This is a genomic window from Gordonia sp. CNJ-863 (assembly GCF_001942325.1).
In the GTDB taxonomy this organism is placed as follows: domain Bacteria; phylum Actinomycetota; class Actinomycetes; order Mycobacteriales; family Mycobacteriaceae; genus Gordonia; species Gordonia alkanivorans.
In genome coordinates, this window is sequence record NZ_MKKG01000033.1 from 297,430 (window position 1) to 354,207 (window position 56,778).

51 protein-coding genes, 3 tRNA genes and 3 pseudogenes (2 of these 57 cut by a window edge) are annotated in these 56,778 nt (G+C 67.9%); 15 read left to right on the forward strand and 42 right to left on the reverse strand.

Going from position 1 to position 56,778, the window contains the following annotated elements; genetic code table 11:
* The 3 genes in view from BJF87_RS17220 to BJF87_RS17230 are tightly spaced (at most 49 nt apart) and all read right to left on the reverse strand, a layout consistent with a single transcriptional unit that may run on beyond the window.
* Window positions 1-1,602, reverse strand: partial view of an IucA/IucC family siderophore biosynthesis protein gene (locus tag BJF87_RS17220; RefSeq protein WP_006358117.1) — the 5' portion only. 198 nt of this gene lie to the left of the window's left edge; the window shows 1,602 of its 1,800 coding nt (coding positions 1-1,602); it begins with the start codon at window positions 1,600-1,602; its stop codon lies beyond the left edge, outside the window.
* A 4-nt stretch (window positions 1,603-1,606) separates the two neighbouring features.
* The gene (locus BJF87_RS17225; protein WP_006358116.1) at window positions 1,607-2,215 is read right to left on the reverse strand and encodes a GNAT family N-acetyltransferase; all 609 of its coding nucleotides are present in this window, start codon (window positions 2,213-2,215) and stop codon (window positions 1,607-1,609) included.
* A gap of 49 nt (window positions 2,216-2,264) precedes the next feature.
* Window positions 2,265-5,720 carry a non-ribosomal peptide synthetase gene (locus BJF87_RS17230; RefSeq protein ID WP_075863628.1) on the reverse strand — a complete coding sequence of 1,152 codons (3,456 nt, stop codon included), beginning with the start codon at window positions 5,718-5,720 and terminating at the stop codon, window positions 2,265-2,267.
* Window positions 5,721-6,053: 333 nt separating this feature from the next.
* Between BJF87_RS17230 and mbtM the strand changes: the two genes are divergently transcribed.
* The gene (gene mbtM / locus BJF87_RS17235; protein ID WP_075863651.1) at window positions 6,054-7,718 is read left to right on the forward strand and encodes a long-chain-fatty acid--ACP ligase MbtM; all 1,665 of its coding nucleotides are present in this window, start codon (window positions 6,054-6,056) and stop codon (window positions 7,716-7,718) included.
* A complete protein-coding gene (locus BJF87_RS17240; protein ID WP_075863629.1) occupies window positions 7,715-8,470 on the forward strand; it encodes a siderophore-interacting protein in 756 nt (251 codons plus the stop codon). Before mbtM ends, BJF87_RS17240 begins: the two co-directional genes overlap by 4 nt.
* Before the next feature lie 40 nt (window positions 8,471-8,510).
* On the opposite strand, the pseudogene BJF87_RS17245 reads toward BJF87_RS17240, so the two are convergent.
* The 5 genes and pseudogenes from BJF87_RS17245 to BJF87_RS17265 form a co-directional block, all read right to left on the reverse strand.
* Window positions 8,511-9,291: pseudogene (locus tag BJF87_RS17245) on the reverse strand (exodeoxyribonuclease III).
* Window positions 9,292-9,804 (reverse strand): barstar family protein, encoded by a 513-nt coding sequence (locus BJF87_RS17250; protein WP_006358111.1) that lies wholly within the window; start codon window positions 9,802-9,804, stop codon window positions 9,292-9,294.
* A complete protein-coding gene (locus BJF87_RS17255) occupies window positions 9,801-10,412 on the reverse strand; it encodes a ribonuclease domain-containing protein (RefSeq protein WP_035755228.1) in 612 nt (203 codons plus the stop codon). Before BJF87_RS17255 ends, BJF87_RS17250 begins: the two co-directional genes overlap by 4 nt.
* Window positions 10,412-11,437, reverse strand: a complete 1,026-nt coding sequence (locus tag BJF87_RS17260) for a GNAT family N-acetyltransferase (RefSeq protein ID WP_006358109.1) — start codon at window positions 11,435-11,437, stop codon at window positions 10,412-10,414. The genes BJF87_RS17255 and BJF87_RS17260 overlap by 1 nt, the downstream gene beginning before the upstream one ends.
* A 30-nt stretch (window positions 11,438-11,467) precedes the next feature.
* Window positions 11,468-12,082 carry a peptide deformylase gene (locus BJF87_RS17265; protein ID WP_006358108.1) on the reverse strand — a complete coding sequence of 205 codons (615 nt, stop codon included), beginning with the start codon at window positions 12,080-12,082 and terminating at the stop codon, window positions 11,468-11,470.
* Between the two features lie 249 nt (window positions 12,083-12,331).
* On the opposite strand from BJF87_RS17265, the gene BJF87_RS17270 reads away from it, so the two are divergent.
* The 4 genes from BJF87_RS17270 (at window position 12,332) to BJF87_RS17285 (ending at window position 15,183) form a co-directional block, all read left to right on the forward strand.
* Window positions 12,332-12,676: a DUF3263 domain-containing protein gene (locus tag BJF87_RS17270; protein WP_006358107.1), complete on the forward strand. Its 345-nt coding sequence runs from the start codon at window positions 12,332-12,334 to the stop codon at window positions 12,674-12,676.
* A 47-nt stretch (window positions 12,677-12,723) separates the two neighbouring features.
* Window positions 12,724-13,209, forward strand: coding sequence for a LytR C-terminal domain-containing protein (locus BJF87_RS17275; protein WP_006358106.1), 486 nt, complete (start codon window positions 12,724-12,726; stop codon window positions 13,207-13,209).
* A 138-nt stretch (window positions 13,210-13,347) separates the two neighbouring features.
* Window positions 13,348-14,028, forward strand: a complete 681-nt coding sequence (locus BJF87_RS17280; RefSeq protein ID WP_035755223.1) for a superoxide dismutase family protein — start codon at window positions 13,348-13,350, stop codon at window positions 14,026-14,028.
* A gap of 33 nt (window positions 14,029-14,061) precedes the next feature.
* Window positions 14,062-15,183, forward strand: a complete 1,122-nt coding sequence (locus BJF87_RS17285; RefSeq protein ID WP_006358104.1) for a glutamate--cysteine ligase — start codon at window positions 14,062-14,064, stop codon at window positions 15,181-15,183.
* Window positions 15,184-15,393: 210 nt separating this feature from the next.
* Here BJF87_RS17285 and BJF87_RS17290 read toward each other — a convergent pair.
* The 11 genes from BJF87_RS17290 to BJF87_RS17340 all read right to left on the reverse strand — a co-directional run bounded on the left by BJF87_RS17290 (window position 15,394) and on the right by BJF87_RS17340 (window position 24,707).
* A tRNA-Phe gene (locus BJF87_RS17290) sits at window positions 15,394-15,467 on the reverse strand.
* Between the two features lie 56 nt (window positions 15,468-15,523).
* Window positions 15,524-15,597, reverse strand: a tRNA-Asp gene (locus BJF87_RS17295).
* A 28-nt stretch (window positions 15,598-15,625) separates the two neighbouring features.
* Window positions 15,626-15,698: transfer RNA gene (locus BJF87_RS17300), tRNA-Glu, on the reverse strand.
* A 150-nt stretch (window positions 15,699-15,848) separates the two neighbouring features.
* The gene (locus BJF87_RS17305) at window positions 15,849-16,916 is read right to left on the reverse strand and encodes a DNA cytosine methyltransferase (protein WP_075863630.1); all 1,068 of its coding nucleotides are present in this window, start codon (window positions 16,914-16,916) and stop codon (window positions 15,849-15,851) included.
* A 61-nt stretch (window positions 16,917-16,977) separates the two neighbouring features.
* Window positions 16,978-17,745 (reverse strand): type II restriction endonuclease, encoded by a 768-nt coding sequence (locus BJF87_RS17310; protein ID WP_006358102.1) that lies wholly within the window; start codon window positions 17,743-17,745, stop codon window positions 16,978-16,980.
* 253 nt (window positions 17,746-17,998) lie between these two features.
* Window positions 17,999-18,331: a monovalent cation/H(+) antiporter subunit G gene (gene mnhG, locus BJF87_RS17315; RefSeq protein ID WP_006358101.1), complete on the reverse strand. Its 333-nt coding sequence runs from the start codon at window positions 18,329-18,331 to the stop codon at window positions 17,999-18,001.
* Window positions 18,328-18,591 (reverse strand): monovalent cation/H+ antiporter complex subunit F, encoded by a 264-nt coding sequence (locus BJF87_RS17320; RefSeq protein WP_006358100.1) that lies wholly within the window; start codon window positions 18,589-18,591, stop codon window positions 18,328-18,330. Before BJF87_RS17320 ends, mnhG begins: the two co-directional genes overlap by 4 nt.
* Complete coding sequence (locus BJF87_RS17325) at window positions 18,588-19,439, reverse strand: Na+/H+ antiporter subunit E (RefSeq protein WP_006358099.1); 852 nt, start codon at window positions 19,437-19,439, stop codon at window positions 18,588-18,590. The genes BJF87_RS17320 and BJF87_RS17325 overlap by 4 nt, the downstream gene beginning before the upstream one ends.
* The gene (locus BJF87_RS17330) at window positions 19,436-21,049 is read right to left on the reverse strand and encodes a Na+/H+ antiporter subunit D (protein ID WP_006358098.1); all 1,614 of its coding nucleotides are present in this window, start codon (window positions 21,047-21,049) and stop codon (window positions 19,436-19,438) included. Before BJF87_RS17330 ends, BJF87_RS17325 begins: the two co-directional genes overlap by 4 nt.
* On the reverse strand, window positions 21,046-21,735 hold the full coding sequence (locus BJF87_RS17335) for a Na(+)/H(+) antiporter subunit C (RefSeq protein ID WP_006358097.1): 690 nt from the start codon (window positions 21,733-21,735) through the stop codon (window positions 21,046-21,048). Before BJF87_RS17335 ends, BJF87_RS17330 begins: the two co-directional genes overlap by 4 nt.
* Complete coding sequence (locus BJF87_RS17340; RefSeq protein WP_035754938.1) at window positions 21,732-24,707, reverse strand: Na+/H+ antiporter subunit A; 2,976 nt, start codon at window positions 24,705-24,707, stop codon at window positions 21,732-21,734. The genes BJF87_RS17335 and BJF87_RS17340 overlap by 4 nt, the downstream gene beginning before the upstream one ends.
* A gap of 73 nt (window positions 24,708-24,780) precedes the next feature.
* On the opposite strand from BJF87_RS17340, the gene BJF87_RS17345 reads away from it, so the two are divergent.
* Window positions 24,781-25,209, forward strand: a complete 429-nt coding sequence (locus tag BJF87_RS17345) for a hypothetical protein (RefSeq protein ID WP_035754937.1) — start codon at window positions 24,781-24,783, stop codon at window positions 25,207-25,209.
* Here BJF87_RS17345 and BJF87_RS17350 read toward each other — a convergent pair.
* The 5 genes from BJF87_RS17350 to glp all read right to left on the reverse strand — a co-directional run bounded on the left by BJF87_RS17350 (window position 25,196) and on the right by glp (window position 31,369).
* Complete coding sequence (locus BJF87_RS17350) at window positions 25,196-25,843, reverse strand: TetR family transcriptional regulator (RefSeq protein WP_035754935.1); 648 nt, start codon at window positions 25,841-25,843, stop codon at window positions 25,196-25,198. The two genes, BJF87_RS17345 and BJF87_RS17350, sit on opposite strands and share 14 nt — an antisense overlap.
* A 59-nt stretch (window positions 25,844-25,902) precedes the next feature.
* Complete coding sequence (locus BJF87_RS17355; RefSeq protein ID WP_035754930.1) at window positions 25,903-28,173, reverse strand: AAA family ATPase; 2,271 nt, start codon at window positions 28,171-28,173, stop codon at window positions 25,903-25,905.
* The gene (locus BJF87_RS17360) at window positions 28,170-29,270 is read right to left on the reverse strand and encodes a phosphatidylcholine/phosphatidylserine synthase (protein ID WP_006358092.1); all 1,101 of its coding nucleotides are present in this window, start codon (window positions 29,268-29,270) and stop codon (window positions 28,170-28,172) included. Before BJF87_RS17360 ends, BJF87_RS17355 begins: the two co-directional genes overlap by 4 nt.
* Before the next feature lie 8 nt (window positions 29,271-29,278).
* A complete protein-coding gene (locus BJF87_RS17365; RefSeq protein ID WP_006358091.1) occupies window positions 29,279-30,022 on the reverse strand; it encodes a phosphatidylserine decarboxylase in 744 nt (247 codons plus the stop codon).
* A gap of 87 nt (window positions 30,023-30,109) precedes the next feature.
* Window positions 30,110-31,369, reverse strand: a complete 1,260-nt coding sequence (glp, locus tag BJF87_RS17370; RefSeq protein ID WP_006358090.1) for a gephyrin-like molybdotransferase Glp — start codon at window positions 31,367-31,369, stop codon at window positions 30,110-30,112.
* Between the two features lie 101 nt (window positions 31,370-31,470).
* On the opposite strand from glp, the gene BJF87_RS17375 reads away from it, so the two are divergent.
* Complete coding sequence (locus BJF87_RS17375; protein ID WP_005199098.1) at window positions 31,471-32,271, forward strand: HAD-IIA family hydrolase; 801 nt, start codon at window positions 31,471-31,473, stop codon at window positions 32,269-32,271.
* 16 nt (window positions 32,272-32,287) lie between these two features.
* Here the strand turns inward: BJF87_RS17375 and BJF87_RS17380 are convergent, their stop codons facing one another.
* From BJF87_RS17380 to BJF87_RS17395, 4 genes are all read right to left on the reverse strand, one after another.
* Window positions 32,288-32,758, reverse strand: a complete 471-nt coding sequence (locus BJF87_RS17380; RefSeq protein ID WP_005199097.1) for an SRPBCC family protein — start codon at window positions 32,756-32,758, stop codon at window positions 32,288-32,290.
* A gap of 87 nt (window positions 32,759-32,845) precedes the next feature.
* On the reverse strand, window positions 32,846-33,274 hold the full coding sequence (locus BJF87_RS17385) for a DUF350 domain-containing protein (RefSeq protein WP_006358089.1): 429 nt from the start codon (window positions 33,272-33,274) through the stop codon (window positions 32,846-32,848).
* A gap of 147 nt (window positions 33,275-33,421) precedes the next feature.
* Window positions 33,422-34,534 carry an acyl-CoA dehydrogenase family protein gene (locus tag BJF87_RS17390; RefSeq protein WP_006358088.1) on the reverse strand — a complete coding sequence of 371 codons (1,113 nt, stop codon included), beginning with the start codon at window positions 34,532-34,534 and terminating at the stop codon, window positions 33,422-33,424.
* A gap of 48 nt (window positions 34,535-34,582) precedes the next feature.
* Complete coding sequence (locus BJF87_RS17395; RefSeq protein ID WP_006358087.1) at window positions 34,583-35,776, reverse strand: acyl-CoA dehydrogenase family protein; 1,194 nt, start codon at window positions 35,774-35,776, stop codon at window positions 34,583-34,585.
* Between the two features lie 124 nt (window positions 35,777-35,900).
* On the opposite strand from BJF87_RS17395, the gene BJF87_RS17400 reads away from it, so the two are divergent.
* Window positions 35,901-36,587, forward strand: coding sequence for a TetR/AcrR family transcriptional regulator (locus BJF87_RS17400; RefSeq protein WP_006358086.1), 687 nt, complete (start codon window positions 35,901-35,903; stop codon window positions 36,585-36,587).
* 13 nt (window positions 36,588-36,600) lie between these two features.
* On the opposite strand, the gene BJF87_RS17405 is transcribed toward BJF87_RS17400, so the two are convergent.
* A complete protein-coding gene (locus tag BJF87_RS17405) occupies window positions 36,601-37,857 on the reverse strand; it encodes an MFS transporter (protein ID WP_006358085.1) in 1,257 nt (418 codons plus the stop codon).
* A 90-nt stretch (window positions 37,858-37,947) separates the two neighbouring features.
* Between BJF87_RS17405 and BJF87_RS17410 the strand changes: the two genes are divergently transcribed.
* Together BJF87_RS17410 and BJF87_RS17415 are read left to right on the forward strand one after the other, a co-directional pair.
* Window positions 37,948-38,571, forward strand: coding sequence for a TetR/AcrR family transcriptional regulator (locus BJF87_RS17410; protein ID WP_035754924.1), 624 nt, complete (start codon window positions 37,948-37,950; stop codon window positions 38,569-38,571).
* Between the two features lie 9 nt (window positions 38,572-38,580).
* A complete protein-coding gene (locus BJF87_RS17415; RefSeq protein ID WP_006358083.1) occupies window positions 38,581-39,993 on the forward strand; it encodes an amidase in 1,413 nt (470 codons plus the stop codon).
* A gap of 97 nt (window positions 39,994-40,090) precedes the next feature.
* On the opposite strand, the gene BJF87_RS17420 is transcribed toward BJF87_RS17415, so the two are convergent.
* From BJF87_RS17420 to BJF87_RS17440, 5 genes are all read right to left on the reverse strand, one after another.
* Window positions 40,091-41,734, reverse strand: coding sequence for a cation acetate symporter (locus tag BJF87_RS17420; protein ID WP_006358082.1), 1,644 nt, complete (start codon window positions 41,732-41,734; stop codon window positions 40,091-40,093).
* Window positions 41,731-42,090 (reverse strand): DUF485 domain-containing protein, encoded by a 360-nt coding sequence (locus BJF87_RS17425; RefSeq protein WP_035754919.1) that lies wholly within the window; start codon window positions 42,088-42,090, stop codon window positions 41,731-41,733. Before BJF87_RS17425 ends, BJF87_RS17420 begins: the two co-directional genes overlap by 4 nt.
* Window positions 42,091-42,260: 170 nt before the next feature.
* Window positions 42,261-44,000, reverse strand: coding sequence for a cation acetate symporter (locus BJF87_RS17430; RefSeq protein WP_006358080.1), 1,740 nt, complete (start codon window positions 43,998-44,000; stop codon window positions 42,261-42,263).
* Complete coding sequence (locus BJF87_RS17435) at window positions 43,997-44,386, reverse strand: hypothetical protein (protein ID WP_006358079.1); 390 nt, start codon at window positions 44,384-44,386, stop codon at window positions 43,997-43,999. The genes BJF87_RS17430 and BJF87_RS17435 overlap by 4 nt, the downstream gene beginning before the upstream one ends.
* A complete protein-coding gene (locus BJF87_RS17440) occupies window positions 44,379-45,197 on the reverse strand; it encodes a LytTR family DNA-binding domain-containing protein (protein WP_006358078.1) in 819 nt (272 codons plus the stop codon). Before BJF87_RS17440 ends, BJF87_RS17435 begins: the two co-directional genes overlap by 8 nt.
* A gap of 260 nt (window positions 45,198-45,457) precedes the next feature.
* Between BJF87_RS17440 and BJF87_RS17445 the strand changes: the two genes are divergently transcribed.
* Both BJF87_RS17445 and BJF87_RS17450 read left to right on the forward strand, forming a co-directional pair.
* Window positions 45,458-46,075, forward strand: coding sequence for a DUF47 domain-containing protein (locus BJF87_RS17445; RefSeq protein ID WP_006358077.1), 618 nt, complete (start codon window positions 45,458-45,460; stop codon window positions 46,073-46,075).
* Window positions 46,076-46,082: 7 nt separating this feature from the next.
* Window positions 46,083-47,068 (forward strand): annotated as a pseudogene (locus tag BJF87_RS17450) (anion permease).
* Between the two features lie 3 nt (window positions 47,069-47,071).
* On the opposite strand, the gene BJF87_RS17455 reads toward BJF87_RS17450, so the two are convergent.
* The 8 genes and pseudogenes from BJF87_RS17455 to BJF87_RS17490 all read right to left on the reverse strand — a co-directional run bounded on the left by BJF87_RS17455 (window position 47,072) and on the right by BJF87_RS17490 (window position 55,143).
* A complete protein-coding gene (locus BJF87_RS17455) occupies window positions 47,072-48,262 on the reverse strand; it encodes a sensor histidine kinase (RefSeq protein ID WP_006358075.1) in 1,191 nt (396 codons plus the stop codon).
* A gap of 133 nt (window positions 48,263-48,395) precedes the next feature.
* Window positions 48,396-49,960 (reverse strand): annotated as a pseudogene (locus tag BJF87_RS17460) (polyamine aminopropyltransferase).
* A gap of 13 nt (window positions 49,961-49,973) precedes the next feature.
* On the reverse strand, window positions 49,974-50,399 hold the full coding sequence (locus BJF87_RS17465) for a DUF350 domain-containing protein (RefSeq protein WP_006358073.1): 426 nt from the start codon (window positions 50,397-50,399) through the stop codon (window positions 49,974-49,976).
* A 69-nt stretch (window positions 50,400-50,468) separates the two neighbouring features.
* On the reverse strand, window positions 50,469-50,945 hold the full coding sequence (locus BJF87_RS17470; RefSeq protein WP_075863631.1) for a DUF4247 domain-containing protein: 477 nt from the start codon (window positions 50,943-50,945) through the stop codon (window positions 50,469-50,471).
* A gap of 79 nt (window positions 50,946-51,024) precedes the next feature.
* Window positions 51,025-51,570: a DUF2617 family protein gene (locus BJF87_RS17475; protein ID WP_006358071.1), complete on the reverse strand. Its 546-nt coding sequence runs from the start codon at window positions 51,568-51,570 to the stop codon at window positions 51,025-51,027.
* 22 nt (window positions 51,571-51,592) lie between these two features.
* Window positions 51,593-52,228: a DUF4178 domain-containing protein gene (locus BJF87_RS17480; RefSeq protein ID WP_006358070.1), complete on the reverse strand. Its 636-nt coding sequence runs from the start codon at window positions 52,226-52,228 to the stop codon at window positions 51,593-51,595.
* 174 nt (window positions 52,229-52,402) lie between these two features.
* Entirely contained in the window at window positions 52,403-54,442 is a 2,040-nt protein-coding gene (gene paaZ, locus BJF87_RS17485) for a phenylacetic acid degradation bifunctional protein PaaZ (RefSeq protein ID WP_040004052.1), read from the reverse strand.
* Between the two features lie 80 nt (window positions 54,443-54,522).
* Entirely contained in the window at window positions 54,523-55,143 is a 621-nt protein-coding gene (locus tag BJF87_RS17490) for a TetR/AcrR family transcriptional regulator (RefSeq protein WP_006358068.1), read from the reverse strand.
* Between the two features lie 104 nt (window positions 55,144-55,247).
* On the opposite strand from BJF87_RS17490, the gene BJF87_RS17495 reads away from it, so the two are divergent.
* Complete coding sequence (locus BJF87_RS17495; protein WP_006358067.1) at window positions 55,248-55,979, forward strand: enoyl-CoA hydratase/isomerase family protein; 732 nt, start codon at window positions 55,248-55,250, stop codon at window positions 55,977-55,979.
* Window positions 55,976-56,778: the 5' portion of a 3-hydroxyacyl-CoA dehydrogenase family protein gene (locus BJF87_RS17500; protein WP_006358066.1), read on the forward strand. 61 nt of this gene lie beyond the right edge of the window; only the first 803 of its 864 coding nucleotides appear in the window; the start codon lies at window positions 55,976-55,978; its stop codon lies beyond the right edge, outside the window. Before BJF87_RS17495 ends, BJF87_RS17500 begins: the two co-directional genes overlap by 4 nt.

Sequence of the window (56,778 nt, forward strand, 5' to 3'; positions counted from 1 at the left end):
CTCGCGCAGACTGTCGGCCACCAGGTCCCACAACTCCTCGTCGGTCACGAGTCGGTGGGTGTGGAGGACATCCGCCAGCGGACGCAGGTAGTCGTCGAAGACGTCCGAGAGCACGCCGAGGTTGCGGATCTCGTCGGGCTCGGTGGTGAGGACGCGAGCGCAGCTCTCCGGCAAATCCTCCGGCTCGCCGAAGACCGACACCTCCTCGCCGATGTCCTTGAGGATCGCGCGGACCGGAACCCCTTCGTCGAGAACGAGGATCAGGTTCTCGCCGTGGGGGGAGAACTTCAGCTCGTACCGGTACAGCAGGTAGGCGATCGGGTGGAGGTATGTGCGCAGGTAGCGCCGGATCCATTCGGCGGCCGGTATCCCCGACCGCGCGATGAATGCGCCCACCAGTGGGTCGCCGTGGTGGTCGACGTGCAGGAGCGCGGCCATGGTGGAGAGCTGCTCGCCGCCACGCACCAGTGTGACCGGACTCTGGCGCCACAGCGCCGAGAGGATCTTGCGGTACTCCGACCCCGGCTGGGTGATCGGGGTGAAGGTGGGACTGCGGTAACCGATGGCGGCGACCTCGAAGATCATCTCGAAGCCGATTGCGGCGAGATACGGGTCGTCGGCGACGAGTCCGCGGACCCAGTTGTTGATCAGCGGGGTGGTGCGCATGTAGTCCGCCGACATGCCCCGGGTGAAGCCCATGTTCACGATCGACAGGGCGCCCTTCACGTAGTGACGGGTGGGCGTAGTCGCGTTGAAGACCGTGCGGATCGACTGCTGCGCCTGGTACAGATCGGGGCTCTCGCCCACGAACACGATGCGGCGGTCGGCGAGATCGGCCGAGTAGAGCTTCCGGACCTTCTCCGTCCACTGCCACGGATGAACGGGCAGATAGCGGTAATCGTCGGGATCACAACCGGATTCGCGAAGCACTGTATCGAACTCCGCCAGGGTGTCGGCGCCGAGTTCGTCGACGAGCATGGCGTCGTAGTCGACGCCGCTCACCGTCGCCACGTCGCAGTCCTCACGGCGGGCGGCGACCCAGACGAGCCGGAAGTGGTTGCCGACCTCCGGTGCGTAACGGTCGATGTCGTCGGCGCTGAAGCCGAGGCGCCCGGCGTTCGCCACGATGCACGGGTGACCCTCGGTCATCGTCCTCTCGATGGTCTGGAAGTCCGCGTGCGCGAGATCGGCTGCGGTGATGCGTCGTTCGTCAGGCCGGTCGGCACTGATCGCGAGAGTGCTGATGAACTCCTCGAGGTACTCCGGCAGCGCCTGCGGGCCGATGCCGAGCATCGGGGCGAGGTCGACGACCAGCGCGACGGCGTCGACGGGCAGTTCCTCCCCATCGCGCACCCGGCGCAACGAGGACTCCTCGATCGCCCAGTTCTCCAGGGACAGGACCTCGGCACGGAAGTGATAGTCGGTGCGGCCGTCGGCGGAACCGACCACGTAGCGACCCGGGCCGGTCTCGACCGGACTCAAGGCGCGTTCGTGGGAGAACTCGGCCAGGATCTTCCGCGCGATCCTGCGGTGATACACCTGCCGATACGACACGGTGTCCGTCTGCCCGGTCCGTGCGGGACGGATCTGTTCGATCGTCAACGGGCTACGCTCCCAGGTCCGTAACCTCGACGGCGCCGACACTGGTGCCGCCGGCGGTGACGCGGAGGAAGTCGTCTCGCGTGCAGTAGCTCAGGTGTGCGGTCTTGTTGCCGACCGGGTAGTCGCCGTCGACCCGGAAGCCGACGCTCGCGTTGAGGCGGTGCACCGCGGTGTTGCGGACGTCGGGTTCGACGACCACCCGCGCGGCGCCGACCTCGAGGATCGCCGTCCGCATGATGTGCAGCATCACCGTGCCGGTGAAGCCGGGCAGGGCCTGCTCGGAGTGGGCCACGAGCAGATGCATCCCGATGTCGCCCTCGGCGTGGACGTAACCGCTTGCGGGGTCGGCGAGTTCGCTGGTCTGCGGATCGTACAGTTCGAACAGGAACTGCGGCCGCCCGTCGTGGTAGCCCAGGCGCATGCCGTAGGGCGTACCGGCCGTTGCCGCCGCGGTGTCCCGGATCATCTTCTCCACGTCCGCGACGGAGCTCTCCAGCATGTCCCAGTACTTGGCCTTGGGATGGGTCAGCCACCCGTGGACCGTGATGGCGTGCGACACGTCGTCGAGATCGACCGAGTGCAGGTCGTACGTGGGTGCCGATGAAGTGGTCATGATGCCTTTGCTGTCGGGGTGTCTGGTGGAAGCGGGCCTGCTGGATGCGTCAGGTGCCGGCGAGTTCGGCATCCACCTGTTGGTCGGAGAGGGCCACGACGTCGAGGAGGATCGCGGCGACCCGCTCGACCCGGGTGCCTTCGAGGGCGGTGAGCCGCTCGGCGAGACCCGCGATCGTCCGGTGACCGAAGATGTCGGCGACCGACAGTCGCGGGGCGTCGAGCCAGGTGCGGGACAGGGCCACGAGTCGGGTGGCCTGCACCGAGTCACCGCCGAGTGAGATGAAGTCCTCGGTGACGCCGATCGGCCGGACGGGCAGCACCTCGGAGAAGATCACGACGAGCGCCTCCTCGAGCGGGGTGCGCGGTGCGACGACCTGTGGGCCGCCCTCGGCGGTGTCGACGAGTGCCGCCAGGGCCTTGCGGTCGTACTTCCCGTTCGCGGTCAACGGCAACGCGTCGAGGACGGTGACAGTCCGCGGGATCATGTGCGGCGGAAGGGACTCGGACAGACGGTCCCGGATCGCGTTCTCGTCGATGACCGTTCCGGCGGCAACGACCGCGGCTTGAAGATCCCGGCCGTCGGACCAGGCGACCGCCGACGCGACCTCGTCGAGAGCGAGCAGGCCTGCTTCGACCTCGCCTAGCTCCACGCGATAGCCGCGGACCTTCACCATGTGGTCGGCGCGGCCGAGGAAGTCGAGGAAACCGCCGGGTAGGTACCGGGCGAGATCGCCTGTGCGATACCACTTCTCGCCGTCGTGATGAACGAAACGATCGGCGGTGCGCTCGGGATCGCCACGATAACCGTCGGCGACGCCGGCGCCACCGATCCACAGTTCGCCGGGGACGAGGTCGGGCCGATCGCGGCCGGTCTCGTCGACGACTCGGCAGCGAACGCCGCGCAGCGGAACACCGTAGGGCACGAACGCCATTCCGGCCGGGACGTCGTCCGCCTCGCAGATGGTGGAGTGGATGGCGGTCTCGGTGGTACCGCCCAGTCCGGCGACGCGGCAGTCGGGCAGTTGTGTGGCGACTCGTTCGAGCAGCGAGACGTCGACCTTGTCGCCGCCCATGATGATCATCCGCATCGATGGCGGCAGTGAATCGATGTCGAGGATCATCCCGAGGATCGACGGCACGCAGTTGAGCACGGACACCGAGTGTTCGGCGAGGAGTCGCACCCAGTCATCGACCTTGGTGCGTTCGTCGTCGCCGGGTACGACGACGGCGCCGCCGACCGCGAGGAGACCGAAGATGTCGAAGACGGAGAGGTCGAACTCGAGCGAGGAGACCTGCAGGCTGCGGTCACGGGCGTCGATCGAGTAACGGTCGACGAGGTCGGAGATGGTGGCCACCGCGGCGCGATGGGGGACCTGGACGCCCTTGGGCAGTCCCGTCGATCCGGACGTGAACAGGATGTAGGCCAACTCCTCGCCGGTGACCTCCACCGGGTCGACCGGTGCTGAGGTGCGTGCCGCGTCGAGGTCGATGACGGTGGGGCCGTTGGACTCCGTCCAGGCGTCGACATCGGCGGTGAGCACGGCGCGTGGTCCGGCGATGGAGACGATGCGGTCTCGTCGGGTCGCGGGCTGCGTCGGCGCGATCGGCACGTAGGCGGCGCCCACGGCCAGGACGGCGAGCGCGGCGACGACCTGGTCGCCACCCTTGGGCAGGTTGACGACGACGGTGTCGCCGGTGCAGACGCCCGCGGCGGCGAGTGCGCCCGCCACCCGAAGTGCCTCGTCGGTGAGTTCGCCGTGCGTCCACGTCCGGGAATCGGTGGTGACCGCCGGGGTCGTCGGCCGTTGCGCCGCGCGACCGAAGATCGTGCCGTGCAGTGTCCCGTCGAAGGTGTCGGTGTCGGGCAGCGGTCGCTCGACCGAAAGTCGCTGTGCACGGACGTCATCGGCGACCGGGTCGGGTGCCGGGACATCCCATTCGCCGTCGACGAGGAGACCGAGAAGCCGGACGTAGTAGTCGAACATCGCGCGGGCAGTGGACTCGTCGAGGTCGGACACCCGGACGTCCCAGTTCAGGAGCAGTCCCCCGGCGATCTCGGTGACCTGGGCGTCGAGCAGCACCTGGGGCCCCTGCGACACGATCCAGGCGGGGTCGCCGAGGACGTCGGTCGCCTGAGGGGAGAACAGGTCGCCGAGCCCGAGCGCGCTGGTGAACACGACCGGCGAGATGACGGATTCGCCTCGGGCTCGGCCGAGTTCGCGGAGGACGTCGAGACCGCTCATCGATCCGTGAGCAGCGGCATCGTGCATCGCCGAGCGCATCTGGCGTGCGCGTTCGGCCAGGGTCGCCGGGCGGCGCAGGTCGACATCGACGAGGATCGACGAGGTGAAGTCGCCGACCACGCGCTCGACGTCGGCGTGGATCTGGGGACGATCGAACAGTGGAACGGTCAGCAGGAAGCGGGAATTCGCCGCGTGCGTGCCGACCGCTTCGGCGAAGGCCGCCGCCACCGCGGCTGCGGGGGTCACCCCTCGACGATGGGCGTGCTCCTCGAGGCGCTTCCATTCGGAGGCCGAGACGGAGTGGTGCAGGCGGACGCTACGCGGCTCGACCTCGCCGCGGGCGGCGCGATCGTCGAGCGGGAGTTCCGGCGGCCCTGGCAGGTGCGGGATGCGCTCGCGCCACCAGGCGAGGTCCTCGTCGCGGATCTCGCGGGAGGCCCGGTCGGCGGTGATCGTCGCGAAGGTGACACCCAGTTCGGGCAGGGTCTCCCCGCGGTAGAGGCGAGCGAAGTCGTCGACGAGGACGCGGTAGCTCATGGCGTCGGCCGCGATCATGTCGACGTCGAGGTGCACGCGGGTGGACCCGTCGGGCAGCAGACTCAGTTCCGCGCGGATGACCGCGCCCTCTTCGACGGGCAGGGTGCGATGCGTTCCGTGGGAACGCGTTTCGGCGAGTATCTTCTCGACCATCTCGGCCGACTGGCTGCGCAGATCGTGAACGGCGATCGCGTCCGGGTGTGCGGGCCCGACGACCTGCGTGCCGTCGGGGAGCACACGGACCCGCAGCATCGGATGACGCTCCATCAGCTCACCCATGGCGGTGGTGAAGCGGTCGGGATCGAGGCCGTGGCCGTCGAACTCGATGTAGAGGTGCGCGGCCACATTGCCGAACGCATGGCTGTCGGACCGTCCGATCCAATATGCGTGCTGCATCGGCGCCAGTGGGAAAGGTGCTGTGGGATCGACGTTCTCCGGCGATGCGCTCATCTCCGCGGGAGTCGACGGTCCGCCGAGGAGCGCGGTCCAGGCGTCGAGGGTGGGGGAGGCGGCGAGGCGGGCGAAGTCGATGTCGATGCCGCGTTTGCGCCAGGTGCCGGCCAGTCGCATCATGCGCAGGGAGTCGAGGCCCTGGGCGATGAGGTCTCCGGTGGGGTCGAGGGACTCAGGTGTGACGCCGAGGGCGGCAGCGACCTGGGCCCGGATGTCGGCGGGGCTGACGAGGTCCGCGATGGGGGGAGTCATCTCAGGATTCGTGGCCATCAGCCGATTGCCTCTCGCGGGTCGGAAACGTCTTTCACTCGAGCACTCTGCCCAATTTAGGGTAGGTTATACTAACTAGTCGCTGTACGAAACGCCCGCTTCGGGCACTAAACTTAGGTAAGCCTAAGTTGCGGACCGTCGTCTGGCCAGATGATCTGAATCACGCCGCCATCGACGGTGGACGGGCTCTTGTGCGCTATGAAGTTTAGGCTAACCTATCCAAGGGTGGCGGGCCGACACCGGGCGCCGCGACCCGCGCGATACATGCGAACCGGACGCATCCACACGAACACGACAGCCGACACACGCGGTCGGCGAGAACGGGGAACGAACATGTCGCAGAGCAGCGTGGTTCTGGAGGAAACAGGCTCGACCAACACCCTCGCGGCGACCGTCCGCGAGGCGATGCTGGCCGGGGACACCACGCTGTCCGTGCTCGACTCCGAATCCGGCGAATGGGTGATCGCGCCCTGGCGCGAGGTTCACGCGCGCGCCGAACAGATCGCGGTGCAGCTCCTCTCCGACAGTGACCTGCACGAGCCGCTCGCCGTCGGTCTCATCGGCGATCCCACGGTCGACCTCATCGCCGCGATCCAGGGCGCGTGGCTCGCCGGCGTTCCGGTGAGCATCCTGCCCGGACCCATCCGCGGAGCCGACGAGAGCCGCTGGGCGGAGACCACCTACAGGCGATTCGTCTCGATCGGCGTCGGCACCGTCCTCGGGAGCGGCTCCCAGCTCGATCTGCTCACCAAGGTCGACGGGCAGCTCCGCATCGCTAGGGTCGCCGAATACGGGATCGCCGCCGACACCAGCGGCTTCGTCGCCCGCAATGTCAACCCCAACAGCGTCGCGGTCCTGCAGGGCACCGCCGGATCGACCGGTGATCCGAAGACCGCGGTCCTCACGGCGTCGGCGGTGTACTCCAACGCCATCGAATTGGTGAGCCGCCTGGGTATGCACCGCACCCGCGACACCGGGTTCACCTGGTTGCCGCTCTACCACGACATGGGACTGATGTTCCTCCTCGCCGGAATGACGACGGGCATCCCCGCCTACGTGGTGCCGAACACGGCCTTCGCGGCCGCGCCGTTCAAGTGGATGCAGTGGCTGACCGAGACGAAGGCCACCGTCACCGCCGCCCCGAACTTCGCCTACGACATCCTCGGACGCTACGGAAAGCTCCTGCGCGACATCGACCTGTCGAACCTCCGTGTCGCGATCAGCGGCGGCGAACCCATCGACGCCGACGCCTTCGACAAGTTCCTGGAGGCCACGGCGCCGTTCGGCTTCGAGCCTTCGGCCGCCGCACCCGCCTACGGTATGGCCGAATCCGCCTGTGCCGTCACGATGCCCGCGGTCGGCGAGGGCGCGCACTACGACGAGGTCACCGTGACCCCGCCCGGCGGTGGCGAACCCATCCGCCGGCGATACGCGCTCCTCGGAAAGCCGCTGGGCGGCATGCAGGTTCGGATCGTCGAACCGAATGTGGACGTTCCGGTCATCGACGGGCGTTCGGTCGGGCACGTTGAGATCCGGGGTACCTCGATGATGCGCGGTTATCTCGGCGGCCCCGACCTCGGTGCGGGGGAATGGTTCGCCACCGGAGACCTCGGTTACCTGATCGACGACCGACTGGTCATCTGTGGACGCGCCAAAGAGGTCATCATCGTCGCCGGCCGCAACCTGTTCCCGATCGAGATCGAGCGTGCCGCCGCGGAGGTCGCGGGCGTGCGCCGGGGCGGTGTGGTCGCGATGGCCCGCGGTGAGGGCTCGTCGCGCCCGGGTCTGGTGATCCTCGCCGAGTACAAGGGTTCGGACCCGGACAAGGCTCGCGCCGAGGTCAACTCGGAGGTGGCGTCGGCGTGCGGGATCATGCCCGCCGAGGTGATCTTCGTGGCACCCGACGCGGTTCCGCGCACCACGTCGGGCAAGATCCGTCGCCTCGAGACCCGGCAGATGGTCGAGGACGGGGCGTTCGAAACCATCGGACAGAAGTGAGTCAAGTCGCGACGAAGGGCCGCGGCTGGCAGGGCGCCGTCCTCAAACTCCTCGGCGGCGACGACTTCGAGCTGACCGTGACCGGCACCCAGGTCGTCACCGATCACTATGTGCGCCTGACGTTCACCGGCGGCGGTCTTCTGGCGAAGCGGGCACTGCACCCCACGATGTGGATCCGGATGTGGTTCGACGACGCGGGCAAACTCCACCAGCGCGGCTACACCCTGGTCGACGCCGATCCCGCAGCCGACACCTTCGGCATCGAGTTCGCCCTCCACAACGGCATCGCGGCCCGCTGGGCTCAGCACGCGCGGGTCGGGGACACGATCACCGCCACCGTGATGGGTTCCAAGTTCACGATGCCCGGCGACGAGGTCCGCGGCTGGATCATCGCCGGCGACCCGGCCTCGCTCCCGGCGATCAACTCGCTGCTCGACGCGATCGGTGCCTCCGGCAGACCGGAGACGCCCGCGACGTTGTGGTTGGAGTACCAGCACGAGAGCGACAAGGCCCTGCCGGTGCGGGCCCGCGCACATGACACCATCCACTGGATCGCGCGTGAACACGACGGCGCCGCCCTCGTCGACGCGGTGCGGTCCTCGGCATTCGCCGCGGGCGACCACTTCGGTTGGGTCGCACTCGATTCGGTGAGCACCCGTGCGGTCGCGGCGTCGCTGAAGGACGAGTACGGCATCCCCAAGAAGTCGGTGAAGGCACAGGCCTACTGGATTCCGGGCAAGTCCTTCGCCTGACCCTTCGAGACGCTCGCAAGCTCGCTCCTCAGGGAGCGGGTTATCCGAGGTCGAAGACCACCGGCGCGTGATCGCTGGCGCCCTTGCGTTTCCGCGCCTCGCGGTCGATGTGCGCGCCCATGACACGCGTGTCGAGTGCAGGTGAGCAGAACGCGTAGTCGATGCGCATGCCCTCGTTGCGGGGGAACCGCAACTGCGTGTAATCCCAGAACGTGTAACCCGGGGCATAGGGGAGGGCGGAGTCGACCAGGCCGCCGTCCAGGAACCGCTGCACCGCAGCGCGTTCCGGTGGCGTGACGTGGGTGCGTCCCTCGAAGTACGTGCGATCCCAGACGTCGTCGTCGGTCTGCGCGACGTTCCAGTCGCCGGCCAGCATCATCTCGGCGGCGGGGTCGTGGGCCAGACGCAACGCGATGTGGTCACCGAGGGCGTCGAGCCAACGGAGCTTGTACTCGTAGTGCGGGTCCTCGGGTGTCCGCCCGTTGGGCACGTACAGGCTCCACACCCGGATTCCCGCGCACACCGCCGAGATCGCGCGGGCCTCACGGATCGGCTGGTTGTCGACACGTGGGTACCCCGTCGAAGGCGATCTCGACGGCGTCGAGTCCGATTCGCGATGCGATCGCCACACCGTTGTAGGCGCCCTGCCCGACGTGGGCGACGTCGTACCCGGACGCAAGGAAGCTCATCAGCGGGAAAGCGTCGTCGTGACACTTGGTCTCCTGCATCGCGAGGACGTCGATATCGGCCGATTCCATCCACTCGACCACCGATTCCGATCGTGCGCGGATGGAGTTGACGTTCCACGTGGCGAACCGCATTCAGCACTCCCCGATGCTGTCGAGGTCGGCGACCGGCACACCGGCGCCGTCCCAGCGCGTGCGTACGGCCGAGGCGCGTGACGAGGAGGTCGACAGGACCAGTGCGAAAGTCCGCCCCAGGTCGCGATAGTGATCGCGGTAGAAGCCGATCGAGTCAGCGAACCAGGTGAAGGTCGCGTCGTCCTCGTCGAGCAGGCGGTGAGCCTGGGTGACGTGGGTGACGATGGAAGCCGGAGTGCGGCCGTCGGCATCGGGGGCGTCGAGATCGCGCATGCAGTCGTCGAAGGCATCTCGGTTGCGGCCGAAGTGATCGGGGAAGTCCCACACGCGCGCGAAGGCGGTGTACATGGCCCCGGTGGTGGTCGCCGCGGTGCCGCTGATGGTGCGCAGGCGGACGCCTGGACCGAGGTCGGGCAACTCCGGGGAGAGCGTGAGTCCGACCGCCGGGCCGTCGTTCCCCGCGCCGTCGAGGAAACGGCGGAGGCGACTGCCGAAATCGTCGTGCGAGGTCATGACGGTCCTCGAATCAGGATGAACGAGCGGTAGTGATCGGCTGTGTACCAGGCGGTTCCGTCGCTCCCGGTGACGATCCGCTCGGCGTCCCGGCTGCGGCCGGGCTCCTTCGGGTTGACGTCCCATTCCCGGTATGCGACACGGCGGCCGTCGGCATCCGTGGCCGGCAGACGACGCTCGTTGTTACGGAAGGTGATCCCGCCCTTCGTCCCCGGTGCGCGGGCGGCCTCGGGCCACTCGCCGGCGTCGATGAGCGCGAGGGTGCGCGTGACGTGCGCGGGGGCCGCCGCGGGTGCCGGCGTCTTCGCCGTGGAGGTCCTCGTCCTGCTCGACTTCGGGGCCGTGGTCTCGGAAGTTGTGTTGCGGGCCGTCGACTCGGCTGTGGTCGACGTGGCAGCAGTGGTCTTGCCGGCCGACGTCCGGACGGTCGAACTCTTCGACGAGGCCGAACCCGCGGTGACCGACTCGTCGGCGCCGGAATCGCTGCCGCTGTTGATGAACCAGGTGATCGCGAACACCAGCGCGATGACGACGAAGGCGGCCGCGGTGATCACCGCCTGCCGGCGGCGTTGGGCAACGGCCGGCGTCGAGCGTGAACGGCTTGGCATCAGAGTTCCTGGGGTGCGGGGTCGGGGGTGACGTACCGGTAGCTGTGGTGCAGGCCGAAGCCGAGTCGGCGGTACCAGGCGCCGGCGAGGCGGTTTGTCGTCTCGACCTGCAGGTACGCACGAGCGGCGCCCTGCTGAGCGCCCCATGCCACCAGCTCGGCGAGGATCTGCGAGGACAACCCCCTCCGGCGTCGTTCCGGGTCGGTCCACAGTGCCGACAGTCCCAACCACCGTCGGCCGTCCGGGGATTCGGTGACCACGCCGCGGCCGATCGCGATGACCGCCGATGACTCGTCGCGGATCGCGGCGAAGACCGGCGGCCCGTCGCCGGCGGTCACCACCTGCCGTACGGCGTCGGTGGCGTCCTCGACGTCGGTGTCTTCGCCGGCACGGTGCCCGGTGTAGGCGGCGAGCCATTCGGCATGCGGCTCGTCGGATAGACGAACTGCGTCGGAACGGGACCCGGCCAGCCGTGCCGTCAGCGGCGCCGCGTCGCAGGTGAGCATCTGCACCTCGATGTCCTGGACGCCGCCGACGGTGGCGGCCTTCACAAGGCGCTCGGGAAGTGCGAGAAGGGGCGGCAGGTCCCGTTCGGCGTACCACCGCGCGATCCGGGCGAGCGTCGTCGCGTCCGGGTGGGCCGACATGTCCAGTGGGATCGCGGAGTTCGCGCGGCGGCTGAACCCGTGTCCGGCGCGGACGAACCACCCGGCGATCCACGCGGTCTCCACTCCCGGCCAGGATCGTGCCGCGACACCCTCCAGGGCGCGGATCTCCTTGTTACGCACCGGCGTCGCCGAGAGGAGCCGCACCGAGGTGACGGTGGCAGCGGGGATCGACACCACCTCGCCGTCGCGTTCGAGGCGAAGCGGATCGGTGTCGTCGAGCAGGACGCCGGTGACATCCGATTGCGCCGCATCGGGATTGCCGCGCCAGTCTGCGGGCGTCGAGTCACCCAGCAGATAGCGCACGACGACCCGGTCGCCGATCACGGCGCCCGACTTCGTCGTGTGCAGCTGGGACACTGTCGCCCGGTGTGGCCTGATCAGTGGCGGTCAGTCGTCGTCGTCATCGTCGTCGTGCCCGAACGGGTCGGCGACGGCGCCCGGCAGCCAGGTCAGTCCGGGGACACCCCACTTGTTGCGCTTGATGGCCTTCTTCGCGGCGCGCGCATTGCGGCCGACGAGCACGTCGACATAGAGGAAGCCGTCGAGGTGGCCGACCTCGTGCTGCAGCATCCGGGCGAAGAAGCCGTTGCCCTCGATGACGATCTCGGCGCCGGTCCGGTCGACGCCGGTGACGCGTGCCCAGTCGGCGCGGCCGGTGGGGAACTGCTCGCCCGGCACCGACAAGCAACCCTCGTCGTTGTCGTCGGGATCGGGCATGGTCTCGGGGATCTCGGAGGTCTCCAGGACCGGGTTGATCACCTCGCCGCGGCGTCGGGTCGCCATGCGGTCGCCGTCGGGGCAGTCGTAGACGAACATGCGTGACCCGACCCCGACCTGGTTGGCGGCCAGTCCGACGCCGTGGGCGGCATCCATGGTCTCGAACATGTCGTCGAGGAGGGTGATGACCTCCGGCGACGGACGGCCGTCCGCGTCGAGTGGGACCGGGGAGGTGGGCTGGTGCAGCACCGGCTCGCCCACGATGCAGATCGGGAGAATCGCCATGTCGATCACCCTAACGCTGCTCAGAGCGCCGCAACGACGCCGGGTACGGCGTCGCGGACCGGCCGTGCGTCGTGGCGAGTCACAGCACGATCGGACGCCCTGACCGTGGTTAGATTGTCTGCGAACCACACTGTTGTGATTCGTCGCCGTGCCGCCGATGTCCGATTCGTTCCGTCTGGATCGGCCCGCCGGTTCCGTGCACGTCAGCGACGGTGTGAGGGTCATCAGGTTTATCGGTGAGGGAGTGAGATGGACGGCGCAACCGCGCGTAGCCAGAACGACGGCGAGCAACCCACCCCCGACAACGGAGCCCAGCCCGACCCGCACGAGGTCGGTGCGGACGGTCTGTCGCGTCGAGAACACGACATCCTGGCCTTCGAACGGCAGTGGTGGAAGTACGCCGGCGCCAAGGAAGAAGCCATCAAGGAACTGTTCGGCCTGTCGGCGACCCGGTACTACCAGGTACTCAACGCGCTGGTCGACCGGCCGGAGGCGCTGGCCGCGGATCCCATGCTCGTCAAGCGACTCCGCCGTCTCCGTGCGTCGCGCCAGAAGGCCCGCGCCGCGCGCCGTCTGGGCTTCGAGATCACCTGAGACGCTGAACCCGGTCAGCCACCCGAGGTGCGTTAAGGTCGTCGGTGATGAATGCAGACCGTGAGCCCAATCGCCTGCCGCTGCGCGCGGGGGCGATGATGCTCTTCGCAGTGGCCGTCGTCTTCATCGGGCTCGGCTGGCATTCCGCGGCGACCTCGGGAAGCGAGCCCCAGGCCACCGAGACCACCGCGACCGCCACCCCGACACCCGCCTCCACCACGTCGTCGACCTCCGCGTCGTCGACGACGAAGCGGGTGTGCGTGATCAACGCCGGTCAGGTGTCCGGACTCGCCTCGGATGTGAGTGACCTGCTGAAGGAGAAGGGCTACACGATGGCCCAGCCCGGCAACTACACCGCCGGCGGTTTCAGCGAGAACACGATCTTCTACGACTCGGACTCCGACAAGGCCCAGGCCGACGAGCTTGCGAAGGCACTGGGCGGCACGGTCTCGGTCGAGGAGCGTCCCAGCTCGTTCACCCGATGCAAGGGCGGGGTCCCGGTGATCGTGGTGACCGCGGTCAGTGGATCGTGACGCACGCGGCCGGACTATCGTCGAATCATTCGCACAACTTCAACAGCGCGCAGTGCAGTCGTCGCGCACCGTTGGGCCGACGCCCAGTGAACCGCCCACAGCCGGGCGAAGCCCCGGTGACAGTGATCAAGGAGTGACATGTCCGGACGTTCGAAACTCACCGCGTCGCGCGCCCTCGCCGCGCTGGCTTCCGCGGGACTGATCGGGGTCGCCCTGGCCGGGTGCAGCCCCGACCAGAACCCCACGGATGTCCCCGGCACGACACCGCCGGTGATCTCCGACAAGCCGCTGCCCCCGGGTGCCGCGGACAACGTCGACGACGAGCCCAGCGGTCAGGTCGCGACCGCCGAGATCAAGGACACCTCCGGCAAGGTCGTCGGCGAGGCCACCTTCTCGGCCGAGTCCCAGGGCGACGGCCCGGTCACGGTCAGCGTTCGTGTCACCGACGGTGACCTCCCCGCAGGCTTCCACGGCATGCACATCCACGAGAACGGCACCTGCGACGCCGGTTCCGGTGGGGCACAGGCCTTCACCTCGGCCGGTGGACACCTGCAGGTCGACGGCAACACCAGCCACCCCGCAAGCGGTGACCTGGTCTCGATCAACATCCTCGAAGACCACACCGGTCGTACCGTGACGACCACCGACGCGGTGAAGCTGGATCAGGTCTTCGGCAAGGCCATCATGATCCACGAGAAGCCCGACAACTTCGGCAACATCCCGGCCGACAAGTACCCGGGTGGACCGAAGGAAGACACCCTGAAGACCGGTGACGCCGGCTCGCGGATCGCGTGCGGCGTCATCGAAGAGCGCAGCTAGGCACCCGCGATCCGGCACCGGGCGCGGCCGCCCATGTCACCGATCGAGTTCGACGGGTCGCCGACCCCCACGCTGGGGGTCGAGTGGGAATTCGCTCTGACCGACAAGGTCACCGGCGATCTGTCGAACTCGGCGGCGGCGCTCTTCGCCGCGGTCGGTGAGCATCACCCCGACCGTGAGGGGAAGATCCACAAGGAACTGCTCCGCAACACCGTCGAACTCGTGACGGGAATCTGCCGCACCACCGGTGAGGCGATCGCGGATCTGACCGACACCCTCGGCGTCGTACGGGTCCTGACCGAGGAACTCGGCGTCGACCTCTACGGCGCCGGCACGCATCCCTTCGCCGAGTACTCGACGCAGTTGCTGACCGAAGGTCACCGCTACGCCGAGCTCATCGAACGCACCCAGTGGTGGGGTCGGCAGATGCTCATCTGGGGCGTCCACGTCCACGTCGGGATCAGCCACCGCGACAAGGTGCTCCCGATCCTCGACTCCCTGCTGAACTTCTATCCGCACCTGCTGGCGCTGTCCTCGTCGTCGCCGATGTGGGCCGGTCAGGACACCGGTTACGCCAGCAACCGCGCGATGATGTTCCAACAGCTCCCCACCGCGGGACTGCCGTTCCAGTTCGAGACGTGGGACCAGTTCGAGGCCTTCGTCGCCGACCAGAAGACGACCGGCATCATCGACCACCTCAACGAGATCCGCTGGGACATCCGCCCGTCACCGCATCTCGGCACCATCGAGGTCCGCGTCTGCGACGGCATGACCAACCTCGACGAGCTCTCCGCGATCGTCGCACTGATCCACTGTCTCGTCGTCGACCTCGACCGCCGGTTCTCGGCGGGGGAGACCCTGCCGACGATGGCACCCTGGCTGGTCCAGGAGAACAAGTGGCGCGCAGCGCGATACGGCCTCGACGCCATCGTCATCCTCGACGGGCAGTGCCGGGAGGAACTCGTCACCGACGATCTGCATCGGCTGCTCGAACGCCTCCAGCCGATCGCACGCGACCTCGGCTGCGTCGACGAACTCGCCGGCGTGGAGCGCATCATCACGCAGGGTGCCAGCTATCAGCGGCAACGCGCGGTGTACCGCGACACCCACTCGATGCGCGATGTCGTCGCATCGGTTGTGGCCGAGCTGGATTGACCCCTCGGTACGCCCCTCCGCACCGCCTGAGGACCGTGGACCGGGGCTCCATCGGCGGATTCGCGGCGAGAAGCAGCGGCAAGTGGCGGCTTGGTTGAACTCGGCTCAAGGTAGGCACGGTGTGCGACGGTCCTAAGCCGTGAACCGGCGAACTCTCGACTCTCGTCCTTGTTCCCTATGACGACAGGGCGCGATACTAGCGCGACTAGGTGGCCAGGGCCGGGATCGAACCGGCGACCTTTCGCTTTTCAGGCGAACGCTCGTACCAACTGAGCTACCTGGCCGCGGGCACCCGTTTCGGATGCCTTGCGCAAATCGCCGGATTCTCCGGCGTCAACTGCGACCCTGACGGGACTCGAACCCGCGACCTCCGCCGTGACAGGGCGGCGCGCTAACCAACTGCGCCACAGGGCCTTGCTGTACTACGTCAGTCCGAAGACTGTACCCCCTACGGGATTCGAACCCGCGCTACCGCCTTGAAAGGGCGGCGTCCTAGGCCGCTAGACGAAGGGGGCTCGGTGCGACTCGCCCCATGGTTGCAGCGCAAGCCGAACACGTTACATCAGCTTAGGGTAGGTCCCCGCCGGAGCCAAATCGCACAGCAGGAACCACAACTCCAGTCTGTTTGTGGAGGCGCGTTGGAGAGCTGCCGGTCACGGCGCACTTCACCTCCGAATTGCGGACTGAACCTGTTCCAGCACGCGCTGCGCCAGGAGAGGTGGCACGGAGTTACCCAACTGATACTGAACGCTCGCACGCCCTCCTACGAACTCGAATTCGTCGGGAAACGTAAACAGGCGCTTTACCTCGGGAACGCGCAGTCTTCGGTTGTCCCAGTGGAATGGTCCGACATTGGGGCCTGGTTGCGCCTGGATCGTAGGCGATGGCTTGCCGGGGTCAAGCTTCAACAAGAATGACCAGTAGCGGCTCCGCCACTTGAAGAGCGGCTGGGGATGGCCCCTTTCCTCGGTGTAATGGAGGTAGTTGCCGCCTGGCGGAATGTCCTTCAGTAACTTGCCGTATTGTCCGCCGAGGGTCTCTTCCCGCTCTGGCTCTGTGACCAGGCCTGCCAGAGCCTCGCCTGCCGTGACGTGCGGTCTGTCGGCGGTTCCTGTCGCCCTCCGCTCCCACTTGCCGCCGTGCGTAGCCTTCGGCAGCGTTGGTGTTGGCGTGCCTTTAGGGGTTCCGACAATGAATAGTCGTGGGCGGGCCTGTGGCACACCGTAGTCCGCAGCATTGAGAACCGCCATATTGCAGTCATAACCCGCTTCGTCGATCTCCCGAAGTAGACGCGTAAGCGCAGGTCTGCTGGCTTGGTTGTTGTAGGTCAGTGCATATACATTCTCGAGCACAAACGCTCGCGGCCGAGACTCTCGGAGAACGCGGGTGTACTCCTGCAGAAGGGAGGCGTCAGGGTCGAGTCCTGAACGCTTCCATTCGAGCCAGAACCCGCTCTTCGAGAACGGTGTGCATGGGGGCCCTCCCACGAGCAGGTCTGGTCTCTGCCCTTTGCGAAGACCAGCTGCCTTAAGGATCTCAGTCGTGGAAGTTTCTAGGATGTCCTTGTGGATCACCGGAGCGCCCAGCTTGGGGAAGTTCTTCTCCATTGTCATCGCAGCATCTGCGTGGCGTTCAACAGCAGCCCGGACGTCAAATCCCGCGAGTTCGGCACCCAGGTCGAGGCCTCCGGCCCCTGAGAACAGTGAGATTGCTACGCCGCGGGTGGTCGCCATGCTAGAAAGCTTCTCACGGCTGTCCGACACCCACGTATGGGACTCACCCACAGGATGCGATCTACTGGCGACGCATCTTGTCTAGCAGCTGAACAACTACAGGTGCTGTCTTGAACTTGTACTTGCGCCAGTAGGTGTAGAACTCTTCGGGTGTCGCGAACGCACCTCTGCCGTCCCGAAGCGCATCGATGTCCTTAACTGCTCCGATGTACTCGCGTGTAGTGGAGGAACGTTGCTCGCTGGCGATCTTCCATGGTTGCTGAACGATCAGTTCCAGGTCCCGAACCCTCCCGGAAGCTTTGTCATCGAGAGTGTAAATACCGAGAACGTCGAGGTGCGAAGTGTAGTCGGCGAAGGGACGAAACGTACCAGGAAACTGCAGGTCAGGGTGCTTAAAGTAAGTGTTACCTGTGTAGAGGGTTATCGCGCTCTGGGTCTTGTTCGCTGGAGTGCCGCTCTTGCGGACAGCGCGTCGAGCGACTTTGATGTCGATGGCGTGATACCCGCCCCCGAAAGCGTCGCCGCTGATTTCGAGGTCTGGGTAACCGCGCTCGGTCCCTCGCTCCGCGAAGGCGCTGGTTAGGCTCGATATGCGGTCGATAAGGAACCCGACGATGCCGACCTCAAGAACGTTCGCGAGCGCGGCCGGCTCCTTCGGTAAGGGGAGGATGTGCCCACCAGCTGCTAGCTGCTTCAGTAGATCGACTTCATCCTTCGCGGTCAGCGGCCACGCGTGGTCGCCTTCTATACGATATGCGCCTCCGAGGCCGAAGGTGTATTCCGAACACTGGGCTCGTAGCCAGTTCTCCAAGTCGAGCGATTCCGTCACAGACGCAGCATCTCATGAAGGATTTCAGCAGCGACAGAGCGTAACGTCGCGAACTAGGACGGAGGTGTTCGTGGCTTTAGTGGCAGAACGAAGAACAGGCAGAAACAGTCGTTGATCCCGTCCGACGACTTATCGATGGCTTATGATCTCGACACCGACCGATACGCGGAGATGTCGGCAAGTTGTCCAATAGATCTCAAACGAGCCTTTTCGTACGGGATGCAACTTGACCACTGCGGCCCCGAACTCTCCGCTAATCCCGGTCGGGTGACTCCATGTCGCGCTCCTCCATGAGGCCGTCGCGGGCGCGCTGTTCCTGATAGGCGAGGCGTCCGATCCGGTGGGCGACCACCGGTGCCGTGATCAGCGCGAAGAGCCCGGCCAGGATGAGCATCCCGCTGTCGACGTTGTCGCCGAGGCGGACCACCGCGCCGAGCAGGATCAGCAGCAGCCCGAAGGTCTGCGGTTTGGTGGCGGCGTGCATCCGGCTCAGCGTGTCCGGGAACCGCACCAGACCGATGGCCGCGGTGACCGCCATGAGGCAGCCGATGAGGATCAGCGTTCCGCTGACGATATCCACGATCATGTCTGGTCATCCCGGACTCGGAATCGTGCGATCGCCACCGATCCGACGAAGCTCAGCAGCGACAGCGCGACGATGGCCGGCACGACCGTCGAGTCGAGGCTGTAGGCCGCCCACACACCGAGACCGCACATGCACAGCGCGATGAGGACGTCGAGCGAGACCAGACGGTCCAGCGTCGACGGTCCGCGCAGGATGGCGATCATCGTCAGGATCGCGGCGATCAGGAGCATCGTCGCCGCGATCGTCCACACGACGCTCATGACTCACCTCGATCCGAGCGGGAGGTCTCCGCCGCCGCGGTCGGGATGTCCGCCGACTGCGCACCGGCGACCGGTTGGATGGGCCGCACGTGATGGAAGTCCTCGTCGATGCCGTGGTACGGGCTGGGATGCCATTCGCTGTCCCGCTCGAAGGCCTTGATGAACATGCGCTCGACGTAGGCGACCTGGTCGTAGAACGCGCGCACCTTCTTCTCCGACCGGACGTCGAAGACGTGGACGTACAGCATGCGACGACGGTGGTCGATCTCGAGCACCATCGTGCCGGGCACGAGGTTCAGGTAGTCGACGGCAAGGGTGAGGACCATGTCGGACTTGATCGCAACCCGGACGCGCACGACGGCACCGAGTGGCGGTCGGCCGGGTCGGATGGCCATCCAGCCGATCTGCAGGCTCGAGACGAAGAAGTCGACGACGAGCCGGACGACGAGCCGGGCCAGCGACAGCGGGTGGATTCGGCCCTCGACGGGTACGCGCGGTAGGGGCAGCACGGTGAGCACCGCAACCGCGAGGACCACGCCGCCGATGATGTTGGCCCACGAAACGGTGCCCCACAACAACACCCAGACGAAGGTCAGCCAGGCGATGGTCCACAGCCGGACCCCGACCTCGCGGCTGTCGCTGCCGAGCCACTTGGGCAGGCGCGTGTGATTGCGCAGCCACACCAGAGCACTGACGAAGTGCCAGAAGATGAACAGCAGTGACACCCGCCAGGTGTTGATCACCAGCGAGAGTACGGGGCCCTTGGTGGACACCACCGGGGCGCGTCGCTTCATGGTCCGTTCGCCACCGTCGGGCTGCTTCCCGCTGGGCTGTTCTCCGGTCGTCATCGTGATTCACCTCCGCCCAGTACGGCCTCGACGTACACGCCGCGGTGGACGACGTCGGTTGCGGCGCTGTCGGTGAAGTCGAAGATCGGGCCGGCCCACAGTGTGAGCACCAGACCGGCGACGACCATCGCGAACGTGGGGAGGACCATCATCGCCGGCATGCGGCCGACGTCCTCACGTTCGGAGAAGGCGCCGTCGTCGCGTTCGTCGATGAGTGCGGACGGTCCCTGGTCGGCGAGTTCGCCCTCGGGGGCGTCGGCGCGGGGCCGCCAGAAGCCCTTGGTCCAGATTCGGGCCACCACGTACAGCGTGAGGAGGCTGGTGACGACCGAGCCGGCCACCAGAATCCAGGCCAGCACCGATCCGTTCTGGACGCCGGCCTCGAGGAGTGCGACCTTGCCGATGAACCCGGAGAACGGCGGGATACCCCCCAGGTTGAGGGCCGGGACGAGGAAGAGGACGGCGAGGACGGGGCTGGCGATCAGGCCGCCGAGCCGACGCAGTGAGGCCGATCCCGCCTGACGCTCGATCAGGCCCACCACCAGGAACAACGTGGTCTGGACGAGGATGTGGTGGGCGACGTAGTAGATTGCCGCCGACATCCCGAGTTCCGACGACAGCGCGACGCCGAAGACCATGTAGCCGATGTGGCTGACGAGGGTGAACGACAGCAGACGTTTGATGTCGGACTGGGCGATCGCACCGAAGATGCCCACGATCATCGTCAGCAGACCCGCGACCATGAGCACCGTGTCCATCGACCCGCCGGGGAACAACAGGGTGTGGGCGCGGACGATCGCGTACACACCGACCTTGGTGAGGAGGCCCGCGAACACCGCGGTGACCGGGGCGGGCGCGGTCGGGTAGGAGTCGGGCAGCCACGTCGACAGGGGGAAGACCGCGGCCTTGATGCCGAACGCCACGAGCAGTACCGCATAGAGGGCGTTGCGGGTGCCGTCGGGCACGTCGTCGAGGCGGACCGCCATCTCCGCGAGGTTGAGCGTCCCCGTGGTGGCGTAGGCGAAGGCGATGCCGGCCAGGAAGATCAGCGACGACAACATCGACACCATCACGTACGACGCGCCGGCGCGGACGCGTTCCTCGCTGGCGCCGAGCGTGAGCAGCACGAAGCTCGCGGTGAGCAGCACCTCGAAGGAGACGTAGAGGTTGAACAGGTCGCCGGCCAGGAAGGCGTTGCAGACACCCGCGGTCAGGATCAGGTAGGTCGGCAGGAAGATCGACGTCGGCTGCTGGGCCGTGCCGTCACGGATACCCTGACCGATCGCGTACACGACGACGCACAGCAGCACGATCGTCGAGACGACCAGCATCAGCGCCGCGAGCTGGTCGACGACCAGCGTGATCCCGAGTGGGCCGTTGGGGAAGCCCTTGTCACCCCAGCCGCCGATCGCGACCGCGAAGGTACCGTGCCGGTCGGTCAGGTAGAGCAGCAGACACGACGCGATGAACGCCACCGAGATCGCCGCGATGGCGACCACGCGCTGGAACCGCGGGCTGCGGCCGAGTAGCAGCGACAGCGCGGCGGCGCCGAGGGGGACCAGCGTCGGCAGCGTGATCAGGACGGGAATCCAGGACGGCTGCGGAGTCATCGGTCACCCCCTTCGGAATCGTGTTCGGCGTCGTCGGTGGCGACCTTCTCCCCGGAGCTCCCGATGACCTTCGGGTGGTCGGAGTCGTCCTCGGGGATCTTGTCTCCCACGAGGTCCGGGTCGTCCTCGGAACTGTCGGACCCGATCTCGTCGATGACGTCGGAGTCGGTCGGCATGATGTCGGTCTCGTGCAGCGCCGCGTGACGTTCGGCGACCTCCTCGGGGGAGAGGGGGTTACCCGAGTCGTCGAAGTAGTCGCCGCTGGCGGTATCGGACAGCGTGACCGGGTCGTCGCTGCGGTCGCGATCGGGGGCCGTGTCGAGTGTGCCCGTCTTGATCTTGACGTCCTCGACGTCGTCCTCGAGATCGTCGTCGTCGCGGTTGATCACGAACAGCCGGTAGACGAGCGCGAGCACGAACGCCGCGACGCCCATGGTGATGACGATCGCGGTCAGGATCATTCCCTGGGCGAGCGGGTCGGCATCCGTGGCTCGGTTCTCCGACGACCGGCCCAGGATCGGCGGATTACCCATCCCGCCGGACACCACGATGATCATCAGGTTGAGCGAGTTGCCGGCGAGGAGCAGGCCGAACAACATCCGGACCAGGCTGCGTTCCATCAGCAGGTACACGCCGCACGCGGCCATGACCCCGACGACGAGGAGGAGTGGGAGATTGGTGCTCATCGGACCACCTGTCCCTCTCCCGCGGGGACGTTCTCGGCCGTCGGCTCGTCGGATTCGGCCGGGATCGCCGCCGGATCGGTCTGGGTGCGGACGGGAGTGCGCGCCATCGTCGTCTCGACGTCGAGGCGGGCCCCGAGGCTGCGCAGCACGTCGAGTACCAGTCCGATCACGATGAGGTAGATCCCGAGGTCGAAGAACAGCGCGGTGACCAGCTTGATGTCGCCGAGGACCGGGACGGTGATCTCGAAGACGGCGGACGAGAGCGCGGGCGCCCCGAGGAACAACGACGTGATCGCGGTGGCGGCGGAGATCGCCAGACCTGCGCCCAGGATGCGGCCCGGTTCGATCGGCAGGGCCTCCCCGAGCTCGTAGCGGCCACCCGCCAGGTACCGCAGGACCAGCGCGAGACCCATGGTGAGGCCACCGGCGAATCCGCCGCCCGGCGAGTTGTGTCCGGCGTAGAAGAAGTAGACCGACAGCACGACCATCGTCGGGAACAGCAGTCGGGTGGTGGCCTCGAGGACCATCGATCGATGCCGGGGGTCGCGCAGACCAGACCCGAGCAGCCAGGTCGTGCGGTCCGGTGGGATCGGATCGTCGTCGTCATCGGTGTCGTTGTCGCTGATCCCGGCCTGCAGGCGAGCGGCGTCGGCGACGCGTGGTACCGCGCCGAAGCGCCGGTTGCGGAACACCATCGAGGCGACACCCGTCGCCGCGGCGATCAGCACGGACACCTCGCCGAGTGTGTCCCACGCGCGGATGTCGACGAGGATGACGTTCACCGCGTTCGCGCCCTGACCGAACTTGTAGGCGGCCTCGGGAAGGTCGACGTGCAGTGGCTCGGTCGAGCGTGCGGAGGCCGCGTACAGGCCGATCACCACGAGCATGGCGCCGAAGGCGAGGCCGATCAGCGCGCGCAGGGGCTTGAAGCCGGTGGCGTGCCGCTTCTCCGGCTCGGCCGGCAGCTTACGCAGGACGAGCACGAAGATGACCAGCGTCAGCGTCTCCACCAGGAACTGGGTGAGCGCGAGGTCGGGGGCGCCGTAGAGGGCGAACAACATGCCGCAGCCGTAACCGGTTACGCCGACGAGCAGCGTCGCGGCGAGACGATTGCGCAGGACGACCGCTGCGATCGAAGCAGCGATCATGATGCCGCCGATGACGAACTGGGGAGCGGTGGCGTCGTAGTCGATCTGCAGCTGGTCACGGGCGCCGAGGAACAGCACGATCGTCGGCAACAGGATCGCCGTGCAGAGGATGACGCCCTGGGTGACGGGCAGCGATCCGCGCTGGGTGTTGCGTGTGAGCAGCAGTGAGACGGTGTCGGCCGAACGCAGCGCGGCGTCGTAGATCCGGTCGGCGTTGAGCATCGGCCGGAAACCGAAGACACGGTCGCGGATCTTGCGGATGCCGAGGAAGGCGATGACACCGCCGACGATCACGATGATCGAGAAGATCACCGGGAGTCCGAAACCGTGCCACAGCGCGAGGTGTTCGAGCTCGTGTCCGTAGCTGTTCAGGGTCTCGGCGTAGGGCTCGAAGAGGGCGCCGATCGGCCCGCTGACGAAGCCGGCGACCACACCGGCGACGGCGAGGACGACCGGGGAGATGTAGAAGGCCCAGGCGGGGGCGTGCATCTTCGCCACGGCCGGGCTGGGTGTGTTGCGGACCTTGCGTCCGAACGCGCCCCACAGGAAGCGCAGCGTGTACGCGCAGGTGATGATCGATCCGACCAGCAGGACGATGTCGACGGTGTGGGCCTGCCAGGAACTGAGGGCCCCGGTGTCCCAGACCGACGCGAAGGCGGTCTCCTTGCCGATGAACCCGAAGGTGAACGGGATGCCGGCCATGCTCGCACCGGCGAGCGCCGCGGTGACGGCGAGCACCGGCAGGCGGTGCCCGAGACGTGCGAGCTTGCGGATGTCGCGGGTACCGGTCGCGTGGTCGATGATGCCGACGACCATGAACAGCGACGCCTTGAACATGGCGTGCGCGACGAGCATGGCGAGGCCTGCCATGGCCACGTTCGCATCGCCGATGCCGACGAGGACGGCCATGAATCCCAGCTGGGACACGGTGCCGAAGGCGAGGATGAGTTTCAGGTCGAGTTCACGGAGTGAACGCCAGCCCCCGAGGACCATCGTCAGCGCACCGAGGCCGACGACGGCGATCTGCCAGCTGGCGGTGGCCGAGAAGCCCGGGGCCAGACGCGCGATCAGGTAGATGCCGGCTTTCACCATCGCGGCAGCATGCAGGTAGGCGCTGACCGGCGTGGGGGCGGCCATCGCGCCCGGGAGCCAGAAGTGGAACGGGACGATGGCCGACTTGCTGAGCGCGCCGATGAGCAGCAGGACGATCGCGATGTCGACGTAGACGCCGGTCGGCGGTGCCGCGATGATCTCCGAGAGCAGGTAGGTCCCGGAGCGTTCGCCCAGCATGATGATGCCGACGAGCATGGCCAGGCCACCGAAGGTGGTGACCAGGAGAGCCTGGGTGGCCGATCGCCGGGCCGTCGCACGGACGCCGTAGAAGCCGACGAGCATGAACGACAGGACGGTCGTGAGCTCCCAGAACACGTAGAGCACGAGCATGTTGTCAGAGATGACCAGACCGAACATGGCCGCCGCGAAGGCCACCATCTCGCCACCGAACAGCGCGACGCGCGGGCGGGCGTCGTCGAAGTAGTGGGCGCAGTAGCAGAGCACGAGGGCGCCGACGCCCAGGATCAGGACCGACAGGATCGCCGTGAGGGTGTCGAAGCGGGTGACGATGTCCATCTGCAACGACGGAACCCAGCTCACCGTCTCCACGACGGCGCGGTCGGCCTCGGGGGCGGGCCAGTGGGTGATCACCCAGATCAGGGCGCCGAGCGGCGCGAGCGCGAGGATGTAGAAACCCCGGGTGCCGATCCAGTGGATGACTGCGGGCGCGATCAGTGCGCACACTGCCAACGCAGCCAACACAGAAATCAAAAGGGCACTCCGTCTTTCTCCCGGCGGGGTGTCACGGGCGAACACCCGCGGGAACTACTTTACCGTTGCCCGTATGTTCCGGTTCGACTGGCTCTGGCGTCTCGTTGTGGTACTGGCTTCGATCGCGGTGGTCGGTGGCGCGCTGGCCGGGTGCAGCGAGGAGGAGCAGGCGGGCCCCGATGGGGTTCCGCTGCCGTCTGATTTTCCCGTCACGCAGGTGCCGCTGATCGACGGGCACGTGCTGTCGGCGAGCGGTACGCGCGCCGACGGCTGGGAGGTCACCGTCCAGGGTCCGGCGAACGGCGGCAACCAGCTCGAGGCGGCGACGAAGAAGCTGACCGACGCCGGTTACGTCGAGTCGCATCGTTCCACCGAAGGCGGACAGTCCGTTGCCGTGCTGTCCGCGGCCAAGGGTGGGTCGACCTACTGGGTTCAGGTCGGCGCCTCCCCGCAGGCCGCCGGTGGCGGATCGTCGGTGTTCTACCTGGTCAACGTCGAGTAGGTTCGTCCGCGGCACCTGCGTGGTCCCGGACAGCGCCGTACAGGAAATCCCGCAGCCGCGTCTCGAAGAGCCGGCGCGGGGTGAGGTGGTTGGCCGACAGCGCTCGGGACAGGTGCGGCTGTGTGTCGGGCGAGACATGCCCCGCGGCGGACGACCGGCTGTGCGGAGGCTGCGACGCCTCCATCAACACGGCGCCGACGACGAGGCTCTGCACGCCTTCCAGGATTCGGACCTGGAGCTCGGTGGGGACACCTGACGCGGAGAGAAACGACGCACAGTCCTCCTGAACGGAGACGAACCGCACGCGCGGAAGATGCGTAACCAGGAGCGGTGCCGCGTTCCGATGTCGGAGGACCGACTGCCGGAAGTTCAGGGAGATCCCGATCAGGTAGTCAGGCCAGTCCGGTCCCGGCTTCACCCGAGGTCTCCGACTCGGTCCGGCGACGCGGAGAGCGACTTCGGCGAGCAGCTCGTGCTTGTCCCTGAAGTGGTGATAGAGCGACGGGGCGCGGACTCCCAGCTGCTCTGCCAGTCGCGGAAGGCTGAACGCATCGAGTCCTTCGGTGTCGATGATCTCGAGCGATGCCTGCACTGCCGCGTCACGGTTGATCAACGGTTTGGACGGCCGTGGCATCAGTCACCCCTTTGGTTGTCTCGCCTTCGCGGACAGGACGAGAACGGCCGTGCGAACCCTCACTCCAACCGGCGCTCGGCATACGCCCGCAGGTTCTCCACCTGGTCGGGGTCGAGCGACGGACGGACCCGGCTCCTGGCCTCGGTCACGTCGTCGGCGGTGACCACCGCGGCGTTGATGTCGCGTCGCATCGCCGACAGTGCGGCCTCGCGGAGCAGCGCCGAGCAGTCGGCGGCGGAGTAGCCCTCGAGGTCGGCGGCGAGTTCGTCGAGGTCGATGTCGTCGAGCGGGACGTCGCGGCCGCTGGTGCGCAAGATGTCCCCGCGGGCTGCGGCATCCGGCGGCGGCACGAAGACCAGGCGTTCTAGGCGGCCGGGTCGCAGCAGCGCCGGGTCGATGAGGTCGGGGCGGTTGGTCGCGCCGAGTACGACCACGTCCTGCAGCGGTTCGACGCCGTCGAGTTCGGTGAGAAGCGACGCGACCACACGGTCGGCGACCCCGGAATCGGTGGATTGCCCTCGACGAGGTGCGAGCGCGTCGACCTCGTCGAGGAAGATCAGCGACGGCGCCGACTCGCGGGCGCGGGCGAACAGGTCACGGACCGCCTTCTCCGACGAGCCGACCCATTTGTCCATCAGCTCAGCACCTTTGACGGTGTGCACCGACAACTGGCCGGATGCGGCGAGCGCGCGGACGACGAAGGTCTTGCCGCATCCTGGCGGGCCGAAGAGCAGCACACCGCGGGGCGGGTCGACGCCGAGCCGGGCGAAGGTGTCGGGATGCTGCAGCGGCCACAGGACCGCCTCGGTCAGCGCCTGTTTGGTCTCGACCATGTCGCCGACATCGGCGAGCGTGATCGAACCGAGTGCCACCTCGGGGGAATCCGACCGGGACACCGGCCGGATCACGTCGAGCGCGCCCACGAGATCCTCGGTGCGGAGTGCGGGTTCGGATTTGCTGCTGCTGGCGCGGGTCGCGGCGCGCAGCGCGGCCTCGCGGGTGAGCGCGGCGAGGTCGCCGGCGACGAAACCCGGGGTGCGTGCGGCCACCGACTCGAGGTCGAGGTCGCCCTCGGTGGGAACCGTCGACAGGATCGCCGCCAACAGCCGTCCGCGGGTGGCGGCGTCGGGCAGTCCGATGATCAGTTCGCGGTCGCACAGCGACGGGTCGCGTAGGCGCGAGTCGAGGCGAACGGGTTCGGCGGTGGTCGCGACGAGCGCGATACGGCCATCGGAGATGCCCGAGCGCAGCTCGTCGAGGACAAGGGTGGCGACCGGCTCCGGCTCGGATGGCAGGAGGGCGTCGATGTCGGTGATGAGCAGGACCCCGCCGGTGGCGCGGGCGCGGGCCACCGCGTCGGTGACCGTGCGCAGGCGGGTGTTGGGTTCGGTGGCGCCGGTCGTCGGGCCGTCGACGGTGACGAGGGTGCGCTTCGCGCAGACCGATCGGACCAGCGTCGCCTTGCCGCCACCGGCCGGCCCGGTCACCAGGACGCCGAGACGAGGCGCGGCGCCCAGGGTGCGCAGGACGTCGGGCTCGTCGAGCGTGATCGCCAGCCATTCGGTGAGCTTGGTGATCTGCGAGTCGACGCCGACCAGCTCGGACACCGGCCGGACCGGGACGTCGGGCTCCTCGACCGGGACGCTGCCGACGGGAGCCGGGATCGTCGGCGGTGCGTTGACCGGGGTGTCGGGCACGATGCCGAGCGCACCCGGAATCCGCGGCGAACCGAGACCGGCGCGGTCGCCGAGCGGGGGCACCTCGCCTGCGGTCGTCGACCACAGCACCGCGGTGTTGGTCTGCACGCTGACGGGGGAGCCCGGATCGGTACCCGTGACGGTGAGCAGTTCGGTGGTCCAGGTGATGCCGACGGACCGGGCCAGGGCGCGCGTCGCCTCGGTCGCGGCGAGTTCGGGCCCGAGGTCGCGGGGCAGCAGCGACACCGCGTCACCGACCGAGAGCACCTTGCCGAGCAGCGCGCGCCGGAGCGTGGACTCGGTGATCGACTGGGTGGCCAGCACCGAGCCGTTCACGACGACCCGGCTCGCGCCGTGCACGACCACCGGGGCCAGCACGACCGGGGCGTTCTCCTTGACCCCGGCGTTGGAGAAGAGGATCTCGTCGAGCAGGACGGTCCCGGTCGGCGCCGACGCATCGGTCGCCGCGACCACCGCGGCGGTCACGCGGGCGCCGGTGATCGACACGGCATCCCACTCCCGCAGCGACAACGCGGTCAGCACCTCGGGGTGCACCCGGATGATCCCGCGGCGTGCCTCGGCCGCGGAGGTGTTGAGTCGGGCGGTCAGGGTCAGGGACACCCGTGAGCTCATTCGGTCTCGCTTCCGTTCTGATCGGCAACCGGTTCGGAGCTCTGCACGGCGACCGGCGCACCGGTGGGACGGTTGAGGCCCAGCCTGCGCTGCGACTTCAGGACGGGGCGTCGTCGACGGCCACCCGGCGCGGTCTTCGACGCCTTCCGCTGCGCACGGCGCTCGGCGGGCTTGTCGTCCCAGTGCTCCGGCCGCGAGGCGACCCACCGACGCGAACGCCACGCGAACGGGATGTGGATCGCGTAGGCGGCGATGCCGATCATCATCAGCAGGTAGGGGTAGGTCAGCAGGAGAGCGGCACCGACCGCGACGAGGACGAGCAGACCGGCGACCGCGCGCGGCGGGATCGACGCGGTCTTCAGGGACGCCGTGGGAACGCGGCTGACGGCCAGGAACGCGACCAGGACCAGCCATCCGCCCACGGCGGGCACCGATGTCCACCAGCCCTCGCCGAACTGCTGGGCCAGACCGATCGGCAGCAGCGCGCAGATGGCGGCCGCCGGTGCCGGGACGCCGACGAAGAAGTCCCTCGTGTACCCGGGTGCCTCGTCGTCGTCGAGCAGGGTGTTGAACCGGGCGAGGCGCAACACGATCGCGCAGCAGTAGATCAGCGCCAGCGCCCAGCCGAGATCCTGGCCGTCGAGCAGGAAGAAGTAGACGATCATCGCCGGCACCACGCCGAAGTTGATCGCGTCGGCCAGGGAGTCGATCTCGGCGCCGATACGGCTCGTCGCGCCCATCAGCCGGGCCACCCGTCCGTCGATGCCGTCGAGGAACGCGGCGGCGACGAGGAGACCCATGGCGACGTCGATGTCGCCGGTGGTGGCCGCGCGCATCGCCGTCAGTCCCGCGCAGATCGCGAGGATCGTGAGCGACGACGGGATGATGATGCGTCCCGCCTGCGCCTGCTTGCTGAGCCGGCGACGTTCGGGTTCACGTGGCTTGGACGGTGCGGGGCCATGGGCCTGCGCCTGGCGTCGTGCTGACCGCGCGGTGGGGACGCGGGTCTTGGAGGAGCGGGACGGCCGGCGGAGACCGGGGTCACCGGCCCGGCGTCCGGCGGGACCGTCGGATGAATTCGCAGCCTGGGGGTTCACGGGCCGGATCAGAGGTCGAGGTAGGCGAAGGGGGTCTCGCCGCCGACGGCGCGCTGACCCACCGAGACGCGGGGTGTGGTGCCCTTGGGGAAGTAGACGTCGACCCGGGAACCGAAGCGGATCAGTCCGTAGGTGTCGCCGAGCCGCAGGGTGTCGCCGACCTTCGGGTCGCAGACGATCCGGCGCGCGATGAGCCCGGCGATCTGCACGACCGCGAGGTCGGGTCCGGCGCCGCCGCCGGTCGCCCCTCCGCTTCTTCTCGTCGTACGGATGGTCATGGTGGTGCGTTCGTTGTCACGGCTGGCCTCGGGGAGGTCCGCGGACAAGAACGCGCCCGGGGTGTGCGTCACCGCGGTGACCGTACCGGCGATGGGCACACGCTGGACGTGCACGTCGAAGATCGACAGGAAGGTCGAGACACGGGGCAGCGGATCGCTGCCCAGACCCGCCTCCGCCGGTGGGACGGCCTCGTCGACGAGTGCGATCGTGCCGTCGGCGGGTGCGACGACCACGCCCGGCTCGGTCGGTGGGACACGGCTCGGGTGCCGGAAGAACGCGGCACAGGCGCCGGCGGTCAGTGCTGCGGGCCGCGCGATCCAGCGGTGGCGGCGTCCGAGGAACGCGACCGCCGCGGGGGCGGCGACGAACGGGATACCGGCCGGATGGATCGGCGGGATGGTCTCACGGGCCAGGTCTAGGAAATGGGCGACACGGCCGGTGTTGCCCTCGTCCGGACGCGGACGTCTGGCCACGATCTACCTCCTGTTGTGCCCGATGCGGGCCGTTCGATGAAACCTTGCGCACCACGGGTCGGGTACGACTTCGGTCCAGCTTAGAGCTCAGCGCAGAACGAGCACGTCGACCGGAGTTCCCACGGCCAGACCGTCGGTCTCGGTGGGCACGTCGATCAGTGCGTCCGCCTCGGCGAGAAAGCGGAGGTGATGGGAGCCGGGCGGGCCGATCGGGTCGACGACGACGCCCGATCCGTCCTCGTCGGTCCGGAGGACTCCGCGGAGGAACTGCCGCTTGCCCTGCGGTGAGCGGATGTCGGCGCCCAGCCGGGCGGTCACCCGACGTCGTTGCGGTGGCAACCCCATCGCGGCGCGGAGTGCGGGCCGGATGAAGACTTCGAAGGACACCAGGGCACTGACCGGGTTGCCCGGGAGTGTGATGATCGGCACGGTGGGCCCGGGCGTTCCGTCGGGCCGGTCGGACGCGGTGTGGTGACCGCAGCCCTGCGGCATACCGGGTTGCATCGCGACCTTCACGAACTCGACGGACCCGGTGGCCGACAGCGCGTCCTTCACGACCTCGAAGGCGCCCGCGCTGACACCCCCGGACGTGATGATCAGGTCGGCCTCGCCGGCGACCTGGTCGAGCCGGTCGAGGAAGTCGCCGGTGTCGTCCGGGACGAAGTGCACATGCCGGCCGATCGCGCCGGCCTCGATGGCGGCGGCGGTGAGCATCGCTCCGTTCGACTCGTAGATCTGGCCGTGCTGCAACGGTTTTCCGGGTTCGACGAGCTCGGAGCCGGTGGACAGGACCACGACGCGCAACGGCCGGGCGACGGTGACCTCGGCGATCCCGAGCGCGGCCAGCAGCCCGATCTGCGGCGCCCCGATGACGGTCCCGGCGGGCAGGGCACGGACGCCCTGCCCGATGTCGGAACCCGCACGCCGGATGTGTTTTCCGGACTCGACCGGTGCCGTGAACGTGACCGTCTCCGCGGCCGCGACCGGGCCGACCGCCGCGTCGGTCAGCTCCACCGGGACGACGGCGTCGGCGCCGGCCGGCAGCGGGGCACCGGTCATGATGCGATGCGCGGTGCCGGGGGTCAGTGCGAGAGCGTCGGTGCGTCCCGCCGGGATGTCCGCGGCGACGGGCAGCGTGACGGGGGAGTCGGGGGAGGCGTCCGCGAGATCGTCGGCGAGGACGGCGAATCCGTCCATCGCCGAGTTGTCGAAGCCGGGCAACGAGAGCGGCGCGTCGACGTCGGCGAACGTGGCCCTGCCCAACGCCTCCGGCAGGGACAGCCGGACGGGAACGGGTGGGCCGAACAATGCGGAGACGACGGCCTGATGCTCTGCGACGGTACGCATGCGCCTCAGGATGCCAGGTGAGCGGACGCGTCTCGTCGGGGTACCCGGTTCGAGGGATGCCTGCACTGCGTCGCCGGGGACCGCGGACTACATTCGTGCCCATGGCATTGGGTCTGCTTCTCGACATCGACGGGGTGATGGTCACCTCGTGGAAGGCTCTGCCCGGCGCGGTGGAGGCCGTCTCCCGCCTCGCCGACCGCAAGATCCCGCGGATGTTCCTCACCAACACCACCTCGCGCTCGCGCAACGAGATCGCGGAGCTGTTGAACGACTGCGGCTTCTTCGTCGATGCCGACGAGATCCTGACGGCCGCGAAGCTGACCGCCGAATACGTGGGGTCGACCTTCCCGGGCAAACGGGTCTGGGTTCTCAACCAGGGCCCGATCGCCGAGGACATGACCGGGGTCGAACTGACCGACGACCCGGCGGATGCCGAGGTCGTGGTTCTGGGTGGGGCAGGTCCCGTGTTCACCCACGACGCGCTGTCGAAGGTCCTCGAGATGCTGCTCGACGGAGTGCCGGTGATCGCCATGCACCGGTCGATGACGTGGTCGACGGCCGACGGGCTGTCGATCGACACGGGCGTCTATCTCGAGGGCCTCGAGAAGGCGTCGGGCAAGAAGATCAAGGCGATCGGCAAACCCTCGCCGCTCGGATTCCGCGCCGCCACCGACATGTTGGGGCTCGAGCCCAACCAGGTGGTGATGGTCGGCGACGACATGCACAACGACGTCCTGGGTGCACAGGCGTCGGCGCTGATCGGTGTGCTGGTGCGCACCGGCAAGTTCCGCGAGGAGGCGCTCGATGCCCTCGCGCGTGACGAGTTCGGGCCCTTCCCGGACCACGTCATCGACTCGGTGGCCGACCTCCCCGAACTGATCGACAAGATCAGCGGAACCTGACGGGTATCACGGGGTTTCAGACGCGGTCGAGCTGGCTCTCGGCCGCGCGCTTGATCTTGCCGAGGGTCTCGGCCATGCCCAGCTGGAGTTCGGCCTCGAAGGAATCGGCGCCGCCGAACAGCTTGTCGACGAGCAACGACGACACCTTGGTGGTGGAGCCGTTCACCTCGCGGCGCTCGGTCACGGTCACGCCCGAACCGTTCGGGGTGATGGCGTAGCTCCACACGGTGTGGTTCTCGGCCACGCGGAAGGCGATCTCCTGGTTGGGTGTGAAACGCACGACCTTGGAGGTGGTCGGCCACACCAACGGGCCGCGGCGGTTGATGTTGATGGTCTTGGTCCCCAACCCGACGGTGCCGCCGCGGATGATCATCTTCTTGCACTGCGGGCTCCACTCGCCCATGCGCTGGAGATCGGAGATCACCGACCACACCTGCTCGGCAGATGCGTCGATGTCGATGGACTCTTCGATGAGTGATGCGGTCATGGTCGCCAACAGTATGGGCTTGTTGGCGCACCGTCAATAGGTTGCTGGCGGACCGTCAATAAGCCTGGTGGTCGCGCCGGAAACCGCTCAGACCAGCAGGGTCATGCCGATGACGGCACCGATGCCGACGAAGACCGCGGCGGTGATCCAGCCGGCGGGGTGCTCGTCGTTCTCCAGCAGCAGCGTCCCCAGCTTGCCCGGGGTCAGCCAGTCGATGAGCACGAACGACCACATCATCACCGCGATCGTCAGGACCACGTAGGCGACGGTGTAGAGCAGCGCGCGCCACAGTTCGAGGAGTTCGGTGTCGATGACCGAGCAGACCAGCACGATCGACAGTCCGATGACCATCGAGGTGGCGAGGATGACGGCGTTGCGGTTGTGGTCGACCCACACCAGCTGCCGAAGCCGGCCGGGGGTCACCACGTCGAGCGCCACGAACCCGACGACGAGCAGGGTGATCCCGACGAGGCTGAACGACGCCCCAGCGGCCAGATTGTCACGCAGCAAATCCATCCGAGTCCCTCTCTCCTCACCGAGCTGTGCTGAGGAAACAGTATCGGTGGGCCGGCGTGCGGGGTGGGAGGTGCCGGGATCCGTGGCGGTACCTCTTTGCTCCCTGAGGTGCGAGCCGAAGCGCACCTCAGGGAGGGAGAAGAAGTGTCAGCCGACGCTGAGCATGTCGTAGGACGCCAGGTCCTTCGACAGCTTGGTGACGTGGGCGTCCGCGTCGCCGAGGGTGTGGCTGATCGCGGTCAGGCGACTCACGTAGTGCGCGATCGGGTACTCGGCGGTCATGCCGATGCCGCCGTGCATCTGGATGGCCTCCTGGCCGATGAGGCGTGCCGAGCGAACGGTCTGCAGCTTCACCCGCGACGCGATGGCCGCGTCGGCGATACCGTCGGCGAGGGCGGTCGTCGCGTACAGCACCAGGCTCCGGGCGAGCTCGAGCTGGACGTACATGTCCGCGGCGCGGTGGGTGAGCGCCTGGAAGGTGGCCAGCGGAACACCGAACTGCTTGCGCGACTTGAGGTATTCGACGGTCAGCTCGAGGCTGCGCTCCATGGCGCCGAGGGCTTCGGCGCACAGTGCGGTCTGGATGCCGATCTCCGCGTTGGCGATGAGCTCCGACGCGTCACCGCTGCCGAGGCGGGTGGCCTGGGCGTCGTTGAACGTGAACTCGGCGCCGCGTCGACGATCGTGCGTGCGGTACGCGGTGCGGGTGACGCCCTCGGCGTCGGCGTCGATGAGGAACAGGCCCACCTCGTCGCCGACACGTGCCGAGACGATCAGCTTGTGTGCGGAATCGCCGTGTCCGACAAGGGTCTTGGTGCCGTTGAGCACGCCCTCGGCAGTGGCGGTGGTGGACACCGCGGCCACCGGCCAGCGGTCGCCGGGCTCGTTGTGGGCGAAGGCCATCAGCAGCTCACCGGAGGCGAGGCCGCCGCGCAGCTCGGCGCGGGTCGCGTCGTCGGCGGCGTCGAGCAGCGAGCCGGGGACGAGCACCGAGTCCAGGTACGGCTCGGGGGCCAGGGCGCGACCGAGTTCGGTCATCACGCTGGTGAACTCGACCGGTCCGGCGTCCATGCCGCCCTCGGACTCGGGGAAGGTCAGGCCGAGGATGCCGATCTCCGCGAGCGACTTCCACACCTTCTCGCTCCAACCGAGATCGGTGTCGGTCACCTTGCGGAGGGTCTCCACGTCGTAGGTCTTGGTGAGGACCTCGCGCACGGTGTCGCGCAACATCCCCTGTTCTTCGGAAAGCTCGAAATCCATTGTTGTCCTTGGTCTGTGAAGTCGAAGTGAGGTCAGAGGGGTCGGCGGTCAGAGACCGAGGACCGCCTTGTCGATGATCTGGCGCTGGACCTCGGAGGAACCGCCGTAGATCGAGACCTTGCGGTAGTTCAGGTAGGTCGGGGCGGCGAGCTGGGCCCACTCGGGAGCGGTGACCGCTGCGCTGCCGTTCGCGGCGTCGACGTCGACCTCGGCGACCGGGAGCGAGTCCGGTCCGGCGATGTCGGCGATGAGTTCCATCGCGGCCTGCTGCAGCTGGCTTCCCTTGAGCTTCAGCAACGACGACGCCGGGTTGGGCTTGCCGTCGGCCGACGACGCGGCGACGCGCAGCTGGGTGATCTCCAGGGCGAGCAGCTCGTTCTCCAGTTCGGCCAGGCGGGTGGCGAACAGCGGATCGTCGAGCAGGGTGCCGTTGGCGGTCCGGGTCTCCTTGGCGAGCTCCTTGGCGCGCGCCAGCTTCGACTTGGTGTAGCCGACGCGGGCGATGCCGTTGCGCTCGTTGCCGAGCAGGAACTTGGCCTGCGTCCAGCCGCTGTTCTCCTCGCCGACCATGTTCTCGACGGGCACGCGGACGTCGTTGAAGAAGACCTCGTTGACCTCGTAGCTGCCGTCGATGAGCTGGATCGGGCGCAGCTCGATGCCCGGGGTGTCCATCGGGATCAGGAACATGCTGATGCCGGCCTGCTTCTTGACGTCCGGGTTGGTGCGGGCGAGCAGGAAGATCCAGTCGGCGTACTGGCCCAGCGTGGTCCAGGTCTTCTGGCCGTTGATGACGTAGTGGTCACCGTCGAGGACCGCGCGGGTCTTGAGCGAGGCGAGGTCGGAGCCGGCCTCGGGCTCGGAGAAGCCCTGGCACCACCAGATGTCGAGGTTGGCGGTCTTGGGCAGGAACTTCTCCTTCATCTCCTGCGACCCGAACTGGGCGATGACCGGACCGATCATGCTGACGTTGAACGGCAGCGGGTCGGGGACGAACGCCAGGCTCATCTCCTCGCGGTAGATGTGGTGCTGGATCGGCGTCCAGTCCTTGCCGCCCCACTCGATCGGCCAGCTCGGCGTCAGGATGCCGTGCTCGTTGAGGACGCGGGATGCCGTGACGATGTCGTCGGGGTAGTTGAGGCTGCCCTCTTCGTTCCGCTTGCGGAGGTCCTCGGGGACCTTCGCGAAGATGCCGCGCAGTTCCTCGCGGAACGCCTCTTCCTCCGGACTGAACTTCAGGTGCATGGGTTCTTCTCTACTCCTGTCGGGGGTTGCCGGGTGTTCGGCGACACCAATCACGGACCGTCTGCCTGGGAAGACCTGGAAGACCGACCGCTGACTAAGCGCTTGCTTAGTGATAAGTTGCACTATGCCGCGCATCAAGGGCGGTGTCAATCGGCTGGAGAAGGCGCGAGGTCGCCGAGCGAACGAGGGGGTGAACGTGGTCTCGTCGACCGAACCGACGACCCGGATACAACCGGTCGCGGCCCGGGAGCGGTTGCTGCTGGCCGCTGCCGAGGCGTTCGCGGCGAAGGGCTTCAACGCCACGACGACCCGGGACATCGCCAACGGCGCGCAGATGAGTTCGGCGGCGGTCTACGTGCACTTCCGGTCCAAGGAGGAGCTCCTCTTCGAGCTCTCCGAGGCGGGGCACCGGATCATCCTGGGCATGATCGACGAGGTCGACGACCCGGCGGTGGCGCCCGCCGAACGCCTGGCAACGGTCGTCGGCGCGTTCACCGAGCACCACGCGCGCGAGCACGTACGCGCCCGCGTCGTGAACTACGAGTTGGGGTCGCTGGCGCCCGATCACCTCGAGACGGTCATGGAGTTGCGGCGGGAGATCACCCGCCGGGTGCGGGCGATCGTCGATGCGGGAATCGAGAACGGCGACTTCGACGTCGCCGATTCCCAGGCCACCACCAACGCGATGCTGTCGATGGGCATCGACGTCGCGCGCTGGTACCGCGCCGAGAACTCTCTCCCGCCCGAGGAGATGGGGAAGTTCTACGCGGAGCTGGCCACCCGGATGGTGGGGCTGCGGGACCGGGGCTGACCCCGGCGTCCGTTCAGGATTCGCCGACCGCAATCGGTTCCGGCGCGTCTTCCGTTGCAGTGGCGGCCACCTCGGCCCTGGTCGCGGTACGCCGCATGACGACCGCGAGTGCCGCGCCGAACAGTGCGACGGCGAGGACGTAGCCGACGTACCCGATGACCGTCGCGCGAAGTCCGATGTGGGACACGACTATTCCGGCTATCACCGCCGGCACGCTGAACGCGAGGTAGCTGGCGACGAACACCGAGGAGAAGACCTGTCCGCGTTGGGCGGGAGGCGTCGCGGCGGTGATGTTGTCCATGGCGCTGAGGAAGGTCGCCGCCCATCCGGAGCCGGCCACGAGCGAGCCGAGGATGTAGAGCGGCAGGACCTCGGTCATGACGCCGGACAGCGAGATCAGCACGCCGATCGCGAGGGTCGGGTAGCCGTAGGCCTGTTTCACCGTCGCCGGCCGTCCCGTGATGAACAAGGAGGTGACCGTCGCGCTGGCGAAGAAGGTGAAGAGGATGAGCCCGGCCTCGCCGTGATTGGTGACCCCGAAGACGCGTGCGACGACGGAGGAACCGAGCGACAGGTACAGCCCGCCGAGGGACCAGGTGGCCACCAGGGTGGGGGCCGACGCGAAGAACACGGGGCGGACCTCGCGGGGCACCCGAACCTGGGGTGCGAGGGTCGTGGCCAGGTGCCGGCGTGAGGTGAAGGCCACGCGCTCGCGGGTCTCGGGGACCACGAGGAGTGCGATGAGCAGCGCCGCGAACAGGCCGAGGATGACCTCGTAGACCAGGATTCGGGGCGCGGGTGCGTACTCGACGAGCAATCCGGCGACGCCGACGCCGGTGGCGAGGCCGAAGGCCGGGGCGGCGCCGATGATCGTCGAGCCGAGTCGTGCGGTGGGCTGGAGGTCGACGGTGGTCGCGGTGAGGGTGCCCATGGCGGCGCCGGTGGCGAGGCCCTGCAGCGCGCGGGCGGCGAGCAACGTACCCACGTCCTGGGCCACGACGAAGAGCACCATGCTGGCGATCAGCAGGACGAGCGCGACCGCGAGCACGGGACGTCGGCCGATGTGGTCGGACAGCGACCCCACCGTCAGCAGGCTCACCAACATCGTGACCACGTAGACGGCGAAGACCAGGGTCAGGGTGAGCGACGAGAAACCCCAGAGCTCCTGGTAGATCGGATACAGCGGCGACGGGGCGGCGGAGGCGAAGAGCACCATCACGTACGTGGCCGCGATCAGCCAGAACGCACGGTGGGGATGTAGTGGCGCCATGTCGTCTCCTTAACGCAAATGCGTTTGCATTTAAAACGACGATAGGCGCGGATGCCTTCCAAAAGCAATTGGATTTGCAATAATGGCCGCATGGCTATGGGAAATGCAGCGTCGCGGGCGGACGCAGCGATGGCACCTCGCGCGACGCGGCCAGGCGGTAGGAGCGCGCGCGTGCAGTCGGCGGTCTATGCCGCGGTCGGGCAGCTGGTCGGCGCGGGCCAGCGCGACACGATGACCATCCCGGAGGTCGCCGACCTCGCCGGCGTCAATCCGACCAGCATCTACCGCAGGTGGGGCTCGATCGACGCGCTCCTGGGGGAGGTGGCGGTCGCCGCACTGACGCAGGGCGAACCGTTGCCCGATACGGGTGTGCTCCGCGACGACATCGCGGAGTGGGCGAGCGTGATCGCCGCCGACGTCGGCCGGCCGAAGCGTCGGGCGTACCTGCGTGCGATGGTCGCAGCGCGCGACGACGTCGTCGAGGCGTGTCCGTGCTGGGAGGTCCGCCGCGAGCAGGCGGAGGAGATGATCGCGCGGGCCTCCGAGCGCGGCGAGGCGACGCCGTCGGTGCGCCAGCTCCTCGACCACGTGATCGCACCGCTCTACCACCATGCGGTCTTCGGTCTCGCCGTCGACGACGCCTACGTCGCCGAGCTGGTCGACGATGTTGTCGCGATGCTCGGAGCGGCCCCGGGGTCCGCCGGAGGGCGATAGGGTCCGGGCATGAAGAAGGTTCACGCGTTCACAGACGACGCACTCGGTGATCTCGACGCCGTCGGCATCGCCGACGCCATCGCCGCCCGGGAGATCTCGGCCGCCGAGGCGGTCGAAGCGGCTCTCGCCCGGATCGACGCGGTCAATCCGCAGCTGAACGCGATCGCCTTCGACGACCGCGAGCGAGCTCGCAAGCGCGCCGTCGACAGCGACTTTCCGGCCGGGTCGTTCGTCGGGGTGCCGTCGATCATCAAGAACAACACCGATTTCGCAGGGCTGCCCACGTGCCACGGGTCCGCTGCGGTCGCGCCGAACCCGGCGTCGGCGAACGAGGCGTTCACCAACCAGTTCCTGGCGACCGGGGTCAACCTCGTCGGGGCGTCGAACATGCCGGCCTTCGGGCTGACCGCGACGACCGAATACGTCGACCGGGAGCCGACCCGCAATCCGTGGGACACCGACTTCTCCGCCGGCGGCTCCTCGGGTGGTTCCGCCGCGCTCGTGGCGGCGGGTGCACTGCCGATCGCCCATGCCAACGACGGTGGCGGATCGATCCGAATCCCCGCTGCCGCATGTGGTCTGGTGGGGCTGAAGCCGAGCCGGGGCCGTACCGCGCCGGCGAAGCAGACCGAGGATGCGCCGATCGACCTGGTGTGCAACGGGATCGTGAGCCGATCGGTGCGGGACACGGCACGGTTCCTCGACGACTCGCAGGGTTTCCGGCCCGGCCCCGGCCTGCCGCCGGTCGGTCTGGTGGAGGGGCCGGGGGAGAAGCGGCTGCGGATCGCGCTGATCACCGAACCGATCACCGGGCAGCTGCTCGACAGCGACACCCAACGGTGCGTCACCGATGTCGCCGAGCTCGTCGAGTCGCTCGGCCACCGAACAGAGATGGTGCCGCTGCCGGTCGACCGCGTCTACATCCGGCAGTTCATCGACTACTGGTCGTTGCTGGCCTTCGCGCTGGACCGCACCGGTAAGCGACTGCACGACAAGGGTTTCGATCGCAAGCAGTTGGACTCGTTCACCCGTGGGCTGTCGCGCAACGCCTTGCGACACTTCTATCGCATGCCGTCGTCGATCCGCGGTCTCCGACGCTCCACCGCAGCGTTCCGATCGCTGCACGAGCAATTCGACGTGATCTTGTCGCCGACCCTCGCGCACCTCCCGCCGGAGATCGGCTACCTCGACCCGGGTATCGATTTCGGTGAGGCTATGGACCGTCTGACGCGCTATGTCGCGTTCACGCCCGCGAACAACACGTCGGGTACCCCGGCGATCAGTCTGCCGCTGGGACAGTCGAAGTCGGGGCTGCCCGTCGGCATCCAGCTCTCCGCCGACCTCGGCGACGAGCGCACCCTGCTGGAGCTCGCGTTCGAACTCGAAGCCGCCCGGCCGTTCGCGCGGATTCAGGACGCCTGACCGGCGATTCCCGCGCTGACAAACCCACCACTGATCGGCAAACCCGCCACCTCGCAGGGTGACGGGTTTGCCGAAAAGGGGTGGGTGTGCGAAAAGGCTAGTGCTGCACGGCCTTCTCCGCGCCGATTCCGGTGAGGGAGCGAACCTCCATCTCCGCGTTGCGTTCCGGGGTCCCGACGTCGCTCGGCGAGGTCAGGGTGCCGACGATGCCGAGGACGAAGGCCAGCGGGATCGACACGATGCCCGGATTGGCCAGCGGGAACCAGGCGAAGTCGGCGCCGGGGATCATCGCGGTCGACGAGCCGGACACGGCCGGCGAGAAGACGATCAGCAGGATCGTGGAGATCAGGCCGCCGTACATGCTCCACAGGGCGCCGCGGGTGTTGAAGCGCTTCCAGTAGAGCGAGTACACGATCGTCGGCAGGTTCGCCGCCGCGGCGATGGCGAAGGCCAGGGCCACCAGGAAGGCGATGTTCTGACCGTTGGCCAGGATGCCGAGCACGATGCCGAGCACGCCGAGCACGACGACGGTGTAGCGCGAAACGCGGACCTGGTCGTCCTCACTCACCTTGTTGCGCTTGATGACCGACGCGTAGATGTCGTGGGCGAACGATGCCGACGCGGTGATCGCCAGGCCGGCGACGACGGCGAGGATCGTGGCGAAGGCCACCGCCGAGATGATGCCGAGCAGCACCACACCGCCGATCTCGAACGCCAGCAGCGGTGCCGCCGCATTCTGTCCGCCTGCTGCGGCGAGGATCTTGTCCGGTCCGACCAGCGCGGCCGCGCCGTAACCCAGGATCAGGGTGAACAGGTAGAAGGCGCCGATGAGCGCAATCGCCCAGACCACCGACTTACGAGCCTCTTTCGCGGTCGGCACGGTGTAGAAGCGCATCAGCACGTGCGGCAGGCCCGCGGTGCCGAGGACCAGGGCGATGGCCAGCGAGAGGAAGTTGATCTTGGACTCGAGCGAACCGCCGTACTGGGCGCCGGGTGCGAGAACGTCACGCGAGGCAACCTTTTCGCTGCCCGAGCTGCTGATGGCGTCCTGGGCGGCACCGAGGATCGACGACAGGTTCATGCCGAACTTGGCGAGCACGATGAAGGTCATGATCGCCGCGCCGCTGATGAGCAGCACCGCCTTGATGATCTGCACCCAGGTGGTGCCCTTCATGCCGCCGATGAGCACGTAGACGATCATCAGCGCGCCGACGACGGCGATCACGATCGACTGGCCGACACGACCCTCGATGTCGAGGAGCAGGGCGACGAGGCCACCGGCACCGGCCATCTGGGCCAGGAGGTAGAACAGCGAGACCGCGAGGGTCGAGATGGCCGCCGCGAGACGGACCGGTCGCTGCTTCAGGCGGAAGCTGAGGACGTCGGCCATCGTGAACTTGCCGGTGTTGCGCAGCAATTCGGCGACGAGCAGCAGCGCGACGAGCCAGGCGACGAGGAAGCCGATGGAGTAGAGGAAGCCGTCATAGCCGTAGACCGCGATGGCGCCGGCGATGCCGAGGAAGCTGGCCGCCGACAGGTAGTCACCGGCGATGGCGATGCCGTTCTGCGGGCCGGAGAAGCCGCGGCCGCCGGTGAAGAAGTCCGCGGCCGAGTTGTTGTTCTTGCTGGCCCGGATGACGATGTACATCGTGACCGCCACGAACGCGGCGAAGATCGCGATGTTGGCGACCGGGCTGCCGACGGTGGCGGCGAGCGTGGTGGTGTGGACGGAGGTGTTCACAGTGACGGGCCGCCTTCCATCTCGTTGCGGAGGGCCTCGGCACGCGGGTCGAGTTCGCGGTTCGCGAAGCGTACGTACAGGCCGGTGATGACGAATGTGGTCACGAACTGCAGCAGTCCGAGGATCAGACCGAGGTTGATGTTGCCCCACACCTGGATCGCCATGAAGTCATGCGCGAAGGCGCCGAGCAGCACGTAGATCGCGTACCAGATCAGGAAGAACGCGGTCATCGGGAAGATGAACTTGCGCAGGCGCGCCTTCAGTTCCTGGAACTGAGGGCTGTTCTGCATCTCGATGAACTGCTCACCCGCCGGCGTATGCGGTGGTGCCGCTGCTGGTTGGTCGATGTTCGACACGCTGTCCTCCAAGTCGATGGGGGCCACGGCGGTGGAGGCCGCTGTGATGGCACTTCGGAGAACAGCCTGATTGAGGCGCAGATCACACCGCAACTGGTGTCGTGGGTCACACGCCGAAGGTTGTGCACTGTGCGACGGACGGTCGATCAGATCCGACGAACGGTGAACGGTCAGCCGCCGGGAAGCCGGTCGACGCCCATCCCGACGCGTTCGGGGACGTGCATCCGCGCGAAAGTGCGGGCGAGATCGCCGGGCAAGCGTCGTCGGGTCGCGAGGCTGACCAGCACCATCGTGCCGAAGGCGAGTGGCACGGTGACCGCGCCCGGATAGCCGACCAGCGCGGCCGGCCAGCCGCCCAGGGCGTCGTCGTCGATCACCCCGGCGATCGCGAGCGAGGTGGCTGAACCCGACGACACCCCGCCGACGATCAGCCCGGCGATCGCACCGGTCGACGTCAGGCCACGCCACCAGATGCCGAGGACGAGCAGCGGACACAGCGTCGACGCGGCGACAGCGAACACCAGCCCGACGGTGCGCGACAGTTCCAGTGAGCCCGCCGCGAGCGAGAGCGCGATCGGGATGGCGCCGCCGATGATCGCGGCGATGCGGAAGTCGCGGACGCGCCCGCGGAAGACGTCCGTCGCCAGCGCGCCGGCCACCGACACAAGCAGGCCCGACGACGTGGCGAGGAAGGCCGCGATCGCACCGGCCGCGACCAGCGCGGCGAGGATCTGCCCGGCCAGGCCACCGATGGCGGCGCTCGGGAGGAGGAGGACAGCTGCGTCGGACGTCCCGGTGATCAGCAGTTCGGGCACGTAGAGACGAGCGAACACCCCGAGCAGGACGGGGAACAGATAGAACAGCGACAGCAGCGCGATCGCGGCGAGCGCCGTTCGACGGGCCGTGCGGCCGTCCGGGTTGGTGTAGAAGCGCACGAGGACGTGCGGCAGGCCCATCACGCCGAGGAACGTGGCGAGGATCAGGGAGAGCACCTGGAACAGCGGGTGGCGACCGCCGAGACCGCCGCCGGGCGCCACCCAGTCCGACCCGTCGACCGGGGCTCCCGCCACGACCGGGGTGGCCGCGCCGGCGTCGAGGAAGATGACGGAATCGGCTGAGATGACATGACCGCCGGGGGATGGGATCGGAGCATCGACCACCGGCGAGCCGTCGAGCGTGCCGGTGACGCGCACCCCCTTGGTCTCGGCGACGGTGACCGAGACGTCGGTGGTGACGTCGACGGTGGTGGCGGTCGTGACCCGCGGCGGTGCGGGCTCGCCGACGTTCGCCGGGTCGTTCGCGAACACCCCGATCAGCACGAGGGTGGGGATCGCGATGGCGGTCAGCTTGAGCCAGTACTGGAATGCCTGCACGAACGTGATCGACCGCATCCCGCCGCCGACGACGTTCACGATCACGATGAGGCCGACGCCGACCGCCCCGGTCCAGACGGGTGCGCCGAGCAGGATGTTGAGAGTGAGTCCCGCACCCTGGAACTGGGGGATGAGGTACAGCACGCAGACGACGACCACGACCACCATCGCGGTCTTGCGCACGGCGGTCGAGGAGAGCCGGAACTCGGCGAAGTCGGGCACGGTGTAGGCGCCCGAACGACGCAGCGGTGCAGCGACGAACAACAGCAGACCGAGGTAGCCGGCCGTGAAACCGACCGGGTACCAGAGGGCGTCGGCGCCGTACTTCGCGACAAGCCCGGCGACACCGAGAAACGACGCCGCGGACAGGTATTCACCCGACACGGCGGCGGCATTCCACCGCGACCCGACGGCACGCGAGGCCACCAGGAAATCCGACGTCGTTCGGGAGAATCGGCCGCCCCAGGCCCCGACCGCGATCGTGGCGACCGCGGCGGCGAACAACGCCACGGCGGTCAGCATGTCGACGCCGCTCACGTCCGGCCCGGATCGCCGGGATCGTCGTCGACGAGACTCATGAAGTCGCGCTCGGCGTGCTCGGCCAGCCGCACGTACAGCAGTCCCGTCAGATACAGCACCGGATAGGCGAGGAGTCCGAGGACGAGCCAGGTGATCCGGATGCCGAAGAGGGTCGTCTCGGCCACGCTCGGGACCAGCACGGCGAGCAGAGGTATCGCCACCACGACGACGAGCAGGCTCCCGCCGAGGCGCAACGCCAACCCGAGCTGAGCCCGCATCAGACCGCGCACCAGCGCGTCACCGACCTCGGTCTGTTCCTGGACCTCTACGCGCGTGCGCACCATCCGGGCGCCACGCCGTGAGGCGAGGACGACCCGTTCGCGCTGCGGCGGATTCTCAGACATCGCCGCGACCGGCGGGGGAACGATACTGGCGCAACGGGTCCCGGATGAGCCGGTCCTTCAGGTCGCGGACCTGACGCCGGCTGACCGGCAGCTCCACCGCTTCCGACGCCCCGTTCGCGCGCACACTGACAACGGTCCCGCTCCCGGTGGTCCGCAGGCCGGTCACCATGGGCAGGGCCACCAGGTAGGAACGGTGAACTCGGGCGAAACCCTTGTCCTGCCAACGTGATTCGAGGGTCGACAGTGGGATGCGGACGAGGTGCGCGCCGGACTCGGCGTGGAGTCGGGCGTAGTCGCCCACGGCCTCGACCCACGAGATCGAGTCACGCCGGACCAACGAGGTCACACCGCTCATCTCGACCGGGATCACGTCGTCGGAGGCGGCTCGTGGCGCACCCGATGGCGCCGGGGGAGGAGTGCTCGCGGCGGGTTTGGCGCGGGCGTCGAGGCTGGCGCGGACCCGTCCGAGCGCCTGGGCGAGGCGCACCTCGCGGAGTGGCTTGAGCAGATAGTCCACGGCGCCGACCTCGAAGGCGTCGACCGCCTTGTCCTCGTGCGCGGTGACGAACACGATCGCGGGAGGCTGTGCGTACCTGGCGAGGACGCCGGCCAACTCGAGTCCGGACAGGCCCGGCATGTTGATGTCGAGGAAGATCGCGTCGACCCGGCGGGAGTTGAGTTCACGGAGTGCGCCGGTCGCATCCGTCGCGTCATGTACCTCGGCGACCTCGTCCTGCCGGTCCAGGAGGTAGCGGAGTTCGTCGAGAGCAGGGGGTTCGTCGTCGACGGCGAGCACCACCAGCCCGGACATCCATCTCCTCCCGACTGCTGCGCTGATGCGCGACGGCGGACACGAGGATCGTACCGCGTGGGCCGCGTCACACAGCAGATCCGGCCGCCCCGTCCGCCTGCTGATTCTCTGATTCCGGAAAAAGTCCGGTCAGGTGGGTGTGCCCGTCGGCTGCCTCGATACCCTGTCCACGGCCATCCCGACGTCAGACGGACTCACCGAGGAAGTCGCTGCACAGCGTCGCCTCGATGCGTTGGACGCAAGATAGGAAGAAAGTCACTGTGTTCTCCCGGTTCAAACCCAAGAACGATCTCTTCTACGGGTTGTTCACGTCCTCGGCCCAGTGCCTGGCGGATGGGACCAAGACCCTCACCGGCCTGCTGGAGCCCGAACCGGACTTCGAGGGGATCGCGCGCCGGATGGTCGACCTCGAACACGACTGCGACCGCATCACCCACGAGATGTTCCGCACGGTCAACTCGAGCTTCATCACGCCGTTCGACCGCTCCGACATCTACGTCCTCGGTTCGAGCCTGGACGACGTCATGGACCACATCGAGGCCGCGACCCACCTCATGGCCCTCTACGGAGTCACCGAGCTCCCGCAACACCTGCGCGAGATGATCGAGATCCTCGACACCTCGGCGAGCGTGACCGCCGACGCGATGCCGCGACTCGCCGGAATGAAGGACCTCGAGCGGTACTGGATCGAGATCAACGCGCTCGAGAACCGCGCCGACCACACCTACCGGACCTTCCTGGCCTACCTGTTCGACGGACACCTCGACGCGCTGACCGTGATGAAGCTCAAGGACGTGGCCGACGAGCTCGAGGACGCCGCCGATTCCTTCGAGAAGGTCGCCAACATCGTCGAGACCATCGTCCTCAAGGAGTCGTGACACACCCGTGTTCGCACTTCTCGTGGTGATCGGTCTTGCCATGGCCTTCACGTTCACCAACGGTTTCCACGACTCTGCCAACGCGATCGCGACCTCGGTGTCGACCCGCGCCCTGACGCTGCGCGCGGCGCTGGCGATGGCCGCCGTCGGCAACCTGATCGGCTCCTTCTTCGGTGCCAAGGTGGCCAGCACCGTCGGCTCGGGGATCATCGACCTCAAAGCGGGACCCGACGCGCTGATGCTCGTCGCTGCGCCCTCATCGGTGCCATCACCTGGAACCTCATCACCTGGTGGTTCGGCCTGCCGTCGTCGTCCTCGCACGCGCTGATCGGCGGCATGGTGGGCGCGGCCATGGTCGCGGGGGTCACCGTGCTCTGGGCCGGCGTCGTGGAGAAGATCCTGCTGCCGATGGTGCTGTCGCCGCTTGCCGGCTTCGCGCTGGGCGCCGCGGCGATGCTCGCGATCATGTGGCTTTTCCGCAACGCCTCGCCGGCGATCACCGGCCGGCGATTCCGGCACGCACAGACCGTGTCGGCCGCGATGATGGCGTTCGGCCACGGCATGCAGGACGCGGCCAAGACGATGGGCATCGTGGTTCTCGCACTCGTCGTCGCCGGATACCAGGACGACTACTCGATTCCGCTGTGGTGTTTCCTGCTCACCGCCGTGGTCCTGGCCATCGGTACCGCCACCGGCGGCATGCGGATCATGCGCACCCTCGGCCGCAAGATCATCGAACTCGACCCGCCGCAGGGCTTCGCCGCCGAGGCCACCGCCGCCTCGGTGCTCTACGTCGCCTCGGCCGGCCTGGGTGCACCCATCTCGACCACCCACGTGATCTCCTCGGCGATCATGGGCGTGGGGTCGACCAAGCGCACCAGCGCCGTGCGGTGGGGCACCGCGGGCAACATGGCCGCCGCCTGGGTGACCACCTTCCCTGCGGCCGCCGCTTTCGCCGCCGCCACGTTCCTGCTCGCGAAGATGGTCTTCTAGCTCTCAGGGTCGGATGCCCGCCCGGAACTTCGGTACCCGCATGCCCACCTTGGTGCCGGCACCCACGGCCGTCTCGACCACCAGTCCGTAGTCGTTGCCGAACGCGGCGCGGAGGCGATGGTCGACGTTGGTGAGCCCGACGTGCGCGCCCTCGCTGTGGTCCAACGCGTCGAGCGCGCCGCTGCGCAGGAGTTCGGGATCCATGCCGACGCCGTCGTCCTCGACGGTGATGACGCAGTCGGTGCCCTCGTCGGCCGCGGTGATGGTGATGGTGCCGCCACCCTTCGACGCGAGTCCGTGACGGACCGCGTTCTCCACGAGCGGCTGAAGCGCGAGGAACGGTACGACGACGTTCAGGACCTCCGGCGCGACGTGCAGCCTCACGTCGAGTGAGTTGCCGAAGCGGGCGCGTTCGAGGGTGAGGTAGCGGTCAATGTTGCGCAGTTCGTCGGCCAGCACGGTGTACTCGCCGCTCGCGCGGAACGAGTAGCGCGTGAAATCGGCGAAGTCGAGCACGAGTTCGCGGGCTCGGTCGGGGTCGGTGCGGACGAACGAGGCGATCGTGTTGAGGGCGTTGTAGATGAAGTGCGGGCTGATCTGCGCGCGGAGCGCGAGCACCTCCGCCCGGTCGAGGCGGGCGCGGGAGGCGTCGAGTTCGGCCAGTTCGATCTGGCTCGAGACGTAGCGGGCCACCTCGGCGACGGCACCGAGCATGCCCGGGCCAGGCCGGCGGGTCGTGGCGACGACGAGGACGCCGACACTGGCGTCGCCGGCGACGAGAGGCTGGGCGATGAGGGCCCGCACCGGCGACTCCGCGCCGCACGGGTCGGAGACCAGGACCCGACGCTGGTCGCCGGTCGCCGAAGCCGCTGCCCTGGCGGCCTCGCGCAGCATGTCGGGGTCCCAGATCTCGTCGTCGTCCGGGTCGTGGGCGAGCCGCCGCGGCTCGTCGTCGAACAGGGCGACGGCCTCGGCGGAGGTCAGCGTGCGCAGATGGGGGAGGGCTTCGGCCGCCGACTCCTCGGTGAGTCCGGTGCGCAGCGATCGCGCCGCCAATGACGCGGTGTGCAGCGCCATGTGCACCGTGCGTTCGGTGGGGGTGGTGACCTGACGCCGCGTCCGGACCAACGCGACGAGGCCGAGCACCATGACCAGCAGCAGGATCGACCCGATGATGGCCACGTCGCTCGACATGGTGTCACCCTAGTTGACACCATCGGTCACAAGCGGTGTCTTCGGTTGACGCCGCCGCTGGAACCGGGTGCGTGAGATGTCGCGAATCGTGTTGCCGCGCGCGACGATACGCGACATCTACGACGTGAACCGTTCAGTAGATCGCCCACTCGCCCTGTGCGTATCGCAGGATGCGCGGGTCCATCAGGGTCGACGGTGGCAGGTCGAGCGGTTGCCGATCGAGCGAGAAGACGGTCGCCGCGGTCAGCTGCTCCGGACTCAGGAATCGCAACGGCCCGGGAGCGTCGACCGTCGGGCTGATCGGCCCGTCGGCACCTGCGAGGTGAAACCCCAGTCGCCGAATGCCGGGACGTCGACGTGGTACGGCGTGGCCGGCAGTCCGGCCTCCCTCATGGTGGAGGCGATGCACCAGAACGACTTCGGCGCGAAGTACGGCGAACCCGCCTGCACGACGACGCGACCGTGCTCGGCGAGGTGGGCGCGGACGAGTGCGTAGAACTCGGTGGAGTACAGCTTGGCGGTGGCGGAGTCGTCGGGATCGGGCATGTCGACGATGATCACGTCGAAACGTCGGTCCGTCTGACGCAACCAGCTGAAGGCGTCGGCGGTCACAACCTCGGCACGCCGATCGGTCATCGACCCCCGGTTGAGCGAGGTCAGGCGGGAGTCGGTGCGTGCCAGCCGGATCATCTCCGGGTCGAGTTCGACGAGGGTGACGTCGTGCGCGTCGGGGTATCGGAGGACCTCACGCAGCGCGAGGCCGTCGCCGCCGCCGAGCACGAGCACCGACGAGCGCTCACCCGACATCGCGGGATGGACGAGTGCCTCGTGATAGCGGTGCTCGTCGATCGACGAGAACTGCAGGTCGCCGTTCAGGTACAGCCGGGTGTCGGGGCCTGCGCCGGTGGATCGCTCGGTGATCACGATGTCCTGGTAGGCGCTCCGGGCGGCGGCCACGATCGGGTCGCGGTAGAGCGCCTGCCGGGCGGTCACCTCGAAACGGGCGGACAGCATCAATCCGGCCACGAGCGCCGCGACCACCGCCAGCGCTCCGGCGGACAGCAGGGCGAGTTGGCCGCGGCTCAACGACTTCCGGAAGATGACGAATACGAGGAAGCAGCCCGCCGCGGCGTTGACGAGTCCGACCACGAGTGCCCCGCGCAGCTGACCGAACAGCGGCAACAACAGGAACGGGAAGCAGAGACCGCCGAGCAACGCGCCGATGTAGTCGACGGCGAACATGTCCGCGACCGCCGCACCCGGCTCCTGGCGTCGAATCCGTTGCAGCAGCACCATCAGCAACGGGATTTCGGCCCCGATGAGGACGCCGAGGACGAAGGCCACCACGATGAGCGCCGGCGTGTAGAGCTCCAGGTAGGCGAAGGCGGCGTAGAGAGCCATCACCGACAGGCCGCCGAGGAGTGCGAGCAGTAGCTCGATGACCGCGAACGCGGCAACCGAGTGGGGTTGGAGCGGTTTCGCGGCGAGGGAGCCGACCCCCATGGCGAACACCATCACCGCGAGGACGATCGACGCCTGCGTCGCGGTGTTGCCGATCAGGAAGGACCCCAGGGACACCAGCGCCAGCTCGTACACCAGACCGCATGCGGCGCAGACGAACACCACGGCCAGCAGAGCGGACCGCGCGAAACGTGGCCGCGCGGAGAGCGGTTCGGTGGAGGTGTCCGTGAGTGTCACAGATGGAAAGTGGTCACAGGATGGAGGCGGCGATGATGACGGCGACCCCGATGTGGGCGACGCCCTGCACCCACACCGCCGGATGGCTTTCCGGGTTCACGAGGATCTCGCCGAGCTTGCCGGGGGTGAGCGCGTCGATGACCAGGAACGTCACGCTCATCACGATCAGGCCGATCGCCGAGTAGACCACCGTGTAGGTGAGGCCCTCGAGCAGCCGGCCCTCACTGGCGACGATGGCGGCGGTCACGATGATCGCCACCGCGAAGAGGTTGGAGCCGACCAGGATTCCGGCGTTGCGGTTGCGTTCGGCCCAGAGCTGGTGACGCAGCTTGCCGGGGGTCAGCAGATCGACGATGGCGAACGACAGGATCATCAGGATCACTCCGACACCCGCGTAGGCACCTGCGGCGTAGGCGTTCTCGGTCATGTCAGCGAGCATGGTCATCTCCGTGGGTTCGGGCCGTGGTTTCGGTCTGGGGGGATCGATCGCGAGAACTCTGGAGGGCAGTCATTTGCCGCCACCTCCGCTGCCGCCGCCGCGGTTGCTGCTCCCGCTGCCGGAATAACCCGGCGTCGGAACCCAGAAGGCGCCGACGTAGTTGTGGTACCGGTTGTAGCCCGACCGGTAGTCACGGCTCAGCATCACGCGGGTCTGGTTGGCGGCGTACGGGAACAGGGCGACCAGGTAGTCGGGGTACTGGAGGAACTGGGTGTCCGCGACATTGCCCGTTCCCGACGCGCCGGCGCGCTGATCGGTCGGGCGCTCGGCGTCGCGGATCTCCTCGGCCACCTCGGTGGGCGTTCCCTGCGCCACGTAGGCGTCCACATCGCCCTCGTCGAGGGCGATATCGCGTTCGTAGTTCTGCGAGATGTAGTCGCGCGCCGAGCCGCCCAGCCCGCCGCCACGCAGGGCACGCGCACCGCATGCACCGAGCAGCGCGAAGATCGTGATCACCACGATGACGCCGATGATGATGTTGCGGATGCGGTCGAGCCGGCGGCGCGGGTCGGGCTGCGACTGGCCGGGGGACGGGGTGGGTAGTCGCCGGGAGGGGGCGGATCGGTCATGTGCGCGTCGCTCCGCGGTGGATCACGCTGGTCGTGATGACGACCTCACCGGCCTGCGGGTACGTGTGCCAGGTGTGCCACGAGATCTCCTCGGACGACGAGTCGGAGATGATCGCGGTCACCGCGTGGGGATCGCCGGGGAACACTCCCATCACGCTCGGTTTCCCCGACGTCATCTGTTCGGTGACGCGGACGCCGAGTTGTTCGATCAGCGCGGCCAACTGGTCGTCGGTGGCCCGCTCGACGCGGGAGCTGAAGAGATAGCCGCTCTCCTGGAATGTCTCGGGCAGCGCCGAGGTCACGTCGGGCAGGCACGCGACGGTCTCGCAGATGCGCTGGGCGCCGTCGTCGACGACGACCTGATGGCTCGCCCCCAGCAGACGGACCGACACCGTGATGCCGTCGATCTCACCGTCCTCCTGGGCGAGCGGCTCCTGGAGCGGGGCGTCGAGTGAGAAGCCGAGCTGGCCAGCGCTCGTGTCGGCGTATGCGACGGAGAGTCGGGCGACGGACGCACCGGGTTCGTCGGGCTGTTCTGACATGTGTCTCGCAGTCCTTCGTCGCTCAGATGTTCTGATCAGAGGGGTTGCTGGGGAAGATGCGGTAGTCGGCACGGGTGAGAAGTTCGCCGCGCGCGCATTCCCAGCCGCTGCCGTAGTCCTCGAAGGACAAGCGTTCGTCGCCGGCCTGGTAGTCGTGGTACGCCATCCGGCCCGACGCCGCGACGCCGGTGGTGCCCGCCGAGGTGAACCGGGCGCTGCCGGCCTCCTCGGAGTGGTAGCGGCGGCCGTCGACCTCGACCGTGTCGGGTCCGGGCTCGACGACGACGCCGGACAGTTCATGCCACAGCACGACCTCGAGGTCGGGATCGTCCTCGACCGAAATCCAGGCCTTGGTGCCGAGTCCGGTGTCGAGGAAGTTCTCGGTCCAGACGTATCCGTCCTGGGTCAGCCGCACCGTGCCGCGTACCGCATAGGTCTCGCCTCGTAACTCCACGAGGTCGCCCGGTTTCAGTTGGCGCGGGTCGCCGTAGACGGAGTCGTCGTCGGCCGAGGAGAACGGATCTCCGGGCCGGTACGTGCGGTTGCGCAGGGCGTCCGCCTCGGCCTGCCGGGCCTTGCGGTTGCCCAGGTAGCTGAAGATGACGACCACCGCGATGATCGCGAGCAGTGCCACGACGATGATCAGCAGGAACTCCACTCCGCCGACCCTAGTCGACCGATGGGTCTCCTGAGGTCACTCGTCGGTGATACGGATGACGAGGGGCTGTGGATGACATCGGTTGGTGCGGAGGTGTCCGTCAGGGCCGTCCGATCTGTGCGACAGCCTCCTCGGTGTCGGGGGGCTGTCCGTAACAGACGGCGATGCGCACGCTCATTGCCGTGCCCCCTTGGCAACAAGGGTCAGGACGTCGTAGGTGGCGACGATGTCGTCGTTCTGGTTGGTCACCAACGCATCCCAGCGCACCTCGCCGTAGTCGGCGCTCGGACGTGGGGTCAGCTCCTTGGCGGTGAGAGTGACGGTGAGGCTGTCGCCTGCCTTGACCGGGGTGAGGAATCGGAGAGTGTCGACGCCGAAGTTGGCCAGCACCGGACCGGGATTCGGTTCGACGAACAACCCCGCGGCCAGGGACACCACAAGATAGCCGTGGGCGACGATGCCGCCGAAAAGGGGATTGGCCGCGGCCGCCCGGGCGTCTGTGTGCGCATAGAACGTGTCGCCGGTGAACTCGGCGAAGTGGCTGATGTCGGCGAGCGTCACCTGTCGTGGACCACCGACGACGGTATCCCCGATTCGCAACTCCGCCAGATTTTTCCGGAACGGATGGACATCACCGAGGTGGCGCTGCGACCCGGTGACCCAGCTGTTGCCGACCGCGGCGAGTACATCGGGTGTGCCCTGGACGGCGGTGCGCTGCATATGATGCAGCACGCCGCGGATGCCGCCGAGTTCCTCACCGCCACCGGCGCGACCGGGTCCGCCGTGCACCAGGACCGGCAGAGGAGACCCGTGTCCGGTCGACTCCCGGGCGTCCTCGCTGTTCAGCACCAGTATGCGTCCGTGGTAGGGCGCGAGGCCCAGAACGATCTCCTGTGCCACACCGGAGTCTTTGGTGACCAGCGAGGCCACGAGGCTGCCCTGTCCGCGGGCCGCGAGTGCGATGGCGTCGGCGGTGTCGGCGTAGCCGATGACGGTCGAGACCGGACCGAACGCTTCGATGTCGTGGGGCTCGTCCGCATTGTTTCCGTTGGCGCGCAGCAGGATAGGGGAGATGAAGGCGCCGGACTCGGTGCCGGTGCCGACGGCATCGACGTGTTCGGGGTCGCCGAAGACGATCTCGGCGGACTTGGTGAGACCCCGAACGGAGGTGCGGACCTCTTCGCGTTGCGCGAGACTCGCGAGGGGGCCCATCGTGACCCCGTCGGCACGGGGGTCGCCGACCACGACCCTCGCCAGAAGCGCGCTGGTGGCGTCGATGACGGCATCCACGCGGTTTGCCGGGACGAGGGCGCGCCGGATCGCGGTACACTTCTGGCCGGCCTTCACGGTCATCTCGGTCACGAGTTGCTCTACGAACAGGTCGAATTCGGGATCATCAACGGCAACATCGGGTCCCAGAATCGATGCGTTGAGTGAGTCGGCCTCGGCGGTGAAGCGGGTTCCGGCGGCGACGATGCCCGGGTGTGAGCGCAACAATGCGGCCGTCGCGGCCGAACCGGTGAACGCGACCGTGTCCTGTCCGTCGAGATGATCGAGCAGATCATGTGTGCTGCCGCAGATCAGCTGGATCGATCCCTCGGGCATGATGCCGCTCTCGATGATCCGGCGGACGACGAGCTCGGTCAGGTAGGCGGTTTGACTGGCGGGCTTGATGATCGACGGGACACCCGCGATGAACGCGGGTGCGAGTTTCTCCAGGAAACCCCAGACCGGGAAGTTGAAGGCGTTGATCTGTACGGACACCCCGCGGCGCGGGGTGTAGATGTGTCGTCCGAGGAAGGTGCCGTTTTTGCCGAGTCGTTCCACGTCGCCATCGAGATAGACGCTGTCGTTGGGCAGTTCGCGACGGGCCTTGCTCGCGTAGCTGAGTACCGTGCCGATGCCGCCGTCGATGTCGACCGCTGAATCCCGCGTCGTCGCGCCGGTGGAGGTGGACAGCTCGTAGAACTCCTCTTTGCCCGCCATGAGGGTGAGTCCGAGTTGTTTGAGCAGCCCGGCACGCTCGTGGAAGGTCAGGCTGCGCAATGCGGGGCCGCCGACCGCCCGGGCGTGGGCGACCATCCCCGCCACGTCCAGTCCCGACGACGAGATGCGCGCGACGTCGCTGCCGTCCACCGCGCTCGTCACCACCGTTCCCGCGTCGTCAGCGGTGAACCATCGTCCTTGCGCGTAGCTCTCGAGCAGTCTGGTCACATCAACTCCATCCACCGTACGTTCGGTCGGTTATTACCTTCACCGGGAGGATGACGAGTTGTCAAGAGGGGGTGTGGGCGTCAGCTACGACGGAGGCCGTCGAAGGTCAGTGCGACGACGGCATCGCCGAGCTCGGTGGCCGAGCCGCCGGACCGGGGGCGGTACCACTCGATGAGTGAGTTCACGGTGCCGAAGAGCAGGCGCGCGACCAGTGCGGGGTCGATCTCGGGGTTGAGGTCGCCTTCGTCGGCTGCCGCCGAGACGAGCTCGGAGACGAATGCGTCGAACTCGCGCCGGCGGGCCATCGCGCGGCGTTCGACCGCGGAGTTGCCGCGAACCCGCAACAGCAGGGTGACGTACGGGAGCTCGGCCACCAGAATGTCGACACTGCGTCTGACCAGGTATTCCAGCCGGTCGATGTAGCGACCCTCGGTCGCGCGGGCCTCGACGGTGACAGCGAACAACGCGTTGAGGGCGCGGTTCAACGCCAACTCCAGGAGTTCTTCCTTTCCTGCCACGTGGTGGTAGATCGAGGACTTGCTGATGCCGAGGCGCTCCGCAAGGGCGTCCATGCTGGTGCCGTCGTAGCCCTTGTCGTTGAACACCTTGACCGCCACCGCGAGGAGTGAGTCGAGGTCGTACCCGGGTCGGCCCGGCCGACCGGTCTTGCGGGGGGCGCGAGTGCTGGCCATGTCGATCATCTTGTCATCTCGTCCCGCATGCATCGGTCAGCCGGGCGAGCGTCGGGGTATTGATTACCGACCGAAAGGTTGGTTACTGTTGCGACACCACGGAAGGAGTCCAGATGCCCGATGCGCACACCGTCGAGGTCGAGGAGCGCGATGACCGATTCGTCGTGACGCTTGACCGGCCCGCTCGACGCAACGCCATCAATGCCGCGATGGTCGCCGAACTGCACGACGCGTGCGCCCGGATCGAGCGTGACCCCAAGCCGCTCGTGCTGATGGGCCGCGGTGACGACTTCGCCGGCGGCGCCGACATCGCCGAACTCCGCGACCGTCGCCGCGAGGACGCCCTGGCCGGTATCAACCGGTCGCTGTTCGATCGCGTCGCATCGCTGCCGCTGCCTACGGTCGCCGCGGTGAGCGGCCGCGCCCTCGGTGGGGGCGCGGAGCTGTCCTACGCCTGTGACATCCGGATCGCCACGTCGACCGCGGTGTTCGGCAACCCCGAGCCCGGGCTCGGCATCCTCGCGGCCGCGGGGGCGAGCTACCGGCTGCCGGCCCTGGTCGGCATGTCGGTGGCCAAGCAGGTGCTCCTCGGCGGGCTCACTCTCGACGCGGTGGCCGCGCGGGAGGTCGGGCTCGTTGCGGAGATCGCCGATGATCACGTTGCCGCCGCGCACCGGCTCATCGACCGGATCGTTCGGCAGTCGTCGCTGGCGCTGAGGCTGACCAAGACCATTCTCGATGCGGCGGGGACGCATTCATGGGCCGACGACATCGCGCAGGCGGTTCTTTTCGAGACCGAGGACAAGCAGGAGCGGATGACCGCCTTCCTGGAGAGGAAACGATGACCGAGATTCCCGCACGCGTCGGAGTGGTGGGCGGTGGCCGTATGGGTGCGGGGATCGCGCAGGTGTTCGCGACGCTCGGGTCGGCAGTGACCCTCGTCGAGACCGCCGACCGGCAGGCCGCACTGGACCGCGTCGTGGCCGGGCTGCGTCGTGCAGACGAGCGTGACAAGCTCGACGGTCGAGACGTCGACGAGGTGGCGGGCCGGGTGTCCACGGCCGCCGCGGTTCACGACCTGGCCAGGGACACCGACCTCGTGGTGGAGGCGGTCCCCGAGGTGCCGGCCCTCAAAGTCGCCGTCCTGACGGCCGTCGAGGTTGCGGTGGGGACGCGGACTGTCATCGCCTCCAACACGAGTTCCATCTCCATCGCCGAACTGGGCGCCGCACTCACCGATCCAAGCCGATTCGTCGGTATGCACTTCTTCAACCCCGTGCCGGCCTCGTCCCTGGTGGAGATCGTACGGTCGCCGACGACCTCGACGTCTGCCGTGGACGTGGTCCGCCGATGGGTGGCCATGCTCGGGAAATCAGAGGTCCTGGTGAATGATTCGCCAGGCTTCGCCACGAGCCGGCTGGGGGTTTGCCTGGGGCTCGAGGCAATTCGGATGCTGGAGGACGGCATCGCGGACGCCGAGTCGATCGACCGCGCGATGGAACTGGGATATCGGCATCCGATGGGCCCGTTGCGTTCCACCGACCTCGTCGGTCTCGACGTGCGTCTGGCCATCGCCGAACACCTCGAAGGCACCTTGGGTGGTCGATTCTCGCCGCCACAGTTGTTGCGTGACAAAGTCGCCCG

What these genes read in the sequence shown, in the direction of transcription:
- BJF87_RS17225 (WP_006358116.1), bottom strand. Translation starts at nt 2,215, where the DNA reads ATGACCACTTCATCGGCACCCACGTACGACCTGCACTCGGTCGATCTC.
- BJF87_RS17230 (WP_075863628.1), bottom strand. Translation starts at nt 5,720, where the DNA reads ATGGCCACGAATCCTGAGATGACTCCCCCCATCGCGGACCTCGTCAGC.
- mbtM (WP_075863651.1), top strand. Translation starts at nt 6,054, where the DNA reads ATGTCGCAGAGCAGCGTGGTTCTGGAGGAAACAGGCTCGACCAACACC.
- BJF87_RS17250 (WP_006358111.1), bottom strand. Translation starts at nt 9,804, where the DNA reads ATGACCTCGCACGACGATTTCGGCAGTCGCCTCCGCCGTTTCCTCGAC.
- BJF87_RS17255 (WP_035755228.1), bottom strand. Translation starts at nt 10,412, where the DNA reads ATGCCAAGCCGTTCACGCTCGACGCCGGCCGTTGCCCAACGCCGCCGG.
- BJF87_RS17265 (WP_006358108.1), bottom strand. Translation starts at nt 12,082, where the DNA reads ATGGCGATTCTCCCGATCTGCATCGTGGGCGAGCCGGTGCTGCACCAG.
- BJF87_RS17270 (WP_006358107.1), top strand. Translation starts at nt 12,332, where the DNA reads ATGGACGGCGCAACCGCGCGTAGCCAGAACGACGGCGAGCAACCCACC.
- BJF87_RS17275 (WP_006358106.1), top strand. Translation starts at nt 12,724, where the DNA reads ATGAATGCAGACCGTGAGCCCAATCGCCTGCCGCTGCGCGCGGGGGCG.
- BJF87_RS17280 (WP_035755223.1), top strand. Translation starts at nt 13,348, where the DNA reads ATGTCCGGACGTTCGAAACTCACCGCGTCGCGCGCCCTCGCCGCGCTG.
- BJF87_RS17285 (WP_006358104.1), top strand. Translation starts at nt 14,062, where the DNA reads ATGTCACCGATCGAGTTCGACGGGTCGCCGACCCCCACGCTGGGGGTC.
- BJF87_RS17305 (WP_075863630.1), bottom strand. Translation starts at nt 16,916, where the DNA reads ATGGCGACCACCCGCGGCGTAGCAATCTCACTGTTCTCAGGGGCCGGA.
- mnhG (WP_006358101.1), bottom strand. Translation starts at nt 18,331, where the DNA reads ATGATCGTGGATATCGTCAGCGGAACGCTGATCCTCATCGGCTGCCTC.
- BJF87_RS17320 (WP_006358100.1), bottom strand. Translation starts at nt 18,591, where the DNA reads ATGAGCGTCGTGTGGACGATCGCGGCGACGATGCTCCTGATCGCCGCG.
- BJF87_RS17325 (WP_006358099.1), bottom strand. Translation starts at nt 19,439, where the DNA reads ATGACGACCGGAGAACAGCCCAGCGGGAAGCAGCCCGACGGTGGCGAA.
- BJF87_RS17330 (WP_006358098.1), bottom strand. Translation starts at nt 21,049, where the DNA reads ATGACTCCGCAGCCGTCCTGGATTCCCGTCCTGATCACGCTGCCGACG.
- BJF87_RS17335 (WP_006358097.1), bottom strand. Translation starts at nt 21,735, where the DNA reads ATGAGCACCAATCTCCCACTCCTCCTCGTCGTCGGGGTCATGGCCGCG.
- BJF87_RS17345 (WP_035754937.1), top strand. Translation starts at nt 24,781, where the DNA reads ATGTTCCGGTTCGACTGGCTCTGGCGTCTCGTTGTGGTACTGGCTTCG.
- BJF87_RS17350 (WP_035754935.1), bottom strand. Translation starts at nt 25,843, where the DNA reads ATGCCACGGCCGTCCAAACCGTTGATCAACCGTGACGCGGCAGTGCAG.
- BJF87_RS17355 (WP_035754930.1), bottom strand. Translation starts at nt 28,173, where the DNA reads ATGAGCTCACGGGTGTCCCTGACCCTGACCGCCCGACTCAACACCTCC.
- glp (WP_006358090.1), bottom strand. Translation starts at nt 31,369, where the DNA reads ATGCGTACCGTCGCAGAGCATCAGGCCGTCGTCTCCGCATTGTTCGGC.
- BJF87_RS17375 (WP_005199098.1), top strand. Translation starts at nt 31,471, where the DNA reads ATGGCATTGGGTCTGCTTCTCGACATCGACGGGGTGATGGTCACCTCG.
- BJF87_RS17380 (WP_005199097.1), bottom strand. Translation starts at nt 32,758, where the DNA reads ATGACCGCATCACTCATCGAAGAGTCCATCGACATCGACGCATCTGCC.
- BJF87_RS17385 (WP_006358089.1), bottom strand. Translation starts at nt 33,274, where the DNA reads ATGGATTTGCTGCGTGACAATCTGGCCGCTGGGGCGTCGTTCAGCCTC.
- BJF87_RS17390 (WP_006358088.1), bottom strand. Translation starts at nt 34,534, where the DNA reads ATGGATTTCGAGCTTTCCGAAGAACAGGGGATGTTGCGCGACACCGTG.
- BJF87_RS17395 (WP_006358087.1), bottom strand. Translation starts at nt 35,776, where the DNA reads ATGCACCTGAAGTTCAGTCCGGAGGAAGAGGCGTTCCGCGAGGAACTG.
- BJF87_RS17400 (WP_006358086.1), top strand. Translation starts at nt 35,901, where the DNA reads ATGCCGCGCATCAAGGGCGGTGTCAATCGGCTGGAGAAGGCGCGAGGT.
- BJF87_RS17405 (WP_006358085.1), bottom strand. Translation starts at nt 37,857, where the DNA reads ATGGCGCCACTACATCCCCACCGTGCGTTCTGGCTGATCGCGGCCACG.
- BJF87_RS17410 (WP_035754924.1), top strand. Translation starts at nt 37,948, where the DNA reads ATGGCTATGGGAAATGCAGCGTCGCGGGCGGACGCAGCGATGGCACCT.
- BJF87_RS17415 (WP_006358083.1), top strand. Translation starts at nt 38,581, where the DNA reads ATGAAGAAGGTTCACGCGTTCACAGACGACGCACTCGGTGATCTCGAC.
- BJF87_RS17435 (WP_006358079.1), bottom strand. Translation starts at nt 44,386, where the DNA reads ATGTCTGAGAATCCGCCGCAGCGCGAACGGGTCGTCCTCGCCTCACGG.
- BJF87_RS17440 (WP_006358078.1), bottom strand. Translation starts at nt 45,197, where the DNA reads ATGTCCGGGCTGGTGGTGCTCGCCGTCGACGACGAACCCCCTGCTCTC.
- BJF87_RS17455 (WP_006358075.1), bottom strand. Translation starts at nt 48,262, where the DNA reads ATGTCGAGCGACGTGGCCATCATCGGGTCGATCCTGCTGCTGGTCATG.
- BJF87_RS17465 (WP_006358073.1), bottom strand. Translation starts at nt 50,399, where the DNA reads ATGCTCGCTGACATGACCGAGAACGCCTACGCCGCAGGTGCCTACGCG.
- BJF87_RS17475 (WP_006358071.1), bottom strand. Translation starts at nt 51,570, where the DNA reads ATGTCAGAACAGCCCGACGAACCCGGTGCGTCCGTCGCCCGACTCTCC.
- BJF87_RS17490 (WP_006358068.1), bottom strand. Translation starts at nt 55,143, where the DNA reads ATGATCGACATGGCCAGCACTCGCGCCCCCCGCAAGACCGGTCGGCCG.
- BJF87_RS17495 (WP_006358067.1), top strand. Translation starts at nt 55,248, where the DNA reads ATGCCCGATGCGCACACCGTCGAGGTCGAGGAGCGCGATGACCGATTC.